The following is a 56,870-nucleotide window of genomic DNA, read 5'->3' as shown; positions in this document are numbered from 1 at the left end:
GTCGCGGGGTGCCTAGACTGACGCTATGACGAACACGCATGCGCGGGAACTGGACGACTTCGCGGCTGCGGCCCGGTGGTGCACCTCTTTGGTGGCCACGATCGGCGACGAACAATGGGACGAACCTGGTCTCGGGGCGTGGGATCTGCGAGGCCTCGTCGGCCACACCGGGAGGGCCTTCCTCACCCTTGAGACTGCTCTCGACCAACCCGCCGACGAGGTGACGCTGCCCAGCCCCGAAGACTATTTCGCGGCGATCCTGTCCCAGCAGGGAGTGGACGATCTCGTCCTCGAACGCGGAATCGCCTCGGGCCGGGATCTCGGGGATGATCCGGCATCCGCCTTCGCGGCGAAGTGCGAGTCCGCACTGTCACGGCTCTCGAGATTGGAAGAGGTCTCGTCGAGCGCCTCGGTGGCCGATGCGGCGATCATGACGGTCGGCGGAGGAATGCGCGCCGGTGACTATGTGCGCACCCGGACCTTCGAACTCGTCGTCCACGGCAGCGATATCGCCGCCGCACTCGGCACAGATCCGCAGATTCCCGACTCCCCACTGCGGGACTCTTTGGAGATCGCCGTCGAACTCGCGGTCAGGGGAGGGACAGGCAGCCGAGTCCTCGCCGCACTGACGGGGCGCGGGGGACTGGCAGGAGACTTCAGCGTGCTCGGCTGAGCGGCGCCTCAGTCCTTGTTCAGAGTGGTGGAGAAGATCACAGTGCCGGGCATGAGTGCTCCACGCAGCGGCGACCAACCGCCCCAGGCGGTCCGGTTCTCCTCCGGCCATTCGGGTTCGGTCACCGAATCGATCGTAAAGCCGGCATCGACGAGGAGGCTGACCCAGTCGCTCATCGTCCGGTGGTGCTCGGCATAGACCGGCTGACCGTCCGAGGACAGTTCCACGTACGGAGTGCGATCGAAATACGAGTACTCGACGGTCAGACCGGCCTCACCCGGAACATCGGGGAACATCCACCGCATCGGGTGCGTCGTCGAGAACACCCACTGCCCGCCACTGCGCAGGACCCGGGCCACCTCGGAGAAGACGACCTCGGCGTCTTTGACGAACGGCAGGGCGCCATAGGACGAGAACGCACCGTCGAAGCTGTTCGACGCGAACGGAAGCTGCCGGGCATCGGCGAGGAGGAACGTCGGGGGAGTCGCCTCGGTGCTCAGGGGATGTTCGCGCTGCAGACGCGAGGCCTGCTCGAGCATTCCGGCGGAGACATCGACTCCTGTGGTGATCGCTCCCTGTTCGGCCAGCCACCGGGAGCACTGGCCGGCACCGCAGCCGACCTCGAGCACCTGCTTCCGGTCGACATCGCCGAGGAGACGGACATCGGATTCGTGAATTCCTTCCGGACACCAGATGAAATCCGAAGCGCCGAGGAACGTGCCGTGTTCGGCCAGATACTCCTCGGCAGAGTTGTCCCAATAGCTGCGATTGGCCCGGACTGAAGCCTCTTCATCGATCGGGAGATAGCCACCGCTGATGACCTCGGCTCCGTCAGTTCCTTCGCTCATGGTTCCTCCGTGGCCCCAGGTGGTGATAATTCGACTCTTCGGCGTGCATTCACGCCCAAGAAGGTGCTAGCATTGACAACCGTATGCGCCTGTGCATACAAGTCCAAATTCGCAATCGAGACCGGATTCGGTTCTTGCGGCAACAATCACGACCTGCCGACAGGGTACCGGATCTGGACCAATATTCCATCGGAGTCCCTACCTATATGACCACCACCACGCCGGAATCGGTGCAGCCGAAGCAGGTCGCTGTCAACGACATCGGAACCGCTGAGGATTTCCTCGCCGCCGTCGATGAGACCATCAAGTACTTCAACGATGGCGACATCGTTGAGGGCGAAGTCGTCAAGGTCGACCGTGACGAAGTCCTCGTCGACATCGGATACAAGACGGAAGGCGTCATCCTCGCACGTGAGCTTTCCATCAAGCACGATGTCGATCCCGGCGAAGTCGTCGAGGTCGGGGACGAAATCGAAGCCCTCGTTCTTCAGAAGGAAGACAAAGAGGGTCGTCTCATGCTCTCCAAGAAGCGTGCTCAGTACGAGCGCGCCTGGGGCGACATCGAGAAGATCAAGGAAGACGACGGCGTTGTCACCGGCACCGTCATCGAGGTTGTCAAGGGCGGCCTGATCGTCGACATCGGACTGCGCGGCTTCCTGCCCGCCTCCCTCGTCGAGATGCGCCGCGTCCGCGACCTCGCCCCTTACATCGGCCAGCAGGTCGAAGCCAAGATCATCGAGCTCGACAAGAACCGCAACAACGTGGTCCTGTCGCGCCGTGCTTGGCTCGAGCAGACCCAGTCGGCCGTCCGTCACGACTTCCTGCAGACCCTGCAGAAGGGCCAGGTCCGTCCTGGTGTCGTGTCCTCCATCGTCAACTTCGGTGCGTTCGTCGACCTCGGTGGTGTCGACGGACTCGTCCACGTCTCCGAGCTGTCCTGGAAGCACATCGATCACCCGGGTGAGGTCGTCACCGTGGGTGACGAGGTCACCGTCGAGGTCCTCGACGTCGACATGGACCGTGAGCGCGTTTCGCTGTCGCTCAAGGCCACCCAGGAAGATCCTTGGCAGCACTTCGCTCGCACCCACGTCATCGGACAGATCGTGCCGGGCAAGGTCACCAAGCTCGTTCCGTTCGGTGCATTCGTGCGCGTCGAAGACGGCATCGAAGGCCTCGTCCACATCTCCGAGCTGGCCGTGCGCCACGTGGATCTGCCCGAGCAGGTCGTCTCGGTCGACGAGACCATCTACGTCAAGGTCATCGACATCGACCTCGAACGCCGCCGCATCTCGCTGTCGCTGAAGCAGGCGAACGAAGGCGTCGACCCCGAGGCCGAAGAGTTCCTCGACCCCGCTCTCTACGGCATGCCGCAGGAGTACGACGAGGACGGCAACTACAAGTACCCCGAGGGCTTCGACCCCGAGACCAACGAATGGGTCGAGGGCTACGAGGCTCAGCGCGAGACCTGGGAGCAGCAGTACGCCGCCGCTCAGGAACGCTGGGAAGAGCACAAGAAGCAGGTCGCCAAGGCCATCGCAGCGGACGCCGAGGCTTCCGCAGCCGATGCCGTCGGCTCTGCCGATGCCGCTCCGGCCACCGGATCGTTCTCTTCCGAAGAGGCGAGCGACGAGGGCACTCTGGCCAGCGACGAAGCTCTCGCAGCTCTGCGTGAGAAGCTTGCAGGCAGCTGATAGCAGCCATCACTTGGGCTCCCGGTCGGAAGGCCGGGAGCCCTTTGTGTATGCCCCCACATTTCGGACGAGACTGCGTCCGTGGCTGTGGTTTACCCTCATCCTCTGCGTCGGCAGCCTGACCGTCTTCGGCTCCGTCGCCGCGGACCCCGGCGGCGGCGTCGTCGCCTCCAATGACGACACCTCTCTGTTCATCTGGTGGCTCGGACACGGTGCACAGGTAGTCGCCGACGCCCTCGGATTCGTCCCAGGCGAGACCGGCGGCCTGCTGTATACGGAGTCGATGAACACCCTCGGCGGGGGAGTCAACGGCGCGTGGAACACCTCACTGGCCGGCCTCGCGATCCTGCTCGCACCCGTGACGTGGGTGGCCGGGCCGATCGTGAGCTACAACCTGCTCATCCTCGCCCTTCCGGTGTTAGGCAGCCTGGCCACAGCGGTGCTCTTCCGCCGCTTCCTCGACCGTCTGCCGGCGTTCATCGCCGCAGGCGGCGTCGGCTTCTCCAGCTATGTCATCGCCCAACTCGGCGGCCACCCGAACCTCGCCTATATCGTCACCCCGCCGCTGACCGCGTGGGCGATCCTCGCACTCCTCGACCTCGGACGAACCAAAACCGACCGCAGCGGTCCACTGCTGCGCCGCCGCCGACTCTGGCTGCTCGGAAGTGGTTTCGGACTCCTCCTCGGCTTCCAGTTCTATGTCTCCACCGAAGTCCTCGCCGGAACCTTCCTCGCCGCACTGTGCTTCCTTGCAAGCATCGCCGTCTTCGGGCGTGGTCTCTTCCGCACCCGGTCCTGGCTGGCGCTCGGCCTCGGCTCCGTCATTGCCGGAATCATCGCCCTGCTGTGCGCGATCCCGCTCTTGGTGACCATGGCCGGCCCGAACTCCCCACAGGGCGCCATCCGCCCGCACGGAGTGTGGAACACCGATCTGCTCGACCCAATCCTGCCCGCGGCCCCGGCCTGGCTGAGCTCCGGGGTCTCCCCGCTGCCACGGATCATGGACATCGACCCTGCCGAACTCGGCGCCTACATCGGCGCACCCGCGCTGGTGGCGGCCGTGCTCATCGTCGCCTGCTTCGGACGCCGATCCGTGCACAAGGTACCGGTGCGCATCGCGGGCGCAACCGGCTTCCTCGTCTTCCTGCTGGCACTGGGCTCCCCGATCCTCCTCGGCGGCCGAGTGCTCTTCGAAATCGGCCCGTTCGGTCTCATCGAGGCCATCCCCATGCTCAACAACATCCTGCCCATGCGCCTCGTCCTCCACTCGACGATCGCGCTGTTCGCCGCGCTCGGAATCGGTCTCCAATGGGCACTGAGCCACTGGAAGCTTCGTCGCGCCCGCGCCCTCCTCGTCTTACTCGTCCTCGCCGCAGTGGCCGTCCTGCCTGGGCCCCAGACCGCCCACGAAGTGACTGTCCCGTCCTTCTATGAGGGCTCCATCGCCGAGGTGGTCCCCGCCGGATCCGTCGTCAAGACCTTCCCACGCCCCCTGGCATGGGCCGAACCCCACGCCGACGAAGCCATGGTGTGGCAGTCGGTCAGCGGATTCCGCTATCGAGAGACTGGCGGTTATTTCATCGGTTCAAGTCCGGAATCGCCGGTGACCTATTCCGCCCCCGAAGATGCCCTCGACGAACTGCTCCACGGCTCCGTCTTCGACGGGGAACCCATGCCGGACGCAGATAGTTCGGAAGTCGCTTCGGCAATTGCTGAGCTGCGGGAGACCGGAGTCGATTTCATCGTCCTCGCCCCGGATGCCCCGCTCCTGCCGGGAGATGATGGCGAATATGCGGAATTCCTCGATACCGCCGTCGGTGATCCGATCTTCGCCGACGAGGGAGTGCGGGTCTACCAGCTGGGTCAGTAGGATGAACCCATGCTGAGAATCGGTCTCACCGGCGGAATCGGCGCCGGAAAGTCAACGGTGTCCGCGATGCTCGTCGATCACGGAGCGGTGCTCATCGACGCCGACAAGATCGCCCGCGAGGTCGTCGAACCCGGACAGCCTCTGCTCGAGAAGCTGGCAGAGGCCTTCGGACCCCAGGTGCTGCACCCCGACGGTTCACTCGATCGACCGGCACTGGCATCGGCGGCCTTCGTCGATTCCGAACACACGGCACAGCTCAACGGACTCATGCATCCGGCGATCCGCGACCGAACCGCCGAACACTTCGCCAGGCACGCCGACGCGGAGATCGTCGTCCACGACGTACCGCTGCTCGTCGAGAACTCGATGACACCTGCCTACCACCTCAATCTCCTCGTCGATGTGCCCGCCGAGGTGAGGCTGCAGCGGCTCATGGACTCCCGCGGAATGGACCGCGATGACGCCGCCGCACGGATCTCCCGCCAAGCCGATGACGAGACCCGCCGTGCGGCCTGCGACGTCATCATCGATAACTCCGGCTCTGTCGAGGAGACCAAGGCCGCAGTCGGACGGCTCATCGAAACGCGGATCCGCCCCTTCGCCGCCAATCTCGCGGCCGGGCAGCGAGCACCGAAGGCTGCCCTCGAACTCGTCGACTCCGCGGAGGCGGACTGGGCCGGTGACGCACAGCGAGTAGTCGCGAAGCTGCGATTCGGCACGGGCGACGAGTTCGCCATCGACCACATCGGCTCCACCTCAGTGCCAGGACTGCCCGCCAAGGACGTCATCGATCTCCAGCTGATCGTCCCCGACCTCACCGCAGCCCGCGACCTGGCACCTCGCCTGGCCGAACTCGGGTATCCGGGTACAGAGTTGAGCGACCACCTCGGCGAGGGCGGAACCGAACCGAAATGGTTCCACGCGAACACGGACCCGGGTCGGGCCGTCAATCTGCATGTGCGCACCGCAGACTCCGTCGGTGCGCGCTTCGCCCGCGCATTCCGGGACCTGCTCACCGAGGACGCGGGGGAGCGGGACCGCTATCTGCAGATGAAGCGCGAACTCATGGCCGCAGCACAGGCAGCGGACGGTACGGACGAGCAGAAGACGGAAGCGTACGCAGAGTCGAAGGAACCGTACTTCCTCGAGATGCGTCGCAGGCTCGTGCCCGACAGCTTCGACTGACACGGTGACATTCGACCGACATGGCGGCACACGCCGCCGGGCACGTCGTCGACGGCGTCGTTCCGGCTCCGGACTGCCCAATGTCAGGGGCGGGGACTAGGGTTGGACTATGAGCTCAGAACGCCCCCTGCCAGCGATCGGCCACCGACCCGACGTCACCCGTGAGGTAGCGCCTTTCGAGGTCGTCTCCGAGTACTCGCCCTCCGGTGACCAGCCGACGGCGATCAAGGAGATCTCCGAACGACTCGATGCAGGGGAGCGGGACATCGTCCTCCTCGGCGCCACCGGTACGGGCAAGTCGGCGACGACGGCATGGCTCATCGAGCAGGTGCAGAGACCGACGCTGATCATGGCGCCGAACAAGACTCTGGCCGCGCAGCTGGCCAACGAGTTCCGACAGTTGCTTCCCAACAACGCGGTCGAGTACTTCGTCTCCTACTACGACTATTATCAGCCGGAAGCCTATGTGCCGCAGACGGACACGTTCATCGAGAAGGACTCCTCGATCAACGACGAAGTCGAACGGCTTCGGCACTCTGCCACGAACTCGCTGCTGACCCGGCGTGATGTCGTCGTGGTCTCGACGGTGTCGTGCATCTACGGTCTCGGTACGCCGGAGGAATACGTCGACCGAATGGTCACCCTCCACAAAGGCGACGAATGCGACCGGGACGAACTGCTCAAACGCTTCGTGTCCATGCAGTACGCCCGCAATGACATGGCCTTCACCCGCGGCACCTTCCGCGTCCGCGGAGACACCGTCGAGATCATCCCGCAGTACGAGGAGCTCGCGCTGCGCATCGAATTCTTCGGCGACGAGATCGAATCGCTGCAGACCCTCCACCCGCTGACGGGTGAGATCGTCCGCGACGAGGACACGATCCACGTGTTCCCGGCCAGCCACTACGTCGCCGGTGAGAACCGGATGGCCACCGCGATCAGCGGGATCGAGGACGAGCTGCAGAAGCGGCTGAGCGAGTTCGAGTCGCAGAACAAGCTGCTCGAAGCGCAGCGGCTGAAGATGCGCACGACCTATGACCTCGAGATGATGGAGTCGATGGGCTTCACGTCCGGCATCGAGAACTACTCCCGGCATATCGACGGCCGCGCACCCGGTTCGGCACCGAACTGTCTGCTCGACTACTTCCCCGAGGACTTCCTGCTCGTCATCGACGAATCCCACGTCACCGTTCCGCAGATCGGCGGCATGTACGAAGGCGATATGTCGCGCAAGCGCACCCTCGTCGAACACGGATTCCGGCTGCCCAGCGCCATGGACAACAGGCCGCTGAAGTTCGACGAGTTCCGGGAGCGAGTCGGACAGAGCGTGTACCTGTCCGCGACGCCCGGCAACTTCGAACTCGGCAACGCCAACGGGTACGTCCAGCAGATCATCCGTCCGACGGGACTCGTCGACCCCGAGATCAAGGTCAAACCGACGAAGGGTCAAATCGACGATCTGCTCGACGAGATCAGGACGCGCGTCGATGCGAACGAACGTGTGCTCGTGACCACGCTGACGAAGAAGATGGCCGAGGACCTCACCGACTATCTGCTCGAACACGATGTCCGCGTCCAGTACCTCCACTCCGACGTCGACACCCTGCGACGTGTGGAACTTCTCACAGAGCTGCGTGCCGGGGAGTTCGATGTGCTGGTCGGCATCAACCTGCTGCGTGAGGGACTCGACCTTCCCGAGGTGTCTCTCGTGGCGATCCTCGACGCCGACAAAGAAGGCTTCCTCCGGTCATCGACATCGCTCATCCAGACGATCGGCCGTGCCGCCCGTAACCTCAACGGCCAGGTGCACATGTACGCCGATACGATCACGGATTCGATGCGCTATGCCATCGACGAGACAGACCGCAGGCGCGCCATCCAGGTCGCCTACAACGAAGAGCACGGAATCGACCCGGCCCCGCTGGTCAAGCGGATCGCAGACATCACCGAACGTCTGCAGCGCGAGGACGAGGACACTCGTGAGCTGCTCACCGAATTCGACTACGGCAAGGGCAAGCGCGGCTACAACTCGACGTTGACGGACGAACAGAGGGAAGCCGCCGGCAAACCCGGCTCGCTGCGTCCGCCGGCTGCCGATCTCACCGAGCTCATCGAATCGCTGACTTCGCAGATGCATTCGGCTGCTGCAGAGCTGCAGTTCGAGCTCGCTGCGCGCCTGCGTGATGAGCTCTCCGACCTCAAGCAGGAGCTGCGCCAGATGAAGGAGGCCGGCCACGCCTGAGTCGCACCGGTGACGCGCGAGTGATGCTCGCATGTTTATACTGGTGTGCTGGCGAAAGGGAGTATCCCGTCCATCCGCGGTCGTCACCACGATCCCTCAAGGGGTCCGGACGCGGAGCGCACGCAGACTCAACGCGTGGGAGAGACTTTCGACCTGGATACATCCTATTCACCACGAAAGGCATCCATGGATATCCTGTCCTCCACACTCGCAGCCGGCGGCAACGATGCGGCAGCGAGTGAATCTCCGATTCCCGTCTGGTTCATGATCACCTCGGGAATCATCGTCGTTGCGATCCTCGTCTTCGACCTCCTTCTGGTCGTCAAACGACCACACACCCCGTCGATGCGGGAAGCGAGCATCTGGGTCGCCTTCTACGTCGCCCTGGCTCTGGTCTTCGCAGGTGCGCTCTTCGCCATCGGCGATGCTCAGCATGGCAGCGAATTCCTCACCGGCTGGCTGCTCGAGTACTCGTTGAGCATCGACAATCTGTTCGTCTTCATCATCATCATGGGCAGCTTCTCGGTACCGCGGAAGTACCAGCAGGAAGTGCTCATGGTGGGCATCATCATCGCCATCGTCTTCCGCGGCATCTTCATCCTCGCGGGTGCGGCGATCATCAGCGCCTTCGTCGAAGTCTTCTTCATCTTCGGCATCTTCCTCCTCGTCGTCGCCTACAAGCAGGCCTTCGGCTCCGAAGACGAAGGGGACGGCGAGAACGGCCTCATTCGGTTCCTGCGGAAGCGGATCAACGTCGTCGACGAATACCACGGCAACAAGCTGCGTGTCGTCCTCGACGACAATAAGACCTACTGGACCCCGATGTTCATCGTGTTCATCGCCATCGGCTCGACCGATGTGATGTTCGCGCTCGACTCGATTCCGGCGATCTTCGGCGTCACACAGAATGCGTTCCTCGTGTTCACGGCGAACGTGTTCGCCCTCATGGGACTGCGTCAGCTGTACTTCCTGCTCGGAGGGCTCGTCGACAAGCTCGTCTACCTCAACTACGGAATCGCCGCGATCCTCGCCTTCATCGGCGTCAAGCTCGTCATCCATGCTCTGCACTCGAGCGATTGGGAGTTCCTTGCGTGGGGCAAGTCGATCCCCGAAGTGCCGACGTGGCTGTCCCTGACCGTCATCGTCCTCGCCATGGCGGTGGCCACGGTCGCCTCACTGATGAAGATGAAGAAGGACGGAATCTCCTTCAAGGACATCAGCCCCGACGAATCCGGCGAGTCCGAAGAGGCCTGAGCCGTAAGGACCCGGACGTGCCGGCACCGCCTCGGTGTGGGCACAAGACGAGCGGGGTCCGTCTCGATCTCTCGAGACGGACCCCGCTCGTGTCTGTTCGGTCCGAGTCGCCTCGGACAGAGAGGGTCTCAGCTTTGTGCGAAGGGCCCGAACACGGGAGTCCACTCACGGATGTCCGTCGACTCGATGACACCGAGCGACGCATAGGGATCGGCGGCCAGTTGACCTTCGACCTCCGCACGGTCGGCGGCGCTGAGGATCAGCAGCCCTCCCGGCTGCGGATCATTGTCCAGAGGGCCGGAGGCGAGGATCGTCCCGGCCTCATTCATCTCCGCCTGCCATTGACGGTGCGCGGGGCGGTGCTCCATCCGCGTATCGGTATCGGGACCATAGTGATAGGTGACGGCGAAGACCGGCATATGTGACTCCTCGGTGTCGAGCAATAGGATGGAACCAGTCTAATCGGAAAGGTCTGTGCATCAGCGTGGCCAGATTGCAGGAGATCCCAGCGGAATTCGCGGACGACGACACGATCTATGAGTCGTTCGGCGAATACTGCCAAGAGATCGGAGTGGAGCCGTACCCGGCTCAGGACGAGGCGTTCCTCACGATCCTCGCCGGCGACAATACGATCATGGCGACCCCGACGGGTTCGGGGAAGTCACTCGTCGCGCTCTTCGCCCTCTACCAGTCCTTCACCCGAGGGATCCGGGCCTACTACACGGCCCCGCTCAAGGCGCTCGTGAGTGAGAAGTTCTTCTCCCTCATCAACGCCTTCGGCGCGGAGAACGTCGGAATGATCACCGGCGACTCCACGGTCAACGCAGATGCTCCCGTCATCTGCGCCACGGCAGAGATTCTGGCCAACCAAGCGCTGCGCGAAGGCGGAATGCTCGACGCCGGAATGGTCGTCATGGACGAATTCCACTATGTCGCCGACCCCTCCCGCGGGTGGGCCTGGCAGGTGCCGCTGCTCGAGATGCCGCAGACCCAGTTCGTCCTCATGTCCGCCACCTTGGGTGACACCACAGACATCCGACGGACCATGACGGAGACGACCGGACGCGACTCCTCCGTGGTCACCTCTGCGACCAGGCCGGTCCCACTCGACTACGAATACTCGACAGAGACGCTGTCGGACACTCTGCGCGGACTCGTCCGCAACGACAAAGCCCCGGTCTACGTCGTCTCCTACTCCCAGAACGGAGCAATCGACCTCGCGACCAATCTGCTCTCGGTCGACCTCGCCTCCAAGGAGCAGAAAGCCGCGATCGCCGCAGCCATCAAGGGCTTCACCTTCGGCAAGGGGTTCGGGACCAGCCTGCGCAAACTGCTGCTGCACGGCGTCGGCGTCCACCACGCCGGAATGCTGCCGAAGTATCGGCGTCTCATCGAACAGCTCGCGCTCAAAGGCCTGCTGCTCGTCATCTCGGGCACCGACACCCTCGGCGTGGGCATCAACGTGCCCATCCGCTCCGTGCTCCTGACCGGACTGACGAAGTTCGACGGGCGGAAGATGCGTCGGCTCAGCGTCCGCGAATTCCAACAGCTCGCCGGACGTGCCGGTCGCGCCGGATTCGACACCCGTGGCTACGTCGTCGCCCAAGCACCCGAACACGTCATCGACAACCTCAAGGCCGAAGCCAAAGCCGCGAACGATGACAAGAAGAAAAAGAAGAAGGTCAAGAAGAAAGCCGCCCCCGTCGGGTTCGTCGGCTGGTCCGAAGAGACCTTCACGAAACTCATCGAAGGCGAATCCGAGATCCTGCGGCCGCGGATGAAGATCGACCATTCGACGCTGCTCAACCTCGTCGCCCGCCCCGGCTCCGATGTGAAGACGATCAGCGACTTCATCGACAAGACGCATGAGACCCGGGAGCGCCGACTCGACCTCAAACTGACCGCGATCAGCATCGGACGTTCCCTCATCGACGCCGGACTCATCGAGGTCCGCGGCAGCGAGCTCATCGCCACCCAGGACCTCGGCCCGCAGTTCGCGCTCAACCAGCCTCTCGCGCCCTTCGTCCTCGCTGCACTCGAACTCCTCGACGAAGACGACGACACCTACGCCCTCGACGTCGTGTCAATCGTCGAGGCGACCACCTCGGTGCCGTTCCAGATCCTGAAGGGCCAACTCGACCGGATCAAGGGAGAGACCCTGGCAGAGCTCAAAGCCGAAGGAGTCGAATACGCCGAACGCATGACGATCCTCGACGAGATCGAAAGCCCCGCACCCCTGGCCGAGATGCTCGACCCGGCCTTCGACCATTTCGTCGAAACCCACCCATGGCTGAACCGCGGCGGCTTCGAACCCAAATCCGTCGTCCGCGACATGATCGAGCAGGCCATGGGCTTCACCCAGTTCGTCGGCTACTACAGCCTCGCCCGGGCCGAAGGCAGCCTGCTGCGCTACCTCACCGACGTCTACCGTGCGCTGCTCCACAACGTCCCTGCGGAGAACCGGACCGAAGAGCTCGAGACCATCATCGAATGGCTGGGAGAGACCATCGCCCGGACTGATTCATCACTGCTCGACGAATGGCGGACGCTGCAGGGACTCGACCCCACCGAACACTCCGATGATCTGCCGGCCCTCGACCGCCGCTTCTCCGAGAACACGAAGGTCTTCACCGCAGAGATCCGCAATGCCATGTTCCACCGAGTGCTGCTGGCCGAACGCGCGAACTACACGGAGCTCGGCCGACTCGACGCCGAATCCGGATTCGACTCGCGCGCCTGGGAGGACGCGATCGAGGACTTCTACGACGAGTACGGGGAGCTGCACGTCGACCAGAAGGCCCGCGGGCGGGAATATATCGACATCACACCCGGTTCAGACACATGGAGCGTCCGACAGATCCTCGCCGATCCCGACGACAACAAGGACTGGGCTATCGATGCCGAGGTGGACGTGGCCGCCAGCGACGAAACCGGCGATATCGCACTGCGCATCCTCTCCGTCGGAGAGGTCGGCAGATGAGCCGGAAACCGCTGCGAATACAGCAATGTCAGTGCCGAGTAATACAGTGGTCAGGTGATGAAAACCAATAACGGTGAGCAAGTGACAGGCGTCTCCCATCTCGACACCCTGTGGGTCAAAGGCGCACGAGCACACAACCTCAAGAACGTCGAGATCGCGCTTCCGCGCGACTCGATGGTCGTGTTCACCGGCTTGTCCGGTTCCGGCAAATCATCGCTGGCCTTCGACACGATCTTCGCCGAGGGACAGCGTCGCTACGTCGAATCCCTGTCCTCCTATGCCCGGATGTTCCTCGGGCAGATGGACAAGCCCGATGTCGACTTCATCGAGGGCCTGTCGCCGGCGGTGTCGATCGACCAGAAGTCGACCTCGCGCAACCCGCGTTCGACCGTCGGCACGATCACCGAGGTCTATGACTTCCTCCGCCTGCTGTGGGCAAGGATCGGCATCCCGCACTGCCCCGTCTGCGGTGAGGTCATCACGAAGCAGACCCCGCAGCAGATCGTCGACCAGCTGCTCGAACTCGAGGAGCGCACGAAGTTCCTCGTCCTCGCTCCCGTCGTCCGCTCCCGCAAGGGCGAATTCGTCGACCTCTTCACCGACCTGCAGTCGAAGGGCTTCTCCCGAGCCATCGTCGACGGCGAGCAGATCAGTCTGAGCGAACCTCCGACCCTGGAGAAGCAGTACAAGCACACGATCTCCGTGGTCGTCGACCGCCTCGTCGCCAAATCCGGAATGCGCCCGCGGCTGACCGACTCCGTCGAGACCGCACTGGGACTGGCAGACGGACGCATCGACATCGACCTCGTCGACGAAGGCACGACCCGCACCTTCTCCGAACACATGTCGTGCCCGAACGAGCACCCGCTGACGATCGACGAGATCGAACCGCGCTCGTTCTCCTTCAACTCGCCCTTCGGAGCCTGCCCCACCTGCGACGGCATCGGCACACGCCTGCAGGTCGACGAAGACCTCGTCGTCCCGGACGAAGACCTCAGCCTCGGTTCCGGAGCCATCGCCCCTTGGTCGGGCGGCAAACAGGTCTCGAAGTACTTCAACCGTCTGCTCAAGGGCCTCGGCGACGAACTCGGCTTCGATATGAAGACGCCGTGGAAGAGGCTGCCGAAGACCGCGAAGACCGCGATCCTCACGGGCAAGGACTACAAGGTCCACGTCAAGTACAAGAACCGCTTCGGTCGTGAACGCACATACTCGACGGGCTTCGAGGGCGTCTACCAGTACATCCAGCGCAAACACGAGGAAACCGAATCCGAGTGGTCGCGGGAACGCTATGAGTCCTATATGCGTGAGATCCCGTGCGCGAGCTGCCAGGGCACACGTCTCAAACCGGAGATCCTCGCCGTCAAGGTCGGTGACAAGTCCATCGCCGAGGTCTCCGAACTCGCCCTCGACGAAGCGGCTGACTTCCTCGGCTCCCTCGAACTCAGCAACCGCGATGCCGCCGTGGCGGCGCAGGTGATGAAGGAGATCAACGCACGTCTCGGATTCCTCCTCGACGTCGGCCTCGACTACCTCAGCCTCAACCGGGCCGCCGGGACGCTCTCCGGCGGCGAGGCCCAGCGCATCCGCCTGGCCACGCAGATCGGCTCCGGTCTCGTCGGCGTCCTCTACGTCCTCGACGAGCCCTCGATCGGTCTGCACCAGCGCGACAACCGCCGACTCATCGAGACTCTCAACAAGCTCAAGGATCTCGGCAACACCCTGATCGTCGTCGAACACGATGAGGACACCATCGAATCCGCCGACTGGATCGTCGACATCGGCCCCGGCGCCGGCGAGCACGGGGGAGAGGTCGTCTACTCCGGTCCCGTACCCGGTCTCAAGGAGGCCGCAGGATCGGTCACCGGCGACTACCTCGCCGGTCGGCGCGCCATCCAGATTCCGCCGACCCGCCGCCCCGTCGACAAGGACCGGCTGGTCACCGTCGAGAAGGCCGTGGAGAACAACCTCCGTGACGTCACAGTGTCCTTCCCTCTCGGTGTGCTCACAGCCGTCACCGGCGTCTCGGGTTCGGGCAAATCGACTCTGGTCAACGAGATCCTCTACACGCAGATGGCGAACGTCCTCAACGGCGCCTCACGGGTCCCCGGACGGCACAAGCGCGTGACCGGTCTGGACAACCTCGACAAGGTCGTCCACGTCGACCAGTCGCCGATCGGCCGCACCCCGCGATCGAACCCGGCCACCTACACCGGCGTCTTCGACCATGTGCGCCGGCTGTTCGCCGAAACCGAATCGGCGAAGGTCCGCGGTTACCTGCCCGGACGGTTCTCCTTCAACGTCAAGGGCGGACGCTGCGAGAACTGCAGCGGCGACGGCACGATCAAGATCGAGATGAACTTCCTGCCCGACGTCTACGTCCCCTGTGAGGTCTGCCAGGGCGCCCGGTACAACCGGGAGACCCTGGAAGTCACCTTCAAGGGCAAGAACATCGCCGAAGTCCTCGACATGCCCATCGAAGAGGCCAACGACTTCTTCGCCGCGATCCCCGCGATCTCGCGACACCTCAAGACCCTCGTCGAGGTGGGGCTCGGCTATGTCCGACTCGGCCAGCCGGCCACGACTCTCTCCGGTGGCGAGGCTCAGCGCGTGAAACTCGCGGCCGAATTGCAGAAGCGCTCCCGTGGACGCACCGCCTATGTGCTCGACGAACCGACGACCGGTCTGCACTTCGAGGACATCTCGAAGCTGCTCATGGTCCTCCAGGGACTCGTCGACAAGGGCAATACGGTCATCGTCATCGAGCACAACCTCGACGTCATCGGCAACGCTGATCACATCATCGACCTCGGACCCGAGGGTGGCCGCGGCGGTGGGCAGATCATCGCCCAGGGCACTCCCGAAGAGGTCGCTGAGGTGACCGAGTCGCACACCGGACGGTTCCTCAAACCGATGCTCAAGCCCTGATCCGAATGCCTGAACCATCCACCTACCGTCCGGCCACCGGGTCGATCCCCACCTCGGCCGGGGTCTACAAGTTCCGTGACCCCGACCGACGGGTGATCTATGTCGGAAAGGCGAAGAACCTCCGCAACCGACTCAACTCGTACTTCGCCAACCCTGCACAGCTGCATCCTCGCACTTCGACGATGGTCCACACCGCGAATTCGGTGGAATGGACCGTCGTCGACACCGAGGTCGAAGCTCTGCAGCTCGAATGGACGTGGATCAACGAGTTCAACCCGCGGTTCAACGTCATGTTCCGCGACGACAAGTCCTACCCGTACCTTGCGATCACGATGAACGACGAGGTACCGCGTGCCTTCATCACCCGCGGAAAGCGACGCAAGGGAGTGAAGTACTTCGGTCCCTTCGCTCAGGTGTGGGCGATCAAGGACACCCTCGACCTGCTGCTCAAGGCCTTCCCGATGCGCACCTGCACCTCCGGGGTGTATCGACGGGCAGAACGCAGCGGCAGGCCCTGCCTGCTGGGCTATATCGACAAATGCGCCGCTCCCTGCGTGGGCCAGATCAGCAAAGACGATCACAGAGACCTGGCTCGCAGCATCTCCGACTTCATGTCAGGCAACACCGGTCGCTTCATCAGCCACCGTCAGAAGGAGATGGCCAACGCGGCAGCCGAACTCGACTACGAACGAGCGGCCGGTCTGCGCGACGAGATCTCTGCCCTGCAGAAGGTTCTCGACAAGTCTGCCGTGGTTCTCTCCGTCAGTGCCGACTGCGATATCTTCGCCCTCGTCACCGAAGAGCTCGAAGCCTCCGTCCAGGTCTTCCATGTCCGCCAGGGCCGCATCCGCGGCCAGCGCGGCTGGATCATCGAACGCTCCGATGATCACACACCCGCGGAACTGACCACGGATTACCTGCGACAGGCATACTCCGGACTCGACGCCGACGCCATCCCGAAGGAGATCCTCGTCGACACCCTGCCGGCGGACCTGGACTCCCTGGAGGCTTGGCTGAGCGAGCAGCGCGGCTCCCGGGTGACCGTGCGCGTGCCCGAGCGCGGCGAGAAGAAGGCGGCTCTCGAGACCGTTGCGAAGAACGCGAAGGAAGCGCTCATCCAGCACAAACTCAAACGCTCCTCCGACCTGACGACCCGCAGCCAGGCTCTCAAGGAGATCCAGGAGCATCTCGATCTGCCGGAAGCCCCGCTTCGCATCGAATGCATCGACATCTCCCACACCCAGGGATCGAACGTCGTCGCTTCTCTCGTCGTGTTCGAAGACGGAATGGCGAAGAAGCGCGATTACCGACACTTCGCCATCCACGGTGAAGCCGCGGCCGACGATACGGCTTCGATGTACGACGTCGTCTCCCGTCGTTTCAGCCGCTACCTCGAGCAGATGACCTCCGAGGAACCCGATGAGCGCTTCGGCTACCGGCCCAGCCTCCTCGTCGTCGACGGCGCAGGCCCGCAGGTCGCCGCCGCCACGCGGGCACTGAACGATCTCGGAATCATCGACATCTCCGTCGTCGGTCTGGCCAAACGCCTCGAAGAGATCTGGGTTCCGAACGACCCGTTCCCCGTGATCCTCCCGCGCAACTCCGAAGGGCTCTTCCTCATGCAGCGACTGCGCGACGAGGCCCACCGCTTCGCCATCACCTACCACCGGTCCAAACGTGCGAAGGCGATGACGAGCTCCGTCCTCGACAATATTCCGGGCCTTGGAGAATCGAAGCGCACCGCTCTGCTGCGCCATTTCGGGTCCGTGAAGAAGGTCCGCGCGGCCACCGCAGAGGAGATCTGCGAGGTCAAGGGAATCGGTCCCTCACTCGCAGCGAAGATCATCGCGGCTCTGGCCGACTGAGCACTGCAATTCTGCCCTAGAGTAGAGCCGAGAGACACAGTGCCCACCGACCGAACGGGCACCATCAGAGGAGGACGTGTGAGCATGCAGGCCGAATCGAACGGATCCGACCACCCCATCGAGGTAGTGCTCGTCGCCGGCATGTCCGGAGCGGGCCGCACCACCGTGGCCAACGTGCTCGAAGACATGGACTGGTACGTCGTCGACAATCTGCCGCCGCAGATGATGCGTCCGCTCGTCGAACTCGTCGCCCGCGCCGACGGCGCCCTGCCGAAGATCGCAGTCGTCATCGACGCCAAGGGCAGAACGAAGTACGCCGAGCTGCAGGCGACGATCAGCGATTTCGTCGATCAGGGTCTGTCTCTGCGCATCGTCTTCCTCGACGCCTCCGACGAAGTCCTCGTCCGCCGCTTCGAATCGACGAGGCGACCCCATCCTCTGCAGGGGGAGGGGACCCTGCTCGAAGGCATCGAAGCCGAACGCGTCGAACTCGAGTCGCTGAAGCACCGTGCCGACATCATCGTCGACACCTCCGACCTCAACGTGCACCAGCTCTCCGCAGAGGTGCGCAAGCGCTTCAGCGACGACGACACACCACCGCTGCGGCTGACGGTGATGAGCTTCGGATTCAAATACGGACTGCCGAAGGACGCCGACCACATCGCCGACGTCCGCTTCCTGCCGAACCCGTACTGGATTCCCCACCTGCGCGGACACAACGGACTCGATTCCGATGTCGCGGAGTACGTCCTCGAGCAGAACGGCGCCGAGGAATTCATCGATCGCTATGCCGCAACCCTGTCCACAGTGGCCGAGGGCTACCTGCACGAGGGACGCGGCTACGCGATGATCGGCATCGGCTGCACCGGCGGCAAACACCGTTCCGTAGCGATCAGCGAACGAGTCGGACGGCTGCTCTCAGCCCAGACCGGCATTCCCGTGACCGTGCGCCACCGCGATCTGGGAAGAGAATGACATGGAGACCGAAGACCTGCCCGTCATCACCACGGGCGCACAGAACGATGGACCCAACATCGTCTCCTTCGGTGGCGGCCACGGACTCTACGCGGCGCTGAGGGCGTTCCGTCTGCTCACCGAAGACCTCACAGCCGTCGTCACCGTCGCCGACGACGGAGGCTCCTCCGGACGTCTGCGCGACGAACTGGGCGGACTGCCTCCCGGCGATCTGCGGATGGCTCTGGCCGCGCTCTGCGACGACGGCACCTGGGGCCAGACCTGGCGCGACGTCATCCAGCACCGTTTCGAATCCACAGGGGAGCTGCACGGCCATGCGGTGGGCAACCTGCTCATCGCCGCACTCTGGCAGATCCACGGCGACCATGTGGCCGGCCTCGACTGGATGGCCCGACTGCTCCGCGCCCACGGTCGTGTGCTGCCGATGTCCTCGGTGCCGCTGACGATCGAAGCCGATGTGAAGTTCCCCGGCTCGTTCCAGGTCGTGCGCGGTCAGTCCGTGCTCGCCTCGACCATCGGGCACGTCGAAACCGTGCGCCTCGATCCGGCGGCCCCGCCGGCCCGGTACGAGACGATCGAAGCCGTGGAGGAAGCCGATGTCCTCAACCTCGGCCCCGGCTCCTGGTACACCTCGGTGATGCCGCACCTCCTCGTGCCCTCGCTGGCGGAAGCCATCGTGGCCTCGAAGGCGGTGAAATCCCTCACGCTCAACCTCAGCTCCACCGACGGTGAGACGAAGGATCTGAGCCTCGGCGAACACCTCGTCTCCCTGCACCGTCATGCCCGCTCACTGACCTTGGACTATGTCCTCGTCGACGAGGCGGCCACGGACCTCGAACCCGACCTGCCGCAGCGGGCCGAAGACATGTTCGGGGCGAAACTCTGGGAGCGCCCCCTGCGCTCACGCAGACAGGGACAGCATGACAGCCTCAAACTGGCGGCATGCTACCGTGACATGTTGTTGGACGCCGGGATCGGCGTCGCCGAGCAGTGGTAGCAATTCAGGTGCAGGAGGACGAGCTATGGCACTGACCGCTCAGGTCAAGGATGAGTTGGCGCGAGTGAAGATCACCCGCACCTCCGCGCGCAAGGCCGAGGTGTCCTCGATCTTCCGCTTCTCCTCCGCCCTCCACCTCGTCAACGGCTCGATCGTCCTCGAAGCCGAACTCGACACCGCCCAGGCCGCCAAACGACTGCGCGCGGAGATCAAGGACCTCTACGGTCAGCATGCCGACATCGTCGTCATCAACGCCGCCGGGATCCGCCGTTCCAACCGCTACCTTCTGCGCGTCACCCGTGACGGGGGAGCCCTGGCCCGTCAGACCGGACTCGTCGACAACCGCGGCCGCCCCGTACGCGGACTGCCCTCGGCCATCGTCAACGGCTCCGTCGCCGATGCCGAGGCCGCTTGGCGCGGAGCCTTCCTCGCCCACGGTTCCCTGACGGAACCGGGACGCTCCTCGGCCCTCGAGGTCACCTGCCCCGGCCCCGAGGCGGCCCTTGCCCTCGTCGGTGCCGCCCGCCGACTCGGACTAAGTGCGAAAGCCCGCGAAGTCCGCGGAGTCGACCGTGTCGTCATCCGCGACGGAGACGATATCGCCGCACTGCTCACCCGTATGGGCTCCCACAGCGCCGTACTGGTCTGGGAGGAACGGCGGATGCGCCGGGAAGTCCGAGCGACCGCGAACCGACTGGCGAACTTCGACGATGCGAACCTGCGCCGCTCAGCACGTGCCGCTGTGGCCGCCGGTGCCCGCGTCGAACGGGCACTGGAGATCCTCGGCGACGAGGTCCCCGAACACCTCCGCTATGCCGGTCAGCTGCGCGTCACCCACAAGCAGGCCTCCCTCGAGGAACTCGGCCAGCTCGCCGACCCGCCGATGACGAAGGACGCGGTGGCCGGACGGATCCGCAGGCTGCTGTCCACAGCGGACAAGCATGCGGAAGAACTGGGAATTCCCGGCACCGAAGCCAGTCTCACCCCGGAAATGCTCGAAGATCGCTAAGATCGAGGCATGAGACGAATCGCCATCAACGGCTTCGGCCGAATCGGTCGTGCCCTGTTCCGTCTGTCCCTCGAACCCGATACCGATTTCGAGGTCGTGGCCATCAACGATCTCACCGATACGACGACCCTGGCCCATCTGCTCTCCCACGACTCCGTGTGGCCGCGCTTCGACCATGACGTCGACGCCGCCGACGAGGCGATCATCGTCGACGGACGAGAGATCGCAGTCACCAGCCAAGCCGACCCGTCCGCCATCGACTGGAGTTCGCACAATGTCGAACTCGTCGTCGAATCCACCGGACGCTTCACTCGCCAGGACCAGGCCGAGGCACACCTCGGCGGCACCGTGAAGACCGTCGTGCTCTCCGCCCCCGGAAAGGACGTCGACGCGACCCTCGTCATGGGCGTGAACGAAGACATCTTCGATTCGGCCAAGCACTCCGTCGTCTCGAATGCCTCATGCACGACGAACTGCATGGCCACCGTGGTCAAGGCCCTCGACGACGCCCTCGGCGTCGAAACCGGACTGCTCAACACCGTCCACGCCTACACCGGTGATCAGATGCTCGTCGACGGACCTCACCGGGACCTGCGCCGCGCCCGCGCCGCGGCCGTCAACATCGTGCCCACCACAACCGGAGCCGCACGCACGGTCGGCCGGGTCATGCCCCACCTCGAGGGCAAGCTCGACGGTCTGGCCGTTCGCGTGCCCGTGCCCGCCGGATCGATCATCGACTTCACCTTCACCACGGCCAAGAGCGCCGACCGCGACGAAGTCAACGCGATCCTCGCCTCCGCGGCGGACGAATCACCCTACCTCGATTTCTCCACCGACGAACTCGTCTCCAGTGACATCGTCGGCACGACCGCCTCGGCGATCGTGGATTCCAAGCTCACGATGGTGCTGGGAGACCAGATCAAGGTCGTGGCCTGGTACGACAACGAGTGGGGCTACACGAACCGACTCAAAGACATGGTCAGCTATATTCTCAGCGAAAGGGACTCATGAGGACATTCGACGATGCGGGCATCTTCGCCGGCCACACGGTGCTCGTCCGCAGCGATCTCAACGTGCCGATGGACGACGGCACCATCACCGACCGCGGCCGCATCCTGGCCTCGGCCGGAACCATCAGGTCCCTCGCCGAGGCGGGGGCCAAGGTCATCGTGATGTCGCACCTGGGCCGTCCCAAGGGAGAACCGGATCCGCAGTTCTCACTGGTCCCGATCGTCCCCGAACTCGCCGACGCCATCGGCCGTCCGGTCGCCTTCGCCGCCGACACCGTCGGTGACGATGCGAAGACGAAGGCCGCAGCCCTGTCCGACGGTGACGTGCTGCTGCTGGAAAACCTGCGCTTCAATGCCGGAGAGACCGCGAAGGACGACGCGCAGCGTCAGGAATTCGCCTCCCAGCTGGCCGCGCTGGCCGACGACTTCGTCTCCGACGGATTCGGCGTCGTCCACCGCAAGCAGGCCTCGGTCTATGACATCGCCGGACTCCTCCCGCACTATGCCGGGTCGCTCGTCCGCGCAGAAGTCGAAGTCAGCGACAGGCTGCTCAACGACCCGGCACGCCCGTTCACCGTCGTCCTCGGCGGTTCGAAGGTCTCGGACAAACTCGGCGTCATCGACAACCTCATCGACCGTGCCGACAATCTGCTCATCGGCGGCGGAATGGTCTTCACCTTCCTCGCCGCACTCGGACACGACATCGGATCGAGCCTGGTCGAGAAGGACCGCATCGACGACGTCAAGGGCTACCTCGAACGCGCCGAAGCAGGTGGAGCACGCATCGTCCTGCCCACGGACATCGTCATGGCCGCCTCCTTCGCGGCCGACGCCGAGAACTGGGTCCGGCCCGTCGCCGAACTCGAGGACACCCCGGCAGGAGCAGACGGACTCGGCCTCGACATCGGGCCCGAGTCGGCCAGCGCATATGCCGAGATCATCGCAGGCTCGACGACCGTGTTCTGGAACGGACCGATGGGCGTCTTCGAATTCCCGGCCTTCGCTGCCGGCACCAAAGCCGTCGCCCAGGCACTGACCGACGACGGCAACGGCGAAGGACAGCGACTGACCGTTGTCGGCGGCGGCGATTCCGCGGCCGCCGTGCGCAGCCTCGGCTTCGCCGATGACGCCTTCGGCCATATCTCAACCGGCGGCGGTGCCAGCCTCGAATACCTCGAAGGCAAGACGCTGCCCGGACTCGACGCACTCGGATGAGGAAGACTGACACTATGAGCGATCGCACCCTGCTGCTGGCAGGCAACTGGAAGATGAACCACGACCACCTCGAGGCGATCTCCGCCGTCCAGAAACTCGCGTGGGCACTCGAGGACGCCAAACTCGACGTTAGTCACTGCGAAGTCGTCGTCATCCCGCCATTCACCGACATCCGGTCGGTGCAGACACTCGTCCAAGGCGACAAACTGTGGCTGAAGTACGGTGCCCAGGATGTCTCCCAGCACGCTCCAGGAGCGCATACCGGAGAGATCGCCGCATCGTTCCTCTCCCGTCTCGGCTGCAGCTTCGTGGTCATCGGCCACAGCGAACGCCGTGCGGACAACCATGAGACCAACGAGGTTGTGGCCGCGAAGATCAAAGCCGCGCTCTCGGCCGAACTCACCCCGATCCTCTGCGTGGGGGAGTCCCTGGAACAGCGGCAGGAGAAGAGCCACGTCGAGTTCACTCTCGGACAGCTCGACGAATCCCTGGCCGGATTCGACGCCGCTGATCTCTCGGGCCTCGTCATCGCCTACGAACCCGTGTGGGCGATCGGCACCGGTGAGACCGCCACGGCCGCCGACGCCGCGGAGATGGCTTCGGCCATCCGGGCACGCATCGAAGAGAAGTACGGCGACAGCCTGGCCCAGACCACCCGCATCCTCTACGGCGGATCGGTCAAGGCCGACAATGTGGCCGAGATCGTCGCCTCCGACGATGTCGACGGTGCACTGGTGGGAGGCGCGAGCCTGAGCGGCCCGGACTTCGCCGCTTTGTGCAAGGCCGCGGTCGCGAAGTAGACTGACAGACGCATCATTCGACGAAACACTCGACGAAACATAGGTTGAATCCGACGTGGAAATCCTGAACATCATTCTCATCGCGCTGCTCGTGCTCACGAGCATCTTCCTCACCCTGCTGATCCTCATGCACAAGGGCAAGGGCGGTGGCATGTCCGACATGTTCGGCGGCGGAATGTCCTCGTCGCTGGGATCCTCGGGCGTCGCCGAGCGCAACCTCAACCGCTTCACGACGCTGATGGCGATCGTCTGGGGTGCCTGCATCATCCTGCTGGGCATCCTCACCCGGTTCAACTCCTGAGACACCAAGATCGTCTGATGCCCAGAGCGTGAGACACCGCCACCGAGGCGACCGCCAGGTGGACAGAAGAGAAGGACCCCGACCGAATCGGTCGGGGTCCTTCTCTGTGCGCTTCGTCAGGCCAGTCGCCGTTTCGGCGCGTCAGTCGTGGCCATAGTGGTGATGGGGACTGATCGACCCGACCGCCTCCCGCAGCTGCTCGAGCCCACGGGCACGATCGAGCAGATGCAGACGCAGTACGGGTCGACCCTTCTCGATCAGCACTGCCGCATCGCCGGCGGCTTGAGCACGCTGAAGCTGAGCGAAGCCGAAGTCGCGTCCCGGCACCGACAGGTCCGTGCGAGCCTCACCGGTGATCTGGAGGAAGACCCCGTTCGGGTGACCGCCCTTGTGATACTGACCGGTCGAGTGCAGATAACGGGGGCCGAAGCCGAAGGTCGTCTGCACTCCGGCGTGAGTGGACACGAGCGGACGCAGCCCTTCCGCCTCGGCATCGGCGATGCGATCGAGGTAGGCCTGGATCCCGACATACCCGTATTCGTCGACTTGGGAGAAGAGCTCCTGCAGAGCACTGACGAGGTCGGTGGCTTCGTCGACGACCTCGAGGACGTCGATGTTTCCCTCTCGGAACCGTGCCTGTTCGGACGTACCGGAGTCCGGTCCGTCCAGCAGGTGCCTCGCCTGAGCCTTCGCCGCTTCCACATCGGGCTGGTCGAAGGGATTGACCCCGATGCCGTATCCGGCGATGGCCGTGGCGAATTCCCAGAACAGGAACAGCTCACCCAGCTCACCGGTGATCGTGGCTTCGAAACCGGACGGCGCGCCCAATTCCGCGTCCTCTGCCGAGGGACCGAGCAGACACAGCAGCGCGTCAGCTCGTGCATCTGAGAACCCGATATCGGCGGGGGAGTCGACGACGACGGGAAGGATGCCCTGCCCGTCCTTGCCGAGTGATTCGGCGACGAGCTGCTCGACCCAGGCACCGAGTCCATCCAGCTGCGGAGAGGTTTCGGCGAGGACGAGCTTCTCCGTCGTCCTGGCGTGAGCGATACTCAGCCAAGCGCCGAACCGCAGCGCCGGATTGTCCAGATTGTCGATGGACAGGTCCGCGGCGGCCTCAGCGGCTTCTGCGACGATTCCGCGCACATCGGCACCGGCGAGTCCCGCAGGAACGAGTCCGAAGGCCGACAGGGCACTGAAGCGACCGCCGACCGTGGGATCGGCGAGGAAGGTCGCAAGGAAGCCCTGATCGGCGGCCAAGGTCTCGAGTTCCGTCCCCGGATCGGTGATCGCGATCATGCGGGAGGCCGGATCGATGTCGATCTCTTCGAAAGCCGCAGCGAAGCTGCGACGGATCGAATCCGTCTCGACAGTGGTTCCGGACTTCGACGCGATGATGAGGACCGTATGTTCGAGGTCGGTGCCGATGGCTTCGGCGACCTGATTCGGATCCGTCGAATCGACGATCTCGAGGCGGACGTCGGCTGTCTGGGCCATCACCTCGGGAGCGAGCGAGGATCCGCCCATCCCGGCCAGGCTGATCGTGCGCAGACCCTGCTCCTGCAGCCGTGCCCGCAGGGACTCGATCTCATCGAGCAGCTCTGCGGCCTGTTGCGGAAGATCCACCCAGCCCATCCGGTCCGCGGCATCCGCGGCGCCGTCGAACAGTTCGGCATCCTTCTCGCTCAGACGGGAGGCCAGGCGCGCGTCGATGAGACGCGCGGCCTCGGCATCGAATTCCTCTTCGACCGGAACGGAGAGTGAGAGCTTCATGAGCGGTCCAGAGCCGTACGGATCGTTTCCTGGAGTTCGGTCCAGCTGACGTCGAACTTCTCCAGTCCCTGCTTTTCGAGCACGGTCATGACGTCGGCGTAGTCGATGCCCAAACGTGCCAGGGCATCGAAGACCTCGTCGGCGGCACGGTAGTGCTCGGACGTGATCTGGCCGGTGACCTCACCATGGTCGGCAAAGGCCTCCATGGTGGGTTCGGGCATCGTGTTCACGGTGTTCGGAGCGACGAGGCCGGTGACGTACATGGTGTCGGCATAGTCGGGATTCTTCACTCCGGTCGAAGCCCACAGCAGACGCTGCGGACGGGCTCCGGCGAGTTCGAGGACTCGGAAGCGTTCGGAGGTGAACAGCTGCGAGTGGATCTCGTGGGCGAGCACGCAGTTCGCGATGCCCGCCTTGCCCTTGAGCTCCGCGGCCTTGGGATCGTCGATGGCGTCGAGACGGGAATCGATCTCGGAATCCACACGGGAGACGAACACCGAGGCGACCGACCGGATCGTCGAGAGGTCGTGACCGGCGGCGCGGGCCTTCTCCAGACCCTGGAGGAAGGCTTCGACGACGTGACGGTATCGGGTCAGGGAGAACACGAGGGTGACGTTGACGCTGATCCCGGCTGCGATCGTCTCGGAGATCGCACGGAGTCCCTCCTCGGTGGCGGGGATCTTGATCATCGCATTGGGTTCGCCCACGCGTTCCCACAGGGCCTTCGCCGAGGCGACGGTCCCTTCGGCATCATGAGCCAGCGGGGGAGCGACCTCGATCGACACGCGACCGTCTTCACCCTCCGTGGAGTCGAAGACCGGACGGAACAGGCGGGCCGCCTCGGCGACATCCGCAGTGGTCAGGGCCTCGATTGCCGAATCCACATCGGCGCCGGAGGTACCGAGCTCGGCGATCGCCGAATCGTAGTCGTCGGCTGCTGAGATCGCGTTCGCGAAGATCGTCGGATTCGTCGTCACACCCGTGACGGAGGATTCCTCGATGAGTCGGGCGAGATCCCCGGATTCGAGTCGGGTGCGGGAGAGGTCGTCGAGCCAGATCGAGACTCCGGCCGCACTGAGCTGCTGGAGACGTTCACTCATGCTTCCGCCTTTGCTGCGTTGATGGATTCCTTGGCTGCGTCGACGACGGCCGAGGCCGTGATGCCGAACTTCTCGTACAGGGTCTGGTAGTCTGCGGACGCACCGAAGTGCTCGATGGACACGGCACGACCGGCATCGCCGAGGTACTTGTGCCAGCTCATCGCCGAGGCGGCTTCGATGCTCACGCGGGCCTTGAGCGAGCGTGGCAGCACAGTGGCACGGTAGTCCTCCGGCTGTGCGTCGAACCATTCCTGGCACGGCATGGAGATGACGCGTGCAGAGGTGCCCGATGCCTGCAGAGCTTCGGCAGCCTCGAGGGCGATGGCGACCTCGGAACCGCTGGCGATGATGGCCACCTCGGGCTGGTCGCCGGTGTCGGTGAGCACATAGCCGCCGCGTGCCGCCTCGGAGGCGGGGGCGTACTTCTCACGGTCGAGGACCGGCACGGCCTGGCGGGTCAGCACGAGTCCGCTGGGTCCGTCCGTGCGGTCGAGGATCTTCCGCCACGCGACAGCGGTCTCGTTCGCGTCGGCCGGACGGACGACGTCGAGGCCGGGGATGGCACGCAGAGCGGAGAGGTGCTCGATCGGCTGGTGCGTCGGTCCGTCCTCGCCGAGGCCGATCGAATCGTGGGTCCACACGAACAGGTTCGGCAGCTGCTGGAGGGCGGCCAGACGCACGGCAGGACGCTGGTAGTCGCTGAAGACGAGGAACGTGCCGTTGTACGGGCGGGTTCCGCCGTGGAGGGCGATGCCGTTGCCGACGAGACCGGCGGAGAACTCGCGGACGCCGAAGTGGATGTTGCGTCCGAACTCATGGCCGGAGAAGGCGCCGGTGGACCGGTGTGCGGGCAGGAAGCTCGGCTCACCCTTGATCAGGGTGTTGTTCGAACCCGCGAGGTCGGCGGAACCGCCCCAGAGCTCGGGCATGGTCTCGGCGATCGCGTTGAGCACCTGACCGGAGGCCGCACGAGTGGCGATGCCCTTTTCGCTGGCTTCGAAGACCGGGAAGGCCTCATCGAGTCCGGCGGGCAGCTCGCGCTTGGCCAGACGGTCGAAGAGCGCCGCGTTCTCAGGGTTGGCGCTGCGCCATTCGGCGAAGGACTTGTCCCATTCGAGATGAGCGGCACGACCGCGGTCGAGGGCCTGGCGGGTGTGGGCGAGGACCTCGTCGTCGACGGCGAAGGTCGCCTCGGGATCGAAGCCGAGGACCTCCTTGGTCGCCCGGATCTCGTCGTCACCGAGGGCCGCACCATGGGACCCTCCGGTGTTCTGCGCGTTCGGGGCCGGCCACGCGATGATCGTGGACAGGCGGATGAACGAGGGACGTGAATCCGCGCGAGCGGCCTCGACAGCGGCGTGGAAGGCTTCGATGTCCTCGTGGTAGTCATCGCCGGCGGTGAAGTCGACGTGCTGGACGTGCCAGCCGTAGGCGGCGTAGCGCGCGGCAGTGTCCTCACCGAAGGCGATCGCGGTGTCGTCTTCGATGGAGATCTTGTTGTCGTCCCAGATCACCAGCAGATTCGACAGTTCTTGCGTGCCGGCCAGCGAGGAGGCCTCACCGGACACGCCCTCTTCGAGGTCGCCGTCGGAGGCGAGCACGACGATCGAGTGATCGAAGGGCGAGGTGCCGGGGGCCGCCTCGGGGTCGAACAGTCCACGTTCGCGGCGAGAGGCCATGGCCATGCCCACGGCCGAGGCGAGTCCGGAGCCGAGCGGGCCCGTGGTGATCTCTACGCCGGCAGTGTGTCCGACCTCCGGGTGACCCGGTGTCAGCGAACCCCATGTGCGCAGCGCCTTGAGGTCGTCGAGTTCGAGTCCGAACCCGGCCAGGTAGAGCTGGACGTACTGGGTGAGTGAACTGTGTCCGCAGGAGAGGACGAAACGATCACGGCCGACCCAAGTCGGGTCGGCCGGGTCGTGTGTGAGTCCGTGCTGATACAGGTAGTGGGCGATGGGGGCCAGGCTCATGGCCGTTCCCGGGTGCCCGTTCCCTGTCTTCTGCACCGCATCCGCGGCGAGGAGGCGGGCAGTGTCGACTGCGCGATTGTCGAGTTCAGTCCAGGACAGAGTTGTCATGTCGTCGAGCGATCCTTCGTTCGTCTGAGAGCGTGCATTCAAACTCTACCCGTCGGATGCCGGAAGCGCCGCCCCCGTTCACGCGCTGCAGAAACGCGGTGCGAGACATTTAGGCTACCGACGGGTAGAGTGTGGTCTCGCACACAGCTTTGGTTCGAGATTCAACAACTGCTGTGAGTCCAGAAGACCGAGAAGAGAACGTCATTGACAGGAAGGGTGACAGGGTGAGCAAAGGTGCTGATCCGGTGATCGATGCCGCCGTCGCAGACAGCGGAGAGCGGCGACCTGAATGGATGGCCGGCAGAAGGCCGGACCTCGCCGAGGTGGCCGAACAGACCAGAGGGATTCGTCGTCGGATCTCGCGGATCGGTGCGGCCTGTCCCGTGTTCTTCGCCGCGGCGACCGTCGCTGTGTCATCGGCGATCGGGCAGCCGCTGCGCGGCAGCGTCGATCTTGGCGAACTCGGTCTCTGGACGCTCGGTACTCTGCTTCTGCTCGTTCCCTTCGCCGCTGGACTGACAGTGATGCTCAATGCGCGCCGCGGCGGGCTGGTGTGGACGACCGCTTTGGTCTATTCCGTCATCGCCGGCATCATCGGACTCTGCGTCGACGTCAACCTGCTCGGCACGGACCCGCGATCCGCTTCTCTGAGCTTCGTCTCAGTGCTCATCGTGCAGGTCGTCGTGCTTGCTCCCGTGTGTGCCGCGGTGGCCTTCCTCGTCCGGATCGTCAGTGATTCGACTCGCCTTCGCGCGACTGGCAAAAACTTCGACAGCAGGTAGAATCTAAGGCGTGAGCAAACTTCGTCAGAACCGGGAAGAGCAGAGTGAACGACCTCTGCAGAGGGCCATCGACGAGCAGAGCCTCTCCACCCGACCGCGTTCGATCATCAGTGCCTATATCGCACTGACCAAACCGCGCGTCATCGAGCTGCTCCTCGTCACGACCGCGCCCGTCATGTTCTTGGCCGCTCACGGACTGCCGAACATCTGGCTCGTCATCAACACCCTCATCGGCGGAGCCGCCGCGGCGGCCTCTGCCTCGGTGTTCAACTGCTATGTCGACCGCGATATCGACGCGAAGATGGAGCGGACGAAGGACCGTCCCCTCGTCACCGGTGAGATCAGCCCCCGCTCTGCGCTGATCTTCGCCTTCGTGCTGGGCATCGGTTCGATCTTCTGGCTCGGCGGATTCACGAACTGGGTCACGGCAGGGCTCACCGCCTCTGCGATCCTGCTCTACGCCGTCTTCTACACTCTCGTCCTCAAGCGCCGCACTTCACAGAACATCGTCTGGGGCGGCGCAGCTGGCTGCATGCCCGTGCTCATCGGCTGGTCGGCCGTGACCGGGGGAGTCGCCTGGGAGCCCGTGCTGCTCTTCCTCGTCGTCTTCTTCTGGACCCCGCCGCACTACTGGCCGCTGGCGATCAAGTACAAGGCCGACTACGACGCAGCCGAAGTGCCCATGCTGCCGTCGAAGGTTCCGCCGACGTCCGTCGGCCGACAGATGATCCTCTACACGTGGGCGATGATCGCATGCTCGCTCGCACTCATTCCCGTCGCGCCGATGGGCCCGGTCTACACGATCGTGGCCGTGGGCGCCGGAGCCTGGTTCCTGTGGTCGTGCTACTCGCTGGTCTCCCGTGCCAAGCAGGGCAAGGACGGCACCTCGCTCAAGGCGATGAAGGTCTTCCACGGTTCGATCACCTACCTGTCGCTGCTCTTCCTGGCAGTGGCCATCGACCCGTTCGTGCCCACCCTGATCCCCGGGATCTGGTGAGACCCACACGCTGATCAATCGAGGCCCGTCCCCATCTATGGGGGGCGGGCCTCGAACGTTGTGCAGAGTTGTGCAGTCGAGATGACGAGACTGGGCGTCAGCCGGCGTTGACGAGGTCGTCGATGATGATCTTCTTCATCCGCATGAGAGCCTGAGTCTGTGCCGGACCGGTCATCAGCTCGCCGAGGTTCGCGGGAACGATCTGCCAGCTGACTCCGAAGCGATCTTTGAGCCAGCCGCACTGTTCGTGCTCGGGTGAAGCCGACAGATTGGACCAATAGTGGTCGATCTCGGCCTGGTCCGCGCATTCGACCGTCAGAGAGATCGCTTCGTTGAATGTGAACGCCGGTCCGCCGTCGAGGCAGATGAAAGGTGTGCCGTCGAGGACGAACCGGCCGGTGAGGACCTTCCCGCTCATCCCCGCGAAGTGTTCGTCGAGGGATTCGTCGGGATAGCGTTCGATGGAGAGGATGGCCGAATCAGGGAAGACGGAGCAGTAGAACTCCATGGCCTCCTCGGCGCAGTCAGGAAACCACAGACAGGGAACGATCGGAACTGGCATCGGTGCTCCTCGGGTATGCGCTGTCGAGGACGGCAACGCTTGCCGCAATCGTAGCCGACAGCCCGACCATGTGTAAGGCCACGAGCAGTTCGGGAACGCCGAGGAAGTACTGGACGTAGCCGATGATTCCCTGGGCGATCTCGACGCAGAGGAGCACGGTCAACGGTGCGACCATCGCCGTCTGTGCCTTCTTCCGAGCGACGACGAGGGCGGAGATCGTGGCGATGACGAGCAGCCATACCGGTGCGGCATGGAGGCGGGTGACCCAGATGTTGTCGAGGTTGTTGCGGGTCGACATCGTCGAACCCGAGTGGGGGCCGGCCCCGGTGGTGAGCACGCCGAAGATGACGATGATCGCGGTGAGGCCGAGGATGATCCATCCCAGAGTCGGCAGCGGCGACGCGGCCTTGGCGTTGAGTCGGATGCCTGTGTCATAGGTGCGGCGGACGAAGTAGGCGGCGACGCCGACGGCGACGGCCGAGGGGACGAAGTGTCCGGCGACGACCCAGGGGTTGAGCTTCGTCCACACGGTGATTCCGCCGACGACGGCCTGGACGGGAACGATGGCGAGCAGTCCGATGTTGAGCCAGAAGAGATCCGGGCGCTTCTTCCGGTGCTTCCACAGCATGAGTGCGATGCACACGCCGAGGATCGCCAGCGCCACGGCCAGCAGACGGTTGCCGAATTCGATGTAGCTGTGGATTCCCATCTCACGGGTGGCCACGAGGGAATCGGGAGTGCACTTCGGCCAGTCCGAACATCCCAGGCCAGAGCCGGTTAGCCGGACGATTCCGCCGCTCAGGATGATCCCGGCCTGGGCGATGAGCATGGCCCAAGCGGCGATGCGGATCTTCTTCGTGACCACTTCACTCCTCATTCGAAACGGAACCACCTGCGTGCCGCAAGCGTTCCCACAAGCCCCCATACCAGGAGCACGATGATTGCCTTGATGTCTGTGCCGCCGTCTCCGATGGCGGATCGCATGGCGTCGCCGAGTGCACCGGAAGGCAGGTAGCCCACAACTGTTCCCCATTCTCCCGGATGCGCGATGATGAGGCCACCGACGCCGGCCATGAGCACCCAGATGAGGTTCGTGGCCGCCAGGGTCGCCTCGGCGCGGACGGTTCCGGCCATGAGCAGTCCCAGCGACAGCAGTGAGGCGGTGCCCAGCAGTGTGGCCAGGATCAGTCCGAGAGCATCGACGGGTCCGCGGAAGCCGAGGGCCGCGGCCACGGCGAAGACGAGGGCGTATTGGATGATGACGACGACGATGACGGCGCCGAGCTTGCCGAGGATGAGCCCGTTCGTGCCCAGCGGGGTCGTCGCCAGCTGCCGGAGCACTCCGTAGCGGCGGTCGAAGGCGGTCGCGATGGCCTGACCTGTGAATGCGCTGGAGGCGAGGCTCAGGCACAGTGCACCGGGGACGGCGATGGACATCGGATCGGCACCGGCGTCGATGACGCCGAGGCCGGTGAGCAGGGGAGTCTTCGCGAGGAAGACGAGCAGGCCCAGCGGGAAGATGACTGAGAGCAGCAGCTGTTCGCCGTTGCGCAGAACGGACAGGGTCTCGAACTTCGTCTGGGAGATGATCCGTTTGAAAATCATCGCAGCGGCCTCCCTGTCAGTTCGAAGAACACATCGGACAGGGACTGTCTCTGCATGCCGATGTCCGTGATCTGGAGTCCCGCCTCGGCGATGGCCGTGCACGCGGCCGCGATCTGCTCCGAAGTCGGTGCGCCGTCGATGGTGATCAGTGAGCCCTGCGCCGAGGCGGGGCCGAGCTTGGCGAGCCGATCGCTGAGATCGGCGGGGACGGGGGAGTCGAGTCGGATCGTCAGCGACCTTGATCCGGCGGAGGCGCTGCGCAGATCCTCGGGTGCTCCTTGGGCGATGATCCGTCCGCGATCGATGACGACGACCTCGTCGGAGAGCTCCTCGGCCTCGGCGAGATCGTGGGTGGTGAGGACGACCGCGACCCCGCGGTCGGCGAGTTCGCGGATGAAGCTGTGGACGACCTCGCGGGCCTGCGGGTCGAGACCGGCGCAGGGCTCATCGAGGAAGACGAGACGTGGTCGGCCGATGAGGGCAGCGGCCAGTGCAACCCGCTGCTTCTGTCCGCCGGAGAGTCTGCGCATCGTGCGTCCGGCGAAGTCGTGGAGTCCCAAGGGCTCGGCGAGCTCGTCGACCGGCAGGGGATTCTCGTAGAGGGAGGACAGGTGGCGCAGCACCTGCAGCGGCTTCGAGCTCATCGGCAGTCCGCCGTCCTGGAGCATGACCCCGGCCAGCTGCGATGTCGTGGCGTGATCGGTGACGGGATCATGTCCGAAGATCTCCACCGTGCCCGCATCGGGGCTGCGGGTGCCGACGGCTAAGGAGATGGTCGTGGATTTGCCTGCACCATTGGGTCCGAGGACGCCGAGGACGGAACCGGTCTCGGCCGTGAGGTCGATTCCGTCGACGACACGGTGGGTGCCGTAGGAGTATTGGAGACCGCGAATGGTCAGGGCCGGAGATGACACCCGGCTATTCTACGACGCGTCGAATCCAGTGTCGAAACCGCAGGTGGCGGGGGCGGAATCCAGTGGTGGTTAGGCTCACCTAGTTTTACGAAACAAATTACGCAACAATATTGTTGTGTTAGTCAAGGAGGTGGATTATGGCTGCAAACGACACGGAAGATCGCCGAACCCGGCAGAAGGTCTTCCAGTCGGTGCTCGACGAAGGACCGATCACTGCTTCGTCTTTGGCCAAAGCCCTCGAGCTGACTCCCGCGGCGATCCGTCGTCACCTGGACGCGCTGGAGAGCGAGGACCTCATCGAGGTCCGTGAACTCGCCGGCAAACAGGCGGGCAGGGGCCGACCGGCCCGGCACTATGTGGTCACGACGGCCGGACACGATTCGGTCAGTCATTCCTATGACGAGTTGGCCGTGAACATCCTGCGCTATATGGAGGACAAGCACGGCAAGTCGGCGGTGGAGGACTTCACAGAGGACCTCGTGGGCCGACTGCGGGACCGACTCGGACCGGAACTCGACAAGCGGGGCGGCACCACCGTGGCGTCACGCTCACGCGCACTCGCCGCTGCACTCACACGGGAAGGGTACGCCGCCTCGGCGACACCGGTCGCGGCCGGGACCCCCTTGGAGGCGATGCAGCTGTGCCAGGGACACTGCCCGATCCAAGCCGTGGCAGCGGAGTACCCGGAGATCTGCGAAGCAGAACTCGCGATGTTCTCCGACTACCTCGGCGTCGACGTACGTCGGCTGTCCTCGCTGGCACAGGGCGACCACGTGTGCACCACCCACATTCCGACTTCGGAACTGACCAGACCACTCATCCACAGCAATGATCGACCTCAAGGAGGTTCACGATGACTGACACAGGCAATCGGATCATCGATGCGAATCCCGAGCTCAAAGACCTCGGACAGTACGCATACGGTTGGCGCGACGAAGACGATAAGGGACTGACCGCCGAGCGCGGCCTGTCCGAAGACGTCGTCCGCAACATCTCGAAGCTCAAGGACGAACCGGAGTGGATGCTCAAGCGTCGGCTCAAGGCTCTGCGTCTCTACGACAAGAAGCCGCTGCCGCACTGGGGCGCCGATCTGTCGACGCTGCCGTTCGACGACATCAAGTACTTCGTGCGCTCGACCGAGGGTCAGGCTCAGACCTGGGAAGACCTGCCCGAGGACATCCGCAATACCTACGACCGTCTGGGCATCCCGGAGGCCGAAAAGCAGCGCCTCGTCGCCGGCGTCGCCGCGCAGTACGAGTCCGAGGTCGTCTACCACAAGATCAACGAAGAGCTCGAAGCCCAGGGCGTCATCTTCCTCGACACCGATACCGGTCTCAAGGAGTACCCGGAGCTGTTCGAAGAGTACTTCGGCACGGTGATTCCGTCCGGTGACAACAAGTTCGCCGCACTCAACACCGCCGTCTGGTCGGGCGGATCCTTCATCTACGTCCCCAAGGGCGTCCACGTCGAGATCCCCCTGCAGGCCTACTTCCGCATCAACACGGAGAACATGGGCCAGTTCGAGCGCACGCTGATCATCGCCGACGAGGGCTCCTACGTCCACTACGTCGAAGGCTGCACGGCTCCGATCTACAACACGGACTCCCTGCACTCGGCGGTCGTCGAGATCATCGTGAAGAAGGACGCACACGTCCGCTACACGACGATCCAGAACTGGTCGACGAACGTCTACAACCTCGTCACGCAGCGCGCGATCGCCGAAGAAGGCGCACAGATGGAATGGGTCGACGGCAACATCGGCTCGAAGGTGACCATGAAGTACCCCGGTGTGTGGATGACCGGCGAGCACGCTCGCGGTGAGACCCTGGCCGTGGCCTTCGCCGGTGAGGGACAGCACCAGGACACCGGTGCGAAGATGGTCCACGCCGCGCCCAACACACATTCGTCGATCGTGTCGAAGTCCGTTGCCCGCAGCGGCGGCCGCGCCGGCTACCGCGGACTCGTCCACGTGTACCCCGGTGCCGAAGGCTCGTCGAACAACGTGCTCTGCGATGCTCTGCTCGTCGACAACGTCTCCCGTTCGGACACGTACCCCTACATCGACATCCGCGAAGACGATGTCACCCTCGGTCACGAGGCGACCGTGTCGAAGGTCAGTGAGGATCAGCTCTTCTACCTCATGTCCCGCGGCATGGAGGAGACCGAAGCGATGGCGATGATCGTGCGCGGCTTCGTGGAGCCGATCGCACGTGAGCTGCCGATGGAATACGCACTCGAGCTCAACCGCCTCATCGAACTGCAGATGGAAGGTGCAGTGGGCTGATCCTCAGCTTCCACCACCGACCTGCCTGTTAAGGAGTTTTTGTGACAGATACCACCAACCCACTCGGAGTCTCGGAGCACTCGCACGGCGGCGACATCCACGTCCCCGCCTCGAAGCGCGACGATCGCACCCGCAGCTTCACCCCCGCGGACTTCCCGGTCCCGAACGGCCGCGAAGAGGAATGGCGCTTCTCGCCGGTCCGCAAGCTCAGCGACTTCTTCGCCGATGAGGCCACTGACGCTCGTCTGCGCATCGACGCAGATCTGCCGGCCGGCCTGTCGGTCGAGGAGATCTCGCTCGAAGCCGCCCAGGAGCTCGGCATCCTCGAACCCGAGGACCGCCCCTCCGTCGTCGCAGCCAACCGCGCACCCGTCGTCACGCACTACTCGGTGCCGGCTGACACGGAGCTCGATCGGGCCGCGATCATCCACGCCGACGGTCAGGGCGACCAGATGACCCACGGTCACATCGTCGTCTCCGTCGGAGCCAACGCGAAGGCGACCATCGTCGTCGAGCACGAAGGACTGAGCCGCTACTCCGAGCTCGTCTCCCTCGTCGTCGGCGACGGCGCGGACGTCACGTTCGTGTCCCTGCAGCTGTGGGACGACGGTGCCCAGCACATGGGCCAGCACGATGCGATCGTGGGCAAGGATGCGAAGTTCAAGCACATCCACGTCACCCTCGGCGGCGACATCGTGCGCCTGAACACGAACGTGCGCTACTCCGCACCCGGCGGAGAGGCCGAACTGCTCGGACTCTACTTCGCCGATGCAGGACAGCACCTCGAGCACCGCACGTACATCGACCACAACTCGCCGAAGGCGACCTCGAACGTCCACTACAAGGGCGCCCTCCAGGGCAAGGACGCACGCAGCGTGTGGATCGGCGATGTGCTCATCCGTCCCGAGGCACTCGACATCGACACCTACGAGCTCAACCGCAACCTCATCCTCAGCGATGGGGCCCGCGCGGACTCCGTGCCGAACCTCGAGATCGAGACCGGAGACATCGCCGGAGCCGGACACGCTTCGTCGACCGGACGCTTCGATGAGGAGCACCTGTTCTACCTCATGTCCCGCGGCATCCCCGAGGAAGTCGCCCGTCAGCTCGTGGTCCGCGGATTCTTCAACGAAGTCATCCAGAAGATCCAGGTGCCCGAGATCGAAGACGTGCTCAATGAGCGCATCGAGGAAGAGCTGTCGCGGAGCGTTCTGTGACCATGATCGACGTGGCCGCCACCGACGAGGTGGGGCCCGGGGGAACCATGCGCATCGAGATCGGCGAGTTCGAGATCTGCATCGCTCGCGATTCCGACGGCACCATCCACGCCATCGACGACCTGTGCACCCACGGTGAGGTCTCGCTGGCCGAAGGCGATGTCGAAGACTGCACTATCGAGTGCTGGCTGCACGGCTCCCAGTTCGATCTCAACACGGGCAAACCGGTGAACCCGCCGGCGTTCGAGCCCGTCGCCGTCTATGACTGCAAAGAGATCGCCGGGCGCATCCTCGTCGATCCGAACACCATTCTCAACTGACCTCACGACCAACGAAGAAGGATCATTATGTCCACTCTCAAGATCGAAGACCTCCACGTCGGTGTCAACACCGATCAGGGGCTCAAGCCCATCCTCAACGGCATCAACCTCGAGCTCAACTCGAACGAGACCCATGCCATCATGGGGCCAAACGGCTCCGGCAAGTCGACCCTGGCCTACGCTCTGGCCGGTCACCCGAAGTACATCGTGACCTCGGGCTCGGTCACCCTCGACGGTGAAGACGTCCTCGCCATGTCCGTCGACGAGCGCGCCAAGGCCGGTCTGTTCCTAGCCATGCAGTACCCCGTCGAGGTCCCCGGCGTGACCGTGACGAACTTCCTCCGTTCGGCCAAGACCGCGATCGACGGTGAGGCTCCGAAGCTGCGCAACTGGACGAAGGACCTCAAGCAGGCCATGGAGAACCTGCGCGTGGATCCCGTGTTCGCTTCGCGCAACGTCAACGAAGGCTTCTCCGGTGGTGAGAAGAAGCGTCACGAGATCCTCCAGCTCGAGATGCTCAAGCCGAAGTTCGCCGTCCTCGACGAGACCGACTCCGGCCTCGACGTCGATGCCCTGCGCATCGTGTCCGAAGGCGTCAACCGCGTCAAGGACGCCACCGACGTCGGCGTCATGCTCATCACCCACTACACGCGCATCCTCAACTACATCAAGCCCGATCACGTCCACGTGATCATCAAGGGCAAGGTAGCCGAGGAAGGCGGACCGGAACTGGCCGAACGCCTCGAGAACGAAGGCTACGACCGCTTCTTCACCGCCGGCGTCTGATGTTCTCACGTCTGCGGGGCGACTTCCCGATCCTCGATGTGAGGGTCGGGGAGTCGCCGCTGTCGTATCTGGACTCCGGCGCGACGTCGCAGAAGCCGCAGTGCGTCATCGACACGTTCGTCGAGTACTTCGGCCAGCGCAACGCCGCCGTCCACCGGGGCGCACACTCCCTGGCCGTCGAAGCCACGGACGCGTTCGAGAACGGTCGGATCGCCGCTGCCGGATTGGTCGGCGGCACACCGGAACAGGTGTGCTGGACGAAGAACGCCACCGAGGCGCTCAACATCGTCGCCCTCGGCATGGATCGGGCCAGCCACGGCTTCGGGGGAGAGGAAGCAGAGCGCTTCGCCCTCGTCCCCGGTGACTCGATCGTCGTCACCGAGATGGAGCACCACGCGAATCTCGTGCCGTGGCAGCAGCTGGCCGCCTCCACAGGAGCGCAGCTGCGCTGGCTGCCGGTCACCGCTTCCGGTGAGCTCGATCTGACCGACCTCGACACGATCGTCGACGAGACGACGAAGGTGCTCGCATTCACGCACGTCTCCAACGTCCTCGGCACGATCAACCCGGTCGACCGCCTCGTCGAACAGGCTCGCGCCGTCGGGGCGTATGTCGTCCTCGACGCCTGCCAGTCCGTCCCGCATATGCCCGTGGACTTCGTCGACCTCGACGTCGACTTCGCGGCATTCTCCGCTCATAAGGCGCTCGGACCCACCGGTTTGGGCGCACTGTGGGGCAAGTCCGAACTGCTCGACGCTCTGCCGCCGGTGCTCACCGGCGGATCCATGATCACCACAGTGACCATGGAGGAGACAGAGTTCATGCCCGCACCGCAGCGCTTCGAGGCCGGCACTCAGCCGGTCGCCGAGGTGGCGGCCTTCGCGACCGCGATCGGCTACCTCGCCGAGGTGGGGCTGGACAATGTGTTCGAACATGAGAAGGAACTCGCCCGAGTCCTCCTCGACGGGATCGCTGACATCCCCGGGATCCGCGTTCTCGGTGATGCCGCGGACCGGATCGGGACCGTGGCATTCGACGTCGACGGCGTACACGCCCACGATGTCGGACAGTATCTCGACTCCCAGGGGATCGCCGTGCGGGTGGGTCACCACTGCGCTCAGCCGCTGCACCGTCGCTTCGGGGTCACCGCCTCGACGCGGGCGAGTACGTACCTGTACAACAACGTCGAAGACTGCACACGCTTCCTGACGGCTCTGGCGGAAGTGCGGCCCTTCTTCGGAGTCGCAGGAGAGGGGGAGTGAGCCGATGAGCACACAGATGCAGCAGCTCTACCAGCAGGTCATCCTCGACCAGTCGCGGGCCCGCACCGGAAACGAGGCGCTGCAGCGCGATGCGGCGACCGGCCCGCACGGGTATTCGCACCAGGTGAACCCGACGTGCGGCGATGAGATCGAACTCGAGACCGAATTGCTCGACGACGGCCATATCGCCGTGCGGTGGAGTGGAGACGGCTGTTCGATCTCCATGGCTTCGGCCTCGGTGCTGTCCGAGCTGGCCGCCGACGCCACAGCCGAGCAGATGCTCGAGATCGAATCTGCATTCCACGAGCTCATGCATTCTCGTGGGACAATGGAAGCGGATGAGGGCATTCTCGGGGACGCCGCGGCGTTCTCGGGAGTGTCGAAGTTCCCGGCCAGGATCAAGTGCGCTCTCCTGTCCTGGATGGCGTTCAAGGACGCACTCAACCAAGCACAAGCAGCACGTGAGGAGAAACACCATGCCTGAAGTCATTGACGCTCCGCAGAATGCCAGCGTCGACGAAGTGCGCGAAGCGATGATGGACGTCGTCGACCCCGAGCTCGGTGTCAACATCGTCGACCTCGGCCTCGTCTACGGACTCTCGGTCGAAGACGACGGCACGGCCGTCATCGAGATGACGCTGACCTCAGCGGCCTGCCCGCTGACCGACGTCATCGAAGATCAGACCGCACAGTCGCTCGAGGGCATCGTGCCGGCCTACCGGATCAACTGGGTCTGGATGCCGCCATGGGGTCCGGAGAAGATCACCGAGGACGGACGCGAACAGATGCGCGCCCTCGGCTTCAATATCTGAGACCGTCATCGACTGAGTCGGACGGGCGTCCCCGCGGGGACGTGAACGATCCCATCGCCGAGGCGGGACGACCTGAGAAGGTCGCCCCGCCTCGGCGATCGTCGTTGGGACCGGTATCCGTGACGAATGGAAGGGTCACGGAGATCACCGCCCCGCGGACCGAGAACCCGAGTGCGGCGTGACAGAATGGAATCCGACTTTCCAAGGAGAACCATTGACGATCATCGCTGCCGCCGACGGATCCGCGCTCGGCAACCCCGGACCTGCCGGGTGGGCCTGGTACATCGACGACACCTCCTGGCATGCCGGTGGGTGGAAGAACGCGACGAACAATCGAGGCGAGCTCATGGCCGTCCTCGATCTGCTGTGGTCGACCGCAGACAGCGACGAGGGTCTGAAGATATACTGTGATTCGCAGTACGTGATCAACGCCCTGACCAAATGGATGCCGGGGTGGAAGCGCAAGGGTTGGAAGAAGGCCGATGGAAAAGAAGTCCTCAACAAGGACCTCTTAGCGTCCCTCGATGAGGCGCTGAGCGGGCGGACGGTCGAGTTCGAGTGGGTCAAAGGCCACAACAACCACGAACTCAATGAGGCCGCCGATGACCGCGCCCGCGCGGCAGCAACCGCCTTCCAGAAGGGCACGGCTGTGCCGGAAGGCCCCGGATTCGTCCCCGCGGGGACGTCGGCTGCGCCCGCTGAGGACGAACCGGCAGAAGAACCAACGGAACCGTCCCTGCACGAGGACGTCCTCACCGAGCCCTCGACCGCATCGGCTTCGCCGGCCACCACCGTCGTGTCCTGTCGCGTGCCGTCCACAGTCGCAGATGAACTCGTCGCCCGGGCACAGTCCCGCGGCATCCACCCCCAAGAATTCCTGGCCGAACTCATCGGCCGCAGTTTGGAGACAGAATGATTCAGGCCTCCGGCCTCGAAGTCGCCGTCGGCGCCCGCACCCTCATGTCCGAGGTGTCCTTCCGCGTCGACAAGGGCGACCGAGTCGGTCTTGTCGGCCGCAACGGCGCCGGCAAGACCACCCTGACCAAGGTGATCATGGGCGGACACCCCGCGGCATCGGGATCCGTGTCGATCTCCGGCACCGTCGGCTACCTGCCGCAGGACCCGCGCAGCGGCGACCTCACGGCCACCGGAATGGAACGCATCCTCTCGGCGCGCGACCTCGATGTCCTCGTCAAACGTCTGCGCAAGGCCGAACGGCAGATGGCCTCACCGGATGAGAAGGTGGCGACGAAGGCCATCGACCGGTACCCGCGCATCGAAGCCGAATTCATCGCCGCCGGCGGTTACGCCGCCGAATCCGAAGCCTTCGCGATCGCCGCGAACCTCGGCCTCGACGAGACCCTGATCAGCCAGGAGATCGGAACGCTCTCCGGCGGTCAGCGCCGTCGCGTCGAACTCGCCCGGATCCTGTTCTCAGCTCCGGACACAATGATCCTCGATGAGCCGACGAACCACCTCGATGCCGAATCGGTGCTGTGGCTGCGTGATCACCTCAAGGCCTACTCCGGTGGCCTGATCATCATCAGCCACGACCTCGACCTCATCGACGAAGTGGTCAACAAGGTCTTCTTCCTCGATGCCACCCGGCAGACCATCGACATCTATTCGATGAGTTACCGGCTCTACCTCAAACAGCGTGAGGACGATGAACGGCGTCGCCGCCGTGAACGTGCCAACGCTGAGAAGAAGGCCGCGGCGCTCAACGCCCAGGCGAACAAGATGATGGCGAAGGCGACGAAGACCGTCGCCGCACAGCAGATGGCCAAACGAGCCGACCGACTGCTCGCCGGACTCGAGGACGAACGCGCCACGGAGAAGGTCGCGAACCTGCGCTTCCCGGCCCCAGCCGACTGCGGTCGCGTACCGCTGACCGCCGAAGGACTCTCACGCAGCTTCGGTTCGACCGAGGTGTTCACGGGTGTCGACCTCGCGATCGACAAGGGCACACGAGTCGTCGTGCTCGGCTACAACGGCGCCGGCAAGACGACTCTGCTGCGTCTGCTGGCCGGACTCGACGAACCCGACTCCGGAGAAGTCGTCCCCGGCCACGGGCTCAAACTCGGCTATTACGCGCAGGAGCATGAGACGCTCGACCTCGAGCGCACCGTGCTGGACAACATGTCACGGAACTCGCCGCATCTCGATGACACTGCAGTGCGCAATGTGCTCGGCTCGTTCCTGTTCAGCGGTGACGACGTGCACAAGCCAGCCGGGGTGCTCTCCGGTGGTGAGAAGACACGTCTTGCTCTAGCCACTCTTGTGGTCTCGAGTGCGAACGTGCTGCTGCTCGACGAGCCGACGAACAACCTCGATCCTGCCTCCCGTGAGGAGATCCTCTCGGCGATCCGCCGCTATGAGGGTGCGATCGTGCTCGTCACCCACGATGAGGGTGCGGTGTCCGCACTCGATCCCGACCGTGTGCTGCTGCTGCCCGACGGCGACGAGGATCTGTGGAACGACACGTACCTCGACCTCGTCACTCTTGCCTGAGTGAGTTCACCGAGACTCACCTGAACCGGCTCACTGCGAGCGGAAGCGCTCCTCGAACAGGGCATCCTCGTCGGCCTCATCGCGTCCGCGCACGGTCGGCGAGGCCCAACGGTTGCGGCCGTAGCGGCTGCCTGGCTGGCTGATCTTCGCACCCGCGTCGAGGGCGGCCTTGTCGATGACGACCATTTCGCTGTTGGGATCGCTGTGTTCGACCGCCTCGGCGGCGGCTTTGCGCTCACGACGCGCCGAGATCACCACGGCGATGATGATCATGATTCCGAAGGCGAACCACTGGAGCATATAGGACAGGTGGTTGCCCGGATCGAGCTCGGGCATCGGCAGCGGGGTCAGTCCCTCTTCCGGGGAACCACCGGTCTCTGCCGGTGAGGCTTCGACGTAGACGTTGGAATAGGCGTCATCCATCCCGGGAATCCGCGCGGGATCGATGGCTCTGATCAGACCCTTCGGGTTGTCGTCCTCGGACCCGTCCTGCGCCGGACGCAGATGAGCGACGACGGTCTGCTCACCCTGCGGCGCTTCAGGTACGGCATCCTGTTCGGCGGTGAAGCCGCGGACGACGGCGATCGTGGCACCGCCGGTGAGCTCGAACGGGGTCACCACATAGAAGCCGGGCGTGTCGCCGACGGTGCGGTTGCGTGCGAGGACAGTGTCCTGGTCGGAGTACTGTCCGGTCAGCTTCACCTGAGTCCACTCATCGGTAGTCTCCAGCGTGGAATTCGGGTTCGGCAGCACCGAGGAGATGTCGACGGGGTCGGCGGAGAAGTTCGCGGTGATCGTGGCGATCTCCTGCTCGCGCTGATCCCGACGGTCCTTCTGCCACAGAGCGAGGAACACGCAGGCGATGATGACGATGATCGCCATGGCGATGTATTTGAGCCAGCGTGCGGAGAAGAGGAAGGAATAGCGGCTCAACCTGCGTCCTCCGGGATCTCGTCGACGGAGACGTCGGTGATGAAGAAGTCGCGCAGCTTCAGGAAGTCACGCAGATAGTCCAGGTGCTCATCGCAGGCCAACCACGTCTTCTTCCGCTCGGGAGTGTGGACGCGAGGATTGTTCCACAGCAGGGCGCGGGTCGCGAACGCCCGGCATTCCTTCGCGGAACACTGCAGCTGTTCGCTCAATCCTGGTCACTCCTGTCGTCGTCTTCTACGGTTTCACCGGGGATGGTCTCACCCGGAATCGTCTCGCCCGGGATCGTCTGGCCTTTGTCGCCCACGTCGGGTTCATCCGTGTCCTGGCCGGCACCATTCTGGTCTGCGTCGTCGCTTGTCTCGTCATCAACGGTCTCGCCGTCGAGGGTGTCGCCGGAGACCGTCTCACCGTGCGCCGGCGGCAGCTCCGCCAGCGGGGCCTGATCGAGCAGCGCGGAGCGATCATCGCGGGAGCGTTCGCGGCCCGCGTTGGCGAAGATCACCGCCGGGTAGGGAAGGATGACCGCTCCGGCCACGCACAGCCACATGATGATGTGCAGATCTGCGACGAAAGCGAAATAGGCGGCCACGAAGCAGACCGTCCTGATTCCCATGGTGATCGAATACTTGATGATCCGAGACCGCATATCGTCATCAAGGGCGGTGTCTGCCGTTGTGATCTGCTGAGCGTGCCTGACCATATCCTTCTTCGATCGATGACTGCCAAACATGATACTCGTCCTTTGTGAGAGTCATATCCATCGGCCAAAGGACAGGATAGGTTTGTCCACGATAGATTTGAAGAACACAGTCGATCAACAGGAGACCAACGTGTCAGAACCACGCACAGTCCTCGTCACCGGCGGCAACCGCGGAATCGGTCGCACCATCGCCGAGGAATTCCTCGCCCAGGGGGACAAGGTGGCAGTCACCTCCCGCAACGGTCAGGCCCCGGAAGGTGCCCTCGCCGTGGCCGCCGATGTCACCGACAGCGAATCGATCGATCGGGCGTTCACCGAGATCGAGGAGAAGCTCGGCCCCGTCGAGGTCGTCGTGGCCAATGCCGGAATCACCGCCGACAACCTGCTCATGCGGATGAACGACGACGAATTCGAATCCGTCATCAACACGAACCTCACCGGCGCCTTCCGCACCGTCAAGCGCGGCATCACCGGAATGATCCGGGCGAAAAAGGGCCGCATCGTCCTCATCTCCTCGGTGTCGGGTCTCTACGGAGTGCCCGGCCAGGCGAACTACTCTGCTTCGAAGGCCGGACTCGTCGGCTTCGCCCGCTCCATCACCCGCGAGGTCGGCTCCCGCGGAATCACCGCGAATGTCGTCGCCCCCGGATTCATCCGCACGGACATGACCGACGAGCTCAGCGAGAAGCAGCAGAAGGAATACCTGTCGACGATCCCGGCCAAGCGCTTCGCCGAACCCGCAGAGGTCGCCAAGGTCGTGCGCTGGATGGCTTCGGACGAAGCCGCCTACATCTCCGGCGCAGTCATCCCCGTCGACGGCGGACTGGGCATGGGCCACTGAGCCGGCGGCCGCAGACGATGCGGCCTCGCCGGGCCACAGCCCGTAGACTTCGATTCAGAGACACCGCCCGAAGCGGCGTCATGCACTCGCAACAACCCTTCTTTCGAAAGGACCACCATGGGAATTCTTGACGGAAAGCGCATTCTCGTCACCGGCGTGCTCACCGAGGCCTCGATTGCCTTCGCCGCTGCCCGCATCGCACAGGAGCAGGGAGCCGAGGTCATCCTCTCGAGCTTCGGCCGCCAGATGAAGATCACTCAGGTGATCGCCGAACGCCTGCCCCAGACCCCGCAGGTCATCGAACTTGACGCCACGAACGAAGAGGACCTCGCGGCCCTGCCCGAGCGCCTCGGCGGCAACATCGACGGAATCGTCCACGCCATCGCCTTCGCCCCGAAGGATGCCCTGGGCGGAGTCTTCCTCGACACCCCGTGGGACTCGGTGTCCGCGGCCATCCACGTCTCCGCCTACTCGCTCAAGGCCATCGCCGTGGCCGCGAAGCCCGTGCTCAACAAGGGTGCAGGCATCGTCGGGCTGACCTTCGACGCGACCATCTCCTGGCCGGTCTACGACTGGATGGGTGTGGCCAAGGCCGCCTTCGAGTCGACCGCCCGCTACCTCGCCAAGTACGTCGGCGAAGACGGTGTGCGCGTCAACCTCGTCTCGGCCGGACCGCTGAAGACCACCGCCGCGACCTCCATCCCCGGCTTCGAGACCCTCGAAGACATGTGGGGCGACCGCGCACCCCTGGGCTGGGACCAGAAGGACACCACCCCTGCCGGCAAGGCCATCGTCGCCCTGCTCTCCGACTGGTTCCCCGCCACCACCGGCGAGATGATCCACGTCGACGGCGGATTCCACTCCACCGGAGCCTGAGACAGCTCATGCCTGTGCTCATCCTCGCCCGCCACGCGAAGGCGGAACCGGACGGTCCCACCGACTTCGAACGGTCCCTGAACTCGAAGGGTCTGGCTCAGGCGGTCGAAGCCGGAGCCGAGATCGCCGAGCGCTGGTCACCCGATGTGGCCATCGCCTCGGCGGCCCGGCGCACCGTGCAGACCGGACAGGCCGTCGTCGAGGCGGTCAACCGTGCGCACGGAGGAACCCTCGACGAACCGGGTGAACTGACCCTGCGCGAGGACCCCTCGCTCTACGCCGGATCCGTCGACGACTGGCTGGATGCGATCAATTCGATCCCTGCGGATGCGCAGTGCGCGTACATCGTGGGCCACCAGCCGACCGTCTCCGAGGTGGTCGGCCACCTCAACCCGGAAGGCGGGGTTCCCGACGCGTTCCGTCCCTCGTCGATCGCGGTGTTCGACCTCGAGAGCTGGGACGTGGAGCCGGGACAGTACCCGGCCCCGCAGATCCGGGTGTTCCACGGGGTCTGAGACCTCATCGAGCACCGCTGAAGCCAACGACTGTGGCCCTGACGAATCAATCGTCAGGGCCACAGTCGTGTTCAGTCAGAGCAGTCGCTCACCCGTCCGCGCGGGCAGCCACGAGGTCGATCACGGCTCGCAGGTCACGCGATTCCACGGATGCATCCGCTGCGGCGACGAGAGCCGGCTTCGCGCAGAAGGCGACTCCGAGACCGGCAGCCTCGATCATGCCGATGTCGTTGGCGCCGTCTCCGATCGCCACCGAGGCGGCCCGGTCGTATCCTCCGGAGGCCAGTAGATCTTCGAAGATCTCTGCCTTGGCACTCGGGTCGATGACGCGTCCATCCGTCCGTCCGGTCAGTTGCCCATCGGTGATCTCGAGACCGTTGGCGAAGACGTCGGTGATGCCCAACCGTGCGGCCACGGGAGCGATGATGGCGGTGAAGCCGCCCGAGACCAAGGCCACCTGGCCACCGGAGGAGTGCACGGCCGCGACCAGGTCAGCGGCCCCCTCGGTGAGGGTGATCTGCTCACGCACTTCATCGAGGACGGTCTCCGGCAGACCGGTCAGCAGAGCGACACGTTCGGCCAGGGATTCGGCGAAGTCGAGCTCGCCGGCCATGGCGCGTTCGGTGATGTCGGCGACCTGGTCTCCGACTCCGGCGTGGGCGGCGATGAGGTCGATGACCTCCTCGTTGATGAACGTCGAATCGACGTCCATGACGAGCAGCTGGACGGGGATCTGGGAGGCGTTGGCCTGGGGCGTCTCATTCACCCCTTCATCGTAGCCACAGCCATGATGTAGTCCGCGGCCGCGGGGTGCAGCTGAGACAGCAGCGCACCGAACTGGGGCGGGGCAACCGTGGCCGGGGCCAGCACGCTGGCCATTCGGTGGTGGATATCGAGGGCGGCGTAGATCGCCCGGGAATCCGCCTCAGTGGGGATGAGCCGGGAGATCGGATGCATCGTCGACAGCTCCTCCTGCCAATCGCGCCACGGCCCCTGTCGCCATTCCTCGGGGACCTCGATGGTCTCGATGAGATTGAGTCCCTCCATCACCAGCAGCCGAAGACGCCGCAGCGCCTCGGGCGCGGAGCCGACCGTGACTGGGCGGAAGACCGTGGGTTGGCAGGCGAGGATCTCCACGTTCGCTTCGGCTCCGATGAGGGCGATCGCCGCCTGTTCGTCGCCGCGGTGAAGGACGACGGGGGCGCTGTGGCGGCCGACCTTCGTCCGGGCGGTGCGATCGACCGGGGGAGTGGTGTGCGGCAGCGACGGGTGGTGGAGCGCCAAGCGCGCATGAGTGATTCCGGCGGCAGCCGCTACGGCTGCGAAGAGCAGCAGACCGGTGGGCACGGACGAGCCGAACACCTCATCGGAGACGATGAGAGGAACATCACGATCATCGTCGAGGAACGCAGAGGTGACCTCGTCAGGGGCGAGGGTCGAGCGCAGACGGTGGTTGAGCGCGAGTGTCAGCAGCAGTGAGTCGGTCGTGAGGTCCATGTCGAACCAGGATAGACGGCTCGTCTGCGATAGAGTCTGAGGATATGAGTGAAGTCCTGAATCTGGATTCTGTGTCCGTGCGCCGGGGGACCAATTTCCTCCTCGACGATTTCTCCCTGACCGTCGCCGAAGGCGAGCACTGGGCGGTGCTCGGACCCAATGGTGCGGGCAAGACGACCCTGCTCGAACTGGCGGCCGGTCGCATGCATCCGACGACGGGTACGGTCAACATCCTCGAGGAGCAGCTCGGGCGCGTCGACGTGTTCGAACTGCGTCCGCGCATCGGCTATGCCTCGACGATTCTGGCCAATCGCATTCCGAGTTCTGAAGCGGTGCTCGACACCGTGCTCACCGCCGCGTACGGCGTCACCGGACGCTGGGTTGAGGAGTACGAACAGGACGACATCGAACGCGCCCGCGACCTGCTGGCCGCGTTCCACATCACGCATCTGGCCGATCGTACCTTCGGCACCCTGTCCGAGGGCGAGCGCAAGCGGGTGCAGATCGCGCGTGCACTCATGACCGACCCGGAGCTGCTGCTGCTCGACGAGCCGGCATCCGGACTCGACTTCGGAGGGCGCGAGGAGCTGCTCGGTGCGCTCTCGGAGATCTTGTCGTCGAAGTGGGCGCCGGCCACGATCATGGTCACCCACCACGTCGAGGAGATTCCCGAGGGCATCACGCACGTGCTGCTGCTGTCGGAGGGCACCGATCTGGCCGCCGGTCCGATCGAGGAGACCCTGACGGCTGAGAATCTCGCGGCGACCTTCGGCCTCGACGTCAAGCTCACCCGGGACGGCCAGCGCTACCACGCACGTTCCGCCCTCTGAGCATGGAGTTCCTGGCGAACCTGAGCCTCGAACCGTGGCAGATCGGCCTCGTCATCGTCGCCGGAATCGCGGCGGGCGGAATCAACGCCGTCGTCGGTTCCGGAACCCTCATCACCTTCCCGGCGCTCGTCGCCTTCGGAGTGCCGCCGGTCGTGTCGACGATGAGCAACGCTGTCGGTCTCATCCCCGGCAACATCGCCTCCTCGCTCGGTTATCGCGAAGAACTGCGGGGGCAGTGGAAGAGAATTCTCGGATTCGTTCCCGCCTCTCTGCTCGGGTCGCTGACCGGGGCGTATCTGCTCCTGCACCTGCCCGAGGACGCCTTCGAGACGATCGTGCCCGTTCTCCTCGTCGTGGCTCTGATCATGGTCGTGGGACAGCCGTATCTTTCGCGCTATCTGAAGAACCGGTCACTGCGCCGGGCCGAGGCCGCCGGCGTCGAACATCGGGCTGCCTCGGTGGGGGACCGCCTGTCCACCGGTCGGTACATCGCCGTGCTCATCGTCGTGTTCCTCACCGCGATCTACGGCGGCTACTTCGCCGCGGCCCAGGGCATCATCCTCATCGCTCTTCTCGGTCTGCTGCTGCCCGATGATCTGCAGCGGCTCAACGGGCTGAAGAACGTCCTCGTCCTCGTCGTCAATACGGTCTCGGCGAGCACGTACATCATCGTCGGTCACGACCGGATCAACTGGATCGCCGTGGTCTGCATCGCCATCGGCTCCATGATCGGCGGGTACTTCGGTGCCCGTGTCGGTCGGAAGTTCTCGCCGGTGCTGCTGCGCGCCGTCATCGTCGTCCTCGGTCTCGTCGCGATCTGGAGGATCCTCACACTGTGAACGGAACTGCGCTGTGAATACTCCGGCCAAGGCGCCCCTGACCCGTCAGCAGGTCATCGCCAGGTCCGCTGAACTTGGGATCGCCGTCGAGCGTCTGCGCTTCTTCGACGAAGCGGACCTGGCAGCCGGGAAGGCAGGGGGCGGTTCGAGTGACGGCCTGGATGGGCGCCTCGAAGGCATGCGCGACTATACGCAGCTGACGGATGTCGCCCTGCGCAGCGTCCGGGAACCCGCCGAAGGACTGTTCATTGCCGAATCATCGAAGATCATCCGCCGCGTTCACGCGGCCGGTCTGTCTCCCCGGTCGTTCCTGACCAGCCCGAAATGGCTGTTCGACTTAGCCGACATCATTTCTAAGAGCGATGTGCCGATCTTCATCGGCACAGACGCCGCCGTCGAAACACTGACCGGGTTCCACCTCCACCGAGGCGCCCTAGCAGCAATGGGCCGACCCGCCCTTGCCCCGGTCGCAACCTTGGTCGAGGATGCGCGACGCATCGTTGTCATCGAAGACATCGTCGACCATACGAATGTCGGCGCGATCTTCCGTTCCGCCGCCGCGTTCGGCGCCGATGCCGTGCTCGTGACACCGCGTTGCGCCGATCCGCTCTATCGCCGGTCGATCCGCGTGTCCATGGGCACAGTGTTCCAAGTGCCGTGGACGCGTATCGAGTCATGGCCCGCCGGGATCGCCGAGCTCCAGAATGCCGGATTCCATGTGGCGGCACTGGCACTCGATGATGATTCGGTGAGCCTGCGCGAGTTCGCCGCCACCGCACCCGAACGCACCGCTGTCGTCTTCGGCACGGAGGGCGACGGTCTGAAGCGATCGACGATCGCCGCCTGCGATTCGACCGTGATGATCCCGATGAGTGGGGGAGTCGATTCCCTCAACGTCGCAGCCGCCTCGGCGGTCACCTGCTTCGCCCTGCAGGAAGGGTGACGCCCACCAGCGGCGATTCCCTCCGCGTTCACCTCTGGTGGAGAGACGTTCACCTCGGGTGGATAGAGTTGAGTCGAGCCGAACCCGGCTCTGACAGCCCCGAATGAGGAGATCAGTGGACCGCAGCACTCTAGCCCTTGCCCTCGAAGCCGCCAGGATCACCGGCGAAGTCGCCACACCCAGGGAGAACAACCTCTCCCATATCCACCGCTTCCTCGCCCAGGAACGACAGTTCGACTTCGGCGTCGAACTCACCCGCGACTGGGACTATGACTCAGTGTTCGCGCTCATGGTCGAACGCTGCGGTCTGCGGCCCGACCCCGACTTCGTCGAAGGGGTGGACACGATCTCCACCGACGCCTGCATCGACGCTTTGGAGAAACTCGCCGAGGCGGTCGGTGAGGTCACGCGGGCAGGTGGCCGAATCCTCTTCGCCACCGGTCACCCGGCCGGACTGCTGCCCGTGCACATGGCCATCGCGCAGGCCGCGAAGGCCGCCGGCGCGGTCATCGACTTCCGTGACCACTTCATCCCGGTCCCGGAGATCGGCGGCGACGTCCGTCAGATCAACAACGTGTGGACCTGGCACCTGCACGGCGGCAGCCCGCACACGCACCTGGCCGAACCCATGCATGCACTGCTTGACGATTTCGCCGCTCGCGGCGGATCCGCGCCCGACCTCGTCGTCGCCGATCACGGGTGGGCCGGAGCCGCCTCGAGCAGGGGACTGCGGACCATCGGCTATGCCGACTGCAACGATCCGGCGCTCTTCGTCGCCGAGGCGCAGGGACTGATCGAGGCGACCATCCCACTCGATGACGACGTCGTACCCAACCTCTACGCCCCGCTCATCGACTTCGTCATCGAACGGGCGGGACTGAACTGATGGGCGACATCTGACCGACAGCAGGTGTTGGACGAAGCGACACGGTCAGTCGATGTCGTTGGCCAAGTCTTCGATTACCTCGGCGCCGGGCAGCGACGCAAGCGCGGAACCGGAGAGAAGCAGCTTGGAGCCGCGGATGCCCGAACCGATGATGAGCTCGTCGGCCGCGGCGACACGGGAATCGATGAGCACCCGGTAGTTCTCCGGAAGTCCGATCGGTCCGATCCCGCCGTACTCCATCCCGGACTCGTTGACCGCACGTTCGAGCGGGAGGAACGAGGCCTTGCGGACGTCGAGAAGCTTCTTGACCCGCTTGTTGACATCGGCGCGGGTGTTCGCGAGCACCATGCAGGCGGCGATGCGCTCCTCACCGCCACGTGAACCAGCGACGAGGACGCAGTTCGCCGAGGTGGCCGGCGGCAGATCAGTGGCGCCGAGGAGAGCCGCGGTGTCTGCGATCTGCGGATCGATAGCGAAGACGTCGACATCGCCGGAGACCGTGGGCAGGGCCTTCGCGGTAGCTTCTGCGAGGAGTTCGGGCGCTTCCGCAGCCGGCTGCAGTGTGAACTGGGTGGAGATGCGTTCCTTTGTGCTCATGGCCACAGTTTAGGAGATCTGTGTCGAATCGCTTTGTCCGGGCCCATCAGTTAGAATTGACTGTCGCTCCGTGTCCGGTTCCTACGGTTCGGAGCGTGTCCAGCAGACGAATTCGGGCACTGGCAGATGGGTCGGACCCATATCAGGCGCCTGAAAGAATTCAGCAGAGGTTAAGAAAATGAAGAAGGACATCCACCCGGAATACGCGCCGATCGTGTTCAACGATCTGGCTTCCGGCACCAAGTTCCTCACCCGCTCCACCGCTAAGAGCGACAAGACCATCGAGTGGGAAGACGGCAACACCTACCCCGTGATCGACGTCGAGATCTCGTCCGCTTCGCACCCGTTCTACACGGGCAAGCAGCGCATCCTCGACTCCGCCGGCCGCGTGGAGAAGTTCAAGGACCGCTACAAGGGCTTCGGCAAGCGCTGATCTCAGGCGTTCCCAACAGCTTCATTCAGATTGCCCCGCACACCGACGAGGTGTGCGGGGCAATCTGCTGTCTGCAACCCTTTTGCTGCCGGCGCGACGTTCCGCAGGAATGCGCCAGGCTGCGTCCCCGCGGGGACGCAGCCACGGCAGCGGCGGCGATCAGTCGACGGTGACCGAGACCTCGGGGGAGGGACTCACCCGCGCCGCCGGATGGTAGAGAGAGGCGACACCGGTGGCATTGTCGAGGCAGTTCGCGATTCCGTGAGCGACCTTCTCCTTCGCGGAGACGACCGCATCCTTGATGTCCAGACCGGTGGCGATTCCCGCCGCGATCGAGGAAGCGAAGGAGCAACCGGCACCGTTGACGAGCTTGTTGTTGACCTTGCGCGAACGCAGAGTCGTCACGGTCTCACCGTCGAAGAGGATGTCGATGGCGTCGTCTCCGGCGAGACGAGCTCCGCCCTTGACGACGACGTTCTTCGCGCCCTGCCCGTGGATGATCTTCGCGGCCTCGACCATACCTTCGACGGAGTCGATGGGGTCGATTCCGGCCAGGGTCGCGGCCTCTTCGAGGTTCGGGGTGATGACGGTGGCCAAGGGCACGAGGTTCTCGACGAAGAGATCCTTGAGGTCGACCATGGTGCCTGCACCCTTGCACACGAGCACAGGATCGAAGACGTACGGCAGATCGTTGGTCTTCAGCTTCTCGGCGAGGACCAGAGCCGAATCGACCGAGCCGAGCATTCCGGACTTGATGGCGGTGAACTCGTGCACGGCCATCGTCGATTCGAGCTGACGGGTGACGACCTCGGGTTCGATGAACTCGAGGACGTGGGCGAATCCGTCATTGGGGTCGAAGGTGACGATGCAAGTGACGGCGGCAGTGCCGAAGGCACCGTATTCGTCGAACATCTTCAGATCGGCTTCGAGTCCGGCTCCTCCGGATACGTCGGATCCGGCGACGGTGAGCACCTTTGCGGTCATTATGGTCCTTTCAGGTAAAGCGTTCGCGAAGAAGTCTACGCGGATTCAGGCCCCTGCGTAGCCGTGCTGGCGCCAGGCTTCGTAGATGGCGATCGATGCCGAATTCGCCAGGTTGAGCGAACGGCGTGCCGGCAGCATCGGGATCCGCACTGCCATGTCCACATGGTCGTCGGTGATGACCTCGTCAGGCAGTCCCGTCGACTCGCGCCCGAAGAGGAGGACATCTCCGTCTTGGTATTCGACCTCGGCGAAGGAATTGTCCGTATGCGTGCTGAACGCGATCACTCGACGCTCACCGAGGTGGCTCCACAGTTCGTCGATCGACGGATGGACGGTGACATGGGCGAGGTCGTGGTAGTCGAGCCCGGCGCGGCGCAGCTTCGCATCGGAGAGATCGAAGCCGAGAGGCTCGACGAGATGAAGGTGGGCTCCGGTGACCGCGGCGAGCCGGATGGCGTTTCCGGTGTTGCCGGGGATTTCGGGAGTGTGGAAGACGATGTCGATATTCATATCCTCCTTATCTTCTCACCTCAGAGACCGGCGCTGCGCACGAGCAGGTAGCCCTGCCGGCTCGCTTCCGGGAAGGGGCCGGCCCTGTCGGGTTCGCGTTCGAGACGGGTGACCGGAGAGAAGCCGTGAGGTTCAAGTGCGGTGAGAACGTCATCGATCGAGCGCCGGTGGAAGTCGAGGTCGACGGAGAAGCCCGCGAGATCGGAGACGTGATCGATTCGATCGCCGAGCTGAAACGCCAACTGGAACCAGCCGCCCGGACGAAGGACACGGGCCGCCTCGGCGAAGGAGAGGGCGAGCGCGTCATCGGGGACGTGGATCGTCGAGTACCAGGCGACGAAGCCGGAGAAAGAATCATCGGCATAGGGCAGGGCAGTCATCGACCCGACGTCGAACCCGAGCGTCGGATAGAGACCCTGAGCGAGGTCGACCATGGCGGGGGAGAGGTCGAGTCCTCGCGGGGTGAGACCGAGAGCAGCGAGGAACGAGGTGATACGACCCGGACCGCAGCCGATGTCGAGGACCTCGGCTGAGCCGGTGCCGAGGACGAGTTCGGAGAAGGCCCCGAGGACGGCGCGGTCATGGGGCTTCGCGGTGAGCTCATCGGCGACCCAGTCCGTATAGGTCTGCGCGATCACATCATAGGAATCACGCGTGGCCGCCTCACGGGTGCGGGCTTCGTCAGTCATGACGTCACCCTACCCGTCAGCGCTGACTTGAGCGGTGCGGGTCAGTTCGGCGAACTGCTGGACGCACGTGGCTCAGTAGGGTCACCTGCAGAAACGAAACTCAATCGAATCTGAACGCAGATCTATACAAATCGAGTGCTGTCGAGTGGATTCTCGTGTCAGTGCCGAATCCTAGAGTGGAGGCACGGTTGGTGGTCATGGGGATCGCCGGACCGGAGGGTCGAAGAGGCCGCGGGAGGGGAGCGCCATGAGAGACGACAAGCCGATTGGAGCGGAGGCGGCCGACATCGAGGGGCTGAGCGTCGATCCGAAGGACTACGGAGGAGCTGAAGCCGATGTGGACCCCAGCACCCTCACCTGTGAGCAGATCGTGACGGATATCCGACGCAACATCTCATGCATCGCTTTCTGCCACGCTCGCGTCATCACCCTCATCGACGAGGTCGAAAGGCGGGGGCTGTGGGCGGAATGGGTCGGGGTGAAGACCCTGACCGAGTGGGTGATGCATGTGGCGTCAGTGAGCATGCACACGGCTCGCGAGTATGTGCGTGTGATGAGAGCGCTGCGAGAGATGCCGAAGGTGAAGAAGAGTCTGGCGGGCGGTGACGTCAGTTTCTCAAAGGTGAGGGAAGTGACTCGACTGGGGGAGCGGATCGGCGACGACGAGGCGCTGCGCCTGGCCACCCTTGCCACTGGCAGTCAGATCAGCCGAATCTCGCAGAACTACCAGCAGCTGGCCGACAAGATCGACAACGGCCCGTTCCCGCTGTACCTGGCTCAGGACAGTGTGAGCATGCGTCAGGTGGCGCCCGGTCGGACCCGGATCACGATCGAACTCGAGGAGGACGATGCCGCAGAGATCGCCGCGATGCTCGACGCCGCCCGCCAGGTCCTCGAACGTCCCGCCCATGACGGCGCTGTGGCGGATGAAGTGGGCAAGAAGTGCGAAGGTGACAAAGTGGATGAGGCTCCTTATGAGCCGGTCTCCCAGGTCATGTGCCTGATGGAGATCATCCATGCCTTCCCCCGTGCCGAGCCCCCTGGTTCGATCGACGCCGATCGTGCCCGACTGCTCGTCCATGCCTCCGCCGAGGTGATCACTCGCAGCGGGGCCACGATGGAACCCGCGCCCGCTTTCGAGCCCCCTCTGCTCAGCATTCCCGCGAAGCTGGCGACCGACGCCGGCGTCCCCGCGGGGACGGAAGGCGAATCGGGCGGTCAGGCGGACGAGGGGGTTGGGCCGGACCATCCGGCGGGAGCCGAGGGGGACGTCCCCGCGGGGACGCCGGGCGGACGTGCGGATACGACCTGCCGGATCGAAGGGTTCGGTGGCATCACCGCGGCAACGGCGGAGCGCCTGAGCTGTGAAGCGCTGATCAGCGGCGTGATCAAGGATGCCGGAGGTGACGTCCTCATGCTCGGGCGCTCGAAGCGTCTGGTGAGCAGACGGCAGCGAATGGCACTGAGTGTGCGTGATGTCTGCTGCCAATTTCCCGGCTGTCGGGCCCGCAGGCGATGCGATGCCCACCACATTCGCCCCTGGTCGCAGGGCGGAACGACCGATATGGACAATCTCATCCTGCTCTGTCGCCGACATCACACCGTGGTGCACAAATACCAGCTGCGCATCGAACGCACCGGAGCGGACTTCGCCGGAGCGATGCGCGGTCCCGCTGCCTTTGCCTTCTATCTGCCCGACGGCTCCCAGCTGCTTCCTCTGGAAAGTCGGGTGAGAGGGCGGATGATGTTCGACACAGCAGTTCGCGTTGCGAAGGTCAAGAAGATCACGAAAGCGGCCGATCCCGGCACCGTCGGCGGTGGTTATGGCTTTGACCTCGGGCTCTGTATCGCGTGGATGTTCGAGGCCGAATGGCGACACGCCCGGGAAGGCAAAGCCGTTGTCTAAATCTTGCCAATTTAGAACACCAGTTCGATAATGGATGTCATGTCA

At 64.4% G+C, this 56,870-nt stretch carries 57 protein-coding genes (1 of these 57 cut by a window edge); 39 read left to right on the top strand and 18 right to left on the bottom strand.

The window, feature by feature from the left end; all coding sequences use genetic code 11:
* Positions 1-25: 25 nt before the first annotated feature.
* On the top strand, positions 26-673 hold the full coding sequence (locus BEP01S_RS09910; protein WP_062242677.1) for a maleylpyruvate isomerase N-terminal domain-containing protein: 648 nt from the start codon (positions 26-28) through the stop codon (positions 671-673).
* An 8-nt stretch (positions 674-681) separates the two neighbouring features.
* Here the strand turns inward: BEP01S_RS09910 and BEP01S_RS09905 are convergent, their stop codons facing one another.
* Positions 682-1,521, bottom strand: a complete 840-nt coding sequence (locus BEP01S_RS09905) for a class I SAM-dependent methyltransferase (protein ID WP_039207478.1) — start codon at positions 1,519-1,521, stop codon at positions 682-684.
* Positions 1,522-1,727: 206 nt separating this feature from the next.
* Between BEP01S_RS09905 and rpsA the strand changes: the two genes are divergently transcribed.
* The 5 genes from rpsA to BEP01S_RS09880 all read left to right on the top strand — a co-directional run bounded on the left by rpsA (position 1,728) and on the right by BEP01S_RS09880 (position 9,763).
* On the top strand, positions 1,728-3,212 hold the full coding sequence (rpsA, locus tag BEP01S_RS09900; RefSeq protein ID WP_039207480.1) for a 30S ribosomal protein S1: 1,485 nt from the start codon (positions 1,728-1,730) through the stop codon (positions 3,210-3,212).
* 46 nt (positions 3,213-3,258) lie between these two features.
* A complete protein-coding gene (locus BEP01S_RS09895; RefSeq protein WP_083532647.1) occupies positions 3,259-5,082 on the top strand; it encodes a hypothetical protein in 1,824 nt (607 codons plus the stop codon).
* A 9-nt stretch (positions 5,083-5,091) separates the two neighbouring features.
* The gene (gene coaE / locus BEP01S_RS09890) at positions 5,092-6,267 is read left to right on the top strand and encodes a dephospho-CoA kinase (RefSeq protein ID WP_062242670.1); all 1,176 of its coding nucleotides are present in this window, start codon (positions 5,092-5,094) and stop codon (positions 6,265-6,267) included.
* Between the two features lie 109 nt (positions 6,268-6,376).
* The gene (gene uvrB, locus BEP01S_RS09885; RefSeq protein ID WP_052239793.1) at positions 6,377-8,509 is read left to right on the top strand and encodes an excinuclease ABC subunit UvrB; all 2,133 of its coding nucleotides are present in this window, start codon (positions 6,377-6,379) and stop codon (positions 8,507-8,509) included.
* 186 nt (positions 8,510-8,695) lie between these two features.
* On the top strand, positions 8,696-9,763 hold the full coding sequence (locus tag BEP01S_RS09880; RefSeq protein WP_062242667.1) for a TerC family protein: 1,068 nt from the start codon (positions 8,696-8,698) through the stop codon (positions 9,761-9,763).
* Positions 9,764-9,891: 128 nt separating this feature from the next.
* Here BEP01S_RS09880 and BEP01S_RS09875 read toward each other — a convergent pair whose 3' ends face one another.
* Positions 9,892-10,182, bottom strand: coding sequence for a YciI family protein (locus BEP01S_RS09875; RefSeq protein WP_062242665.1), 291 nt, complete (start codon positions 10,180-10,182; stop codon positions 9,892-9,894).
* A gap of 65 nt (positions 10,183-10,247) precedes the next feature.
* On the opposite strand from BEP01S_RS09875, the gene BEP01S_RS09870 reads away from it, so the two are divergent.
* From BEP01S_RS09870 to secG, 10 genes are all read left to right on the top strand, one after another.
* Positions 10,248-12,743 (top strand): DEAD/DEAH box helicase, encoded by a 2,496-nt coding sequence (locus tag BEP01S_RS09870; protein WP_062242662.1) that lies wholly within the window; start codon positions 10,248-10,250, stop codon positions 12,741-12,743.
* A gap of 57 nt (positions 12,744-12,800) precedes the next feature.
* Entirely contained in the window at positions 12,801-15,671 is a 2,871-nt protein-coding gene (gene uvrA / locus BEP01S_RS09865) for an excinuclease ABC subunit UvrA (protein WP_062242658.1), read from the top strand.
* Positions 15,672-15,676: 5 nt separating this feature from the next.
* A complete protein-coding gene (uvrC, locus tag BEP01S_RS09860) occupies positions 15,677-17,536 on the top strand; it encodes an excinuclease ABC subunit UvrC (protein ID WP_062242654.1) in 1,860 nt (619 codons plus the stop codon).
* Positions 17,537-17,620: 84 nt separating this feature from the next.
* Positions 17,621-18,511, top strand: a complete 891-nt coding sequence (rapZ, locus tag BEP01S_RS09855; protein WP_198587499.1) for an RNase adapter RapZ — start codon at positions 17,621-17,623, stop codon at positions 18,509-18,511.
* Position 18,512: 1 nt separating this feature from the next.
* Complete coding sequence (locus BEP01S_RS09850; RefSeq protein ID WP_039207493.1) at positions 18,513-19,508, top strand: gluconeogenesis factor YvcK family protein; 996 nt, start codon at positions 18,513-18,515, stop codon at positions 19,506-19,508.
* Positions 19,509-19,533: 25 nt separating this feature from the next.
* A complete protein-coding gene (gene whiA, locus BEP01S_RS09845; protein ID WP_039207494.1) occupies positions 19,534-20,517 on the top strand; it encodes a DNA-binding protein WhiA in 984 nt (327 codons plus the stop codon).
* A gap of 9 nt (positions 20,518-20,526) precedes the next feature.
* Positions 20,527-21,528 carry a type I glyceraldehyde-3-phosphate dehydrogenase gene (gene gap, locus BEP01S_RS09840; protein WP_039207495.1) on the top strand — a complete coding sequence of 334 codons (1,002 nt, stop codon included), beginning with the start codon at positions 20,527-20,529 and terminating at the stop codon, positions 21,526-21,528.
* Complete coding sequence (locus tag BEP01S_RS09835) at positions 21,525-22,742, top strand: phosphoglycerate kinase (protein WP_062242652.1); 1,218 nt, start codon at positions 21,525-21,527, stop codon at positions 22,740-22,742. The genes gap and BEP01S_RS09835 overlap by 4 nt, the downstream gene beginning before the upstream one ends.
* Before the next feature lie 14 nt (positions 22,743-22,756).
* Complete coding sequence (gene tpiA / locus BEP01S_RS09830) at positions 22,757-23,542, top strand: triose-phosphate isomerase (protein WP_039207497.1); 786 nt, start codon at positions 22,757-22,759, stop codon at positions 23,540-23,542.
* 55 nt (positions 23,543-23,597) lie between these two features.
* A complete protein-coding gene (secG, locus tag BEP01S_RS09825; RefSeq protein WP_039207498.1) occupies positions 23,598-23,843 on the top strand; it encodes a preprotein translocase subunit SecG in 246 nt (81 codons plus the stop codon).
* A 141-nt stretch (positions 23,844-23,984) separates the two neighbouring features.
* Here secG and BEP01S_RS09820 read toward each other — a convergent pair whose 3' ends face one another.
* The 3 genes from BEP01S_RS09820 to tkt are packed head-to-tail and all read right to left on the bottom strand — an operon-like array spanning position 23,985 to position 28,794.
* Positions 23,985-25,616: a phosphoglucose isomerase-related protein gene (locus tag BEP01S_RS09820; protein WP_062242648.1), complete on the bottom strand. Its 1,632-nt coding sequence runs from the start codon at positions 25,614-25,616 to the stop codon at positions 23,985-23,987.
* Positions 25,613-26,716, bottom strand: coding sequence for a transaldolase (gene tal / locus BEP01S_RS09815; RefSeq protein WP_062242645.1), 1,104 nt, complete (start codon positions 26,714-26,716; stop codon positions 25,613-25,615). The genes BEP01S_RS09820 and tal overlap by 4 nt, the downstream gene beginning before the upstream one ends.
* Positions 26,713-28,794: a transketolase gene (tkt, locus tag BEP01S_RS09810; RefSeq protein WP_062242643.1), complete on the bottom strand. Its 2,082-nt coding sequence runs from the start codon at positions 28,792-28,794 to the stop codon at positions 26,713-26,715. The genes tal and tkt overlap by 4 nt, the downstream gene beginning before the upstream one ends.
* Positions 28,795-29,018: 224 nt before the next feature.
* On the opposite strand from tkt, the gene BEP01S_RS09805 reads away from it, so the two are divergent.
* The gene (locus BEP01S_RS09805) at positions 29,019-29,576 is read left to right on the top strand and encodes a hypothetical protein (protein WP_062242640.1); all 558 of its coding nucleotides are present in this window, start codon (positions 29,019-29,021) and stop codon (positions 29,574-29,576) included.
* 10 nt (positions 29,577-29,586) lie between these two features.
* The gene (locus tag BEP01S_RS09800; protein WP_082819355.1) at positions 29,587-30,573 is read left to right on the top strand and encodes a heme o synthase; all 987 of its coding nucleotides are present in this window, start codon (positions 29,587-29,589) and stop codon (positions 30,571-30,573) included.
* Between the two features lie 97 nt (positions 30,574-30,670).
* Here BEP01S_RS09800 and BEP01S_RS09795 read toward each other — a convergent pair whose 3' ends face one another.
* From BEP01S_RS09795 to BEP01S_RS09780, 4 genes are read right to left on the bottom strand one after another with little or no spacing between them, the layout of a single operon-like run.
* Positions 30,671-31,135: a VOC family protein gene (locus BEP01S_RS09795; RefSeq protein WP_062242637.1), complete on the bottom strand. Its 465-nt coding sequence runs from the start codon at positions 31,133-31,135 to the stop codon at positions 30,671-30,673.
* Entirely contained in the window at positions 31,098-32,000 is a 903-nt protein-coding gene (locus tag BEP01S_RS09790) for a COX15/CtaA family protein (protein WP_062242634.1), read from the bottom strand. The genes BEP01S_RS09795 and BEP01S_RS09790 overlap by 38 nt, the downstream gene beginning before the upstream one ends.
* A gap of 8 nt (positions 32,001-32,008) precedes the next feature.
* Entirely contained in the window at positions 32,009-32,740 is a 732-nt protein-coding gene (locus tag BEP01S_RS09785) for an ABC transporter permease (protein WP_062242630.1), read from the bottom strand.
* Entirely contained in the window at positions 32,737-33,654 is a 918-nt protein-coding gene (locus BEP01S_RS09780) for an ABC transporter ATP-binding protein (protein WP_062242627.1), read from the bottom strand. The genes BEP01S_RS09785 and BEP01S_RS09780 overlap by 4 nt, the downstream gene beginning before the upstream one ends.
* 137 nt (positions 33,655-33,791) lie before the next feature.
* Here BEP01S_RS09780 and BEP01S_RS09775 point away from each other — a divergent pair, with 137 nt between their 5' ends.
* From BEP01S_RS09775 to BEP01S_RS09730, 11 genes are read left to right on the top strand one after another with little or no spacing between them, the layout of a single operon-like run.
* Positions 33,792-34,511, top strand: a complete 720-nt coding sequence (locus tag BEP01S_RS09775) for a helix-turn-helix transcriptional regulator (RefSeq protein WP_062242624.1) — start codon at positions 33,792-33,794, stop codon at positions 34,509-34,511.
* Complete coding sequence (gene sufB, locus BEP01S_RS09770) at positions 34,508-35,938, top strand: Fe-S cluster assembly protein SufB (protein ID WP_062242621.1); 1,431 nt, start codon at positions 34,508-34,510, stop codon at positions 35,936-35,938. The genes BEP01S_RS09775 and sufB overlap by 4 nt, the downstream gene beginning before the upstream one ends.
* A 41-nt stretch (positions 35,939-35,979) precedes the next feature.
* Positions 35,980-37,155 (top strand): Fe-S cluster assembly protein SufD, encoded by a 1,176-nt coding sequence (sufD, locus tag BEP01S_RS09765; protein ID WP_062242618.1) that lies wholly within the window; start codon positions 35,980-35,982, stop codon positions 37,153-37,155.
* Complete coding sequence (locus BEP01S_RS09760; protein ID WP_082819354.1) at positions 37,152-37,475, top strand: non-heme iron oxygenase ferredoxin subunit; 324 nt, start codon at positions 37,152-37,154, stop codon at positions 37,473-37,475. The genes sufD and BEP01S_RS09760 overlap by 4 nt, the downstream gene beginning before the upstream one ends.
* A 27-nt stretch (positions 37,476-37,502) precedes the next feature.
* Positions 37,503-38,261, top strand: coding sequence for a Fe-S cluster assembly ATPase SufC (sufC, locus tag BEP01S_RS09755; protein WP_062242612.1), 759 nt, complete (start codon positions 37,503-37,505; stop codon positions 38,259-38,261).
* Positions 38,261-39,523 (top strand): SufS family cysteine desulfurase, encoded by a 1,263-nt coding sequence (locus BEP01S_RS09750; RefSeq protein ID WP_062242609.1) that lies wholly within the window; start codon positions 38,261-38,263, stop codon positions 39,521-39,523. Before sufC ends, BEP01S_RS09750 begins: the two co-directional genes overlap by 1 nt.
* A gap of 4 nt (positions 39,524-39,527) precedes the next feature.
* On the top strand, positions 39,528-40,007 hold the full coding sequence (sufU, locus tag BEP01S_RS09745) for a Fe-S cluster assembly sulfur transfer protein SufU (protein ID WP_244882181.1): 480 nt from the start codon (positions 39,528-39,530) through the stop codon (positions 40,005-40,007).
* Positions 40,000-40,335, top strand: coding sequence for a metal-sulfur cluster assembly factor (locus BEP01S_RS09740; protein WP_025778421.1), 336 nt, complete (start codon positions 40,000-40,002; stop codon positions 40,333-40,335). The genes sufU and BEP01S_RS09740 overlap by 8 nt, the downstream gene beginning before the upstream one ends.
* Positions 40,336-40,376: 41 nt before the next feature.
* A complete protein-coding gene (locus BEP01S_RS16825) occupies positions 40,377-40,517 on the top strand; it encodes a hypothetical protein (RefSeq protein ID WP_157070553.1) in 141 nt (46 codons plus the stop codon).
* A 32-nt stretch (positions 40,518-40,549) separates the two neighbouring features.
* On the top strand, positions 40,550-41,251 hold the full coding sequence (locus tag BEP01S_RS17340; RefSeq protein WP_062242603.1) for a ribonuclease H family protein: 702 nt from the start codon (positions 40,550-40,552) through the stop codon (positions 41,249-41,251).
* The gene (locus BEP01S_RS09730; RefSeq protein ID WP_039207529.1) at positions 41,248-42,846 is read left to right on the top strand and encodes an ABC-F family ATP-binding cassette domain-containing protein; all 1,599 of its coding nucleotides are present in this window, start codon (positions 41,248-41,250) and stop codon (positions 42,844-42,846) included. The genes BEP01S_RS17340 and BEP01S_RS09730 overlap by 4 nt, the downstream gene beginning before the upstream one ends.
* Positions 42,847-42,876: 30 nt before the next feature.
* Here BEP01S_RS09730 and BEP01S_RS09725 read toward each other — a convergent pair whose 3' ends face one another.
* Genes BEP01S_RS09725 through BEP01S_RS09715 form a run of 3 tightly spaced genes read right to left on the bottom strand, consistent with a single transcriptional unit; the run spans position 42,877 to position 44,509 of the window.
* Complete coding sequence (locus tag BEP01S_RS09725; RefSeq protein ID WP_062242600.1) at positions 42,877-43,779, bottom strand: SURF1 family cytochrome oxidase biogenesis protein; 903 nt, start codon at positions 43,777-43,779, stop codon at positions 42,877-42,879.
* Positions 43,776-43,988, bottom strand: coding sequence for a hypothetical protein (locus BEP01S_RS09720; protein WP_039207534.1), 213 nt, complete (start codon positions 43,986-43,988; stop codon positions 43,776-43,778). Before BEP01S_RS09720 ends, BEP01S_RS09725 begins: the two co-directional genes overlap by 4 nt.
* Positions 43,985-44,509, bottom strand: coding sequence for a DUF3099 domain-containing protein (locus BEP01S_RS09715; protein WP_235354933.1), 525 nt, complete (start codon positions 44,507-44,509; stop codon positions 43,985-43,987). The genes BEP01S_RS09720 and BEP01S_RS09715 overlap by 4 nt, the downstream gene beginning before the upstream one ends.
* 100 nt (positions 44,510-44,609) lie before the next feature.
* Here BEP01S_RS09715 and BEP01S_RS09710 point away from each other — a divergent pair, with 100 nt between their 5' ends.
* The 3 genes from BEP01S_RS09710 to BEP01S_RS09700 all read left to right on the top strand — a co-directional run bounded on the left by BEP01S_RS09710 (position 44,610) and on the right by BEP01S_RS09700 (position 46,711).
* A complete protein-coding gene (locus BEP01S_RS09710; protein ID WP_039207765.1) occupies positions 44,610-45,320 on the top strand; it encodes a beta-ketoacyl-ACP reductase in 711 nt (236 codons plus the stop codon).
* A 117-nt stretch (positions 45,321-45,437) separates the two neighbouring features.
* On the top strand, positions 45,438-46,196 hold the full coding sequence (gene fabI, locus BEP01S_RS09705) for an enoyl-ACP reductase FabI (protein WP_039207537.1): 759 nt from the start codon (positions 45,438-45,440) through the stop codon (positions 46,194-46,196).
* 8 nt (positions 46,197-46,204) lie between these two features.
* A complete protein-coding gene (locus BEP01S_RS09700; RefSeq protein ID WP_039207540.1) occupies positions 46,205-46,711 on the top strand; it encodes a SixA phosphatase family protein in 507 nt (168 codons plus the stop codon).
* 88 nt (positions 46,712-46,799) lie between these two features.
* Here BEP01S_RS09700 and serB read toward each other — a convergent pair whose 3' ends face one another.
* Together serB and BEP01S_RS09690 are read right to left on the bottom strand one after the other, a co-directional pair.
* On the bottom strand, positions 46,800-47,477 hold the full coding sequence (serB, locus tag BEP01S_RS09695; protein ID WP_062242597.1) for a phosphoserine phosphatase SerB: 678 nt from the start codon (positions 47,475-47,477) through the stop codon (positions 46,800-46,802).
* Positions 47,474-48,208 carry a hypothetical protein gene (locus BEP01S_RS09690; RefSeq protein WP_062242595.1) on the bottom strand — a complete coding sequence of 245 codons (735 nt, stop codon included), beginning with the start codon at positions 48,206-48,208 and terminating at the stop codon, positions 47,474-47,476. The genes serB and BEP01S_RS09690 overlap by 4 nt, the downstream gene beginning before the upstream one ends.
* 44 nt (positions 48,209-48,252) lie before the next feature.
* Here BEP01S_RS09690 and BEP01S_RS09685 point away from each other — a divergent pair, with 44 nt between their 5' ends.
* The 4 genes from BEP01S_RS09685 to BEP01S_RS09670 all read left to right on the top strand — a co-directional run bounded on the left by BEP01S_RS09685 (position 48,253) and on the right by BEP01S_RS09670 (position 51,706).
* Complete coding sequence (locus tag BEP01S_RS09685) at positions 48,253-49,038, top strand: ABC transporter ATP-binding protein (RefSeq protein WP_039207548.1); 786 nt, start codon at positions 48,253-48,255, stop codon at positions 49,036-49,038.
* 2 nt (positions 49,039-49,040) lie between these two features.
* Complete coding sequence (locus BEP01S_RS09680) at positions 49,041-49,877, top strand: sulfite exporter TauE/SafE family protein (protein ID WP_039207550.1); 837 nt, start codon at positions 49,041-49,043, stop codon at positions 49,875-49,877.
* A 13-nt stretch (positions 49,878-49,890) separates the two neighbouring features.
* Entirely contained in the window at positions 49,891-50,820 is a 930-nt protein-coding gene (locus tag BEP01S_RS09675) for a TrmH family RNA methyltransferase (RefSeq protein ID WP_244882180.1), read from the top strand.
* A 115-nt stretch (positions 50,821-50,935) separates the two neighbouring features.
* Positions 50,936-51,706: a phosphatase gene (locus tag BEP01S_RS09670; protein WP_244882179.1), complete on the top strand. Its 771-nt coding sequence runs from the start codon at positions 50,936-50,938 to the stop codon at positions 51,704-51,706.
* A 45-nt stretch (positions 51,707-51,751) separates the two neighbouring features.
* On the opposite strand, the gene BEP01S_RS09665 is transcribed toward BEP01S_RS09670, so the two are convergent.
* A complete protein-coding gene (locus tag BEP01S_RS09665) occupies positions 51,752-52,303 on the bottom strand; it encodes a YbaK/EbsC family protein (protein WP_052239796.1) in 552 nt (183 codons plus the stop codon).
* A gap of 178 nt (positions 52,304-52,481) precedes the next feature.
* Between BEP01S_RS09665 and BEP01S_RS09660 the strand changes: the two genes are divergently transcribed.
* Positions 52,482-52,736 carry a type B 50S ribosomal protein L31 gene (locus BEP01S_RS09660; protein ID WP_009375892.1) on the top strand — a complete coding sequence of 85 codons (255 nt, stop codon included), beginning with the start codon at positions 52,482-52,484 and terminating at the stop codon, positions 52,734-52,736.
* A 159-nt stretch (positions 52,737-52,895) separates the two neighbouring features.
* Here the strand turns inward: BEP01S_RS09660 and BEP01S_RS09655 are convergent, their stop codons facing one another.
* The 3 genes from BEP01S_RS09655 to BEP01S_RS09645 are packed head-to-tail and all read right to left on the bottom strand — an operon-like array spanning position 52,896 to position 54,919.
* Positions 52,896-53,720, bottom strand: coding sequence for a PfkB family carbohydrate kinase (locus BEP01S_RS09655; RefSeq protein WP_062242589.1), 825 nt, complete (start codon positions 53,718-53,720; stop codon positions 52,896-52,898).
* Positions 53,721-53,765: 45 nt separating this feature from the next.
* Positions 53,766-54,230, bottom strand: coding sequence for a tRNA (cytidine(34)-2'-O)-methyltransferase (locus BEP01S_RS09650; protein ID WP_039207563.1), 465 nt, complete (start codon positions 54,228-54,230; stop codon positions 53,766-53,768).
* A 20-nt stretch (positions 54,231-54,250) separates the two neighbouring features.
* Complete coding sequence (locus tag BEP01S_RS09645; protein WP_062242586.1) at positions 54,251-54,919, bottom strand: class I SAM-dependent methyltransferase; 669 nt, start codon at positions 54,917-54,919, stop codon at positions 54,251-54,253.
* Between the two features lie 247 nt (positions 54,920-55,166).
* On the opposite strand from BEP01S_RS09645, the gene BEP01S_RS09640 reads away from it, so the two are divergent.
* The gene (locus BEP01S_RS09640; protein ID WP_062242583.1) at positions 55,167-56,825 is read left to right on the top strand and encodes an HNH endonuclease signature motif containing protein; all 1,659 of its coding nucleotides are present in this window, start codon (positions 55,167-55,169) and stop codon (positions 56,823-56,825) included.
* Between the two features lie 39 nt (positions 56,826-56,864).
* Positions 56,865-56,870, top strand: partial view of a DnaE2-dependent mutagenesis accessory factor ImuA' gene (imuA', locus tag BEP01S_RS09635; protein ID WP_244882178.1) — the 5' end (the start) only. It continues 858 nt past the right edge of the window; 6 of the gene's 864 nt are visible here — the first part of the coding sequence; the start codon lies at positions 56,865-56,867; its stop codon lies beyond the right edge, outside the window.

It is taken from the genome of Brevibacterium epidermidis NBRC 14811 (assembly GCF_001570805.1).
Classification (GTDB): Bacteria; Actinomycetota; Actinomycetes; order Actinomycetales; family Brevibacteriaceae; genus Brevibacterium; species Brevibacterium epidermidis.
The sequence above is the reverse complement of the archived record's forward strand: the minus strand, read 5'-3'. Positions and strand labels throughout refer to the sequence as shown.

Excerpts from the sequence above, each read along its gene's own strand:
- BEP01S_RS09910 (WP_062242677.1), top strand. The coding sequence starts at position 26 with ATGACGAACACGCATGCGCGGGAACTGGACGACTTCGCGGCTGCGGCC.
- BEP01S_RS09905 (WP_039207478.1), bottom strand. The coding sequence starts at position 1,521 with ATGAGCGAAGGAACTGACGGAGCCGAGGTCATCAGCGGTGGCTATCTC.
- rpsA (WP_039207480.1), top strand. The coding sequence starts at position 1,728 with ATGACCACCACCACGCCGGAATCGGTGCAGCCGAAGCAGGTCGCTGTC.
- coaE (WP_062242670.1), top strand. The coding sequence starts at position 5,092 with ATGCTGAGAATCGGTCTCACCGGCGGAATCGGCGCCGGAAAGTCAACG.
- uvrB (WP_052239793.1), top strand. The coding sequence starts at position 6,377 with ATGAGCTCAGAACGCCCCCTGCCAGCGATCGGCCACCGACCCGACGTC.
- BEP01S_RS09880 (WP_062242667.1), top strand. The coding sequence starts at position 8,696 with ATGGATATCCTGTCCTCCACACTCGCAGCCGGCGGCAACGATGCGGCA.
- BEP01S_RS09875 (WP_062242665.1), bottom strand. The coding sequence starts at position 10,182 with ATGCCGGTCTTCGCCGTCACCTATCACTATGGTCCCGATACCGATACG.
- uvrA (WP_062242658.1), top strand. The coding sequence starts at position 12,801 with ATGAAAACCAATAACGGTGAGCAAGTGACAGGCGTCTCCCATCTCGAC.
- uvrC (WP_062242654.1), top strand. The coding sequence starts at position 15,677 with ATGCCTGAACCATCCACCTACCGTCCGGCCACCGGGTCGATCCCCACC.
- rapZ (WP_198587499.1), top strand. The coding sequence starts at position 17,621 with ATGCAGGCCGAATCGAACGGATCCGACCACCCCATCGAGGTAGTGCTC.
- BEP01S_RS09850 (WP_039207493.1), top strand. The coding sequence starts at position 18,513 with ATGGAGACCGAAGACCTGCCCGTCATCACCACGGGCGCACAGAACGAT.
- whiA (WP_039207494.1), top strand. The coding sequence starts at position 19,534 with ATGGCACTGACCGCTCAGGTCAAGGATGAGTTGGCGCGAGTGAAGATC.
- gap (WP_039207495.1), top strand. The coding sequence starts at position 20,527 with ATGAGACGAATCGCCATCAACGGCTTCGGCCGAATCGGTCGTGCCCTG.
- BEP01S_RS09835 (WP_062242652.1), top strand. The coding sequence starts at position 21,525 with ATGAGGACATTCGACGATGCGGGCATCTTCGCCGGCCACACGGTGCTC.
- tpiA (WP_039207497.1), top strand. The coding sequence starts at position 22,757 with ATGAGCGATCGCACCCTGCTGCTGGCAGGCAACTGGAAGATGAACCAC.
- BEP01S_RS09820 (WP_062242648.1), bottom strand. The coding sequence starts at position 25,616 with ATGAAGCTCTCACTCTCCGTTCCGGTCGAAGAGGAATTCGATGCCGAG.
- tal (WP_062242645.1), bottom strand. The coding sequence starts at position 26,716 with ATGAGTGAACGTCTCCAGCAGCTCAGTGCGGCCGGAGTCTCGATCTGG.
- tkt (WP_062242643.1), bottom strand. The coding sequence starts at position 28,794 with ATGACAACTCTGTCCTGGACTGAACTCGACAATCGCGCAGTCGACACT.
- BEP01S_RS09795 (WP_062242637.1), bottom strand. The coding sequence starts at position 31,135 with ATGCCAGTTCCGATCGTTCCCTGTCTGTGGTTTCCTGACTGCGCCGAG.
- BEP01S_RS09785 (WP_062242630.1), bottom strand. The coding sequence starts at position 32,740 with ATGATTTTCAAACGGATCATCTCCCAGACGAAGTTCGAGACCCTGTCC.
- BEP01S_RS09775 (WP_062242624.1), top strand. The coding sequence starts at position 33,792 with ATGGCTGCAAACGACACGGAAGATCGCCGAACCCGGCAGAAGGTCTTC.
- sufB (WP_062242621.1), top strand. The coding sequence starts at position 34,508 with ATGACTGACACAGGCAATCGGATCATCGATGCGAATCCCGAGCTCAAA.
- sufC (WP_062242612.1), top strand. The coding sequence starts at position 37,503 with ATGTCCACTCTCAAGATCGAAGACCTCCACGTCGGTGTCAACACCGAT.
- BEP01S_RS09750 (WP_062242609.1), top strand. The coding sequence starts at position 38,261 with ATGTTCTCACGTCTGCGGGGCGACTTCCCGATCCTCGATGTGAGGGTC.
- sufU (WP_244882181.1), top strand. The coding sequence starts at position 39,528 with ATGAGCACACAGATGCAGCAGCTCTACCAGCAGGTCATCCTCGACCAG.
- BEP01S_RS09740 (WP_025778421.1), top strand. The coding sequence starts at position 40,000 with ATGCCTGAAGTCATTGACGCTCCGCAGAATGCCAGCGTCGACGAAGTG.
- BEP01S_RS09730 (WP_039207529.1), top strand. The coding sequence starts at position 41,248 with ATGATTCAGGCCTCCGGCCTCGAAGTCGCCGTCGGCGCCCGCACCCTC.
- BEP01S_RS09715 (WP_235354933.1), bottom strand. The coding sequence starts at position 44,509 with ATGTTTGGCAGTCATCGATCGAAGAAGGATATGGTCAGGCACGCTCAG.
- fabI (WP_039207537.1), top strand. The coding sequence starts at position 45,438 with ATGGGAATTCTTGACGGAAAGCGCATTCTCGTCACCGGCGTGCTCACC.
- BEP01S_RS09700 (WP_039207540.1), top strand. The coding sequence starts at position 46,205 with ATGCCTGTGCTCATCCTCGCCCGCCACGCGAAGGCGGAACCGGACGGT.
- BEP01S_RS09690 (WP_062242595.1), bottom strand. The coding sequence starts at position 48,208 with ATGGACCTCACGACCGACTCACTGCTGCTGACACTCGCGCTCAACCAC.
- BEP01S_RS09685 (WP_039207548.1), top strand. The coding sequence starts at position 48,253 with ATGAGTGAAGTCCTGAATCTGGATTCTGTGTCCGTGCGCCGGGGGACC.
- BEP01S_RS09680 (WP_039207550.1), top strand. The coding sequence starts at position 49,041 with ATGGAGTTCCTGGCGAACCTGAGCCTCGAACCGTGGCAGATCGGCCTC.
- BEP01S_RS09665 (WP_052239796.1), bottom strand. The coding sequence starts at position 52,303 with ATGAGCACAAAGGAACGCATCTCCACCCAGTTCACACTGCAGCCGGCT.
- BEP01S_RS09660 (WP_009375892.1), top strand. The coding sequence starts at position 52,482 with ATGAAGAAGGACATCCACCCGGAATACGCGCCGATCGTGTTCAACGAT.
- BEP01S_RS09655 (WP_062242589.1), bottom strand. The coding sequence starts at position 53,720 with ATGACCGCAAAGGTGCTCACCGTCGCCGGATCCGACGTATCCGGAGGA.
- BEP01S_RS09650 (WP_039207563.1), bottom strand. The coding sequence starts at position 54,230 with ATGAATATCGACATCGTCTTCCACACTCCCGAAATCCCCGGCAACACC.
- BEP01S_RS09645 (WP_062242586.1), bottom strand. The coding sequence starts at position 54,919 with ATGACTGACGAAGCCCGCACCCGTGAGGCGGCCACGCGTGATTCCTAT.
- BEP01S_RS09640 (WP_062242583.1), top strand. The coding sequence starts at position 55,167 with ATGAGAGACGACAAGCCGATTGGAGCGGAGGCGGCCGACATCGAGGGG.